This is a genomic window from Sphingobium sp. IP1 (assembly GCF_002708645.1).
GTDB lineage: Bacteria > Pseudomonadota > Alphaproteobacteria > Sphingomonadales > Sphingomonadaceae > Sphingobium > Sphingobium yanoikuyae.
In genome coordinates this window covers 1-42480 of sequence record NZ_NOIW01000044.1, presented here as the reverse complement: position 1 = coordinate 42480, position 42480 = coordinate 1, and the positions used below count along the sequence as shown (strand labels likewise).

Annotated in this window: 52 protein-coding genes; 22 read left to right on the top strand and 30 right to left on the bottom strand. The window is 64.2% G+C overall.

Translation table 11 applies throughout. The annotated features are described in order from the left end of the window. Positions 1-335 precede the first annotated feature (335 nt). The 9 genes from CG471_RS16090 (at position 336) to CG471_RS16050 (ending at position 12192) form a co-directional block, all read left to right on the top strand. A complete protein-coding gene (locus tag CG471_RS16090) occupies positions 336-1106 on the top strand; it encodes a hypothetical protein (RefSeq protein ID WP_099232471.1) in 771 nt (256 codons plus the stop codon). After that, entirely contained in the window at positions 1103-8530 is a 7428-nt protein-coding gene (locus CG471_RS16085) for a PLxRFG domain-containing protein (RefSeq protein WP_099232470.1), read from the top strand. The genes CG471_RS16090 and CG471_RS16085 overlap by 4 nt, the downstream gene beginning before the upstream one ends. 261 nt (positions 8531-8791) lie before the next feature. Then, on the top strand, positions 8792-9733 hold the full coding sequence (locus tag CG471_RS16080; RefSeq protein WP_180275722.1) for a class I SAM-dependent methyltransferase: 942 nt from the start codon (positions 8792-8794) through the stop codon (positions 9731-9733). 261 nt (positions 9734-9994) lie between these two features. Beyond that, positions 9995-10357 carry a hypothetical protein gene (locus tag CG471_RS16075; protein ID WP_099232468.1) on the top strand — a complete coding sequence of 121 codons (363 nt, stop codon included), beginning with the start codon at positions 9995-9997 and terminating at the stop codon, positions 10355-10357. Then, positions 10354-10584 (top strand): hypothetical protein, encoded by a 231-nt coding sequence (locus tag CG471_RS16070; protein ID WP_099232467.1) that lies wholly within the window; start codon positions 10354-10356, stop codon positions 10582-10584. The genes CG471_RS16075 and CG471_RS16070 overlap by 4 nt, the downstream gene beginning before the upstream one ends. Continuing rightward, positions 10577-11209: a glycoside hydrolase family protein gene (locus CG471_RS16065; RefSeq protein WP_099232466.1), complete on the top strand. Its 633-nt coding sequence runs from the start codon at positions 10577-10579 to the stop codon at positions 11207-11209. The genes CG471_RS16070 and CG471_RS16065 overlap by 8 nt, the downstream gene beginning before the upstream one ends. After that, positions 11206-11406 (top strand): hypothetical protein, encoded by a 201-nt coding sequence (locus CG471_RS16060; RefSeq protein ID WP_099232465.1) that lies wholly within the window; start codon positions 11206-11208, stop codon positions 11404-11406. The genes CG471_RS16065 and CG471_RS16060 overlap by 4 nt, the downstream gene beginning before the upstream one ends. Then, positions 11403-11666 carry a hypothetical protein gene (locus CG471_RS16055; protein ID WP_099232464.1) on the top strand — a complete coding sequence of 88 codons (264 nt, stop codon included), beginning with the start codon at positions 11403-11405 and terminating at the stop codon, positions 11664-11666. Before CG471_RS16060 ends, CG471_RS16055 begins: the two co-directional genes overlap by 4 nt. 7 nt (positions 11667-11673) lie before the next feature. Then, positions 11674-12192 (top strand): hypothetical protein, encoded by a 519-nt coding sequence (locus tag CG471_RS16050; protein WP_180275721.1) that lies wholly within the window; start codon positions 11674-11676, stop codon positions 12190-12192. On the opposite strand, the gene CG471_RS16045 is transcribed toward CG471_RS16050, so the two are convergent. From CG471_RS16045 to CG471_RS16005, 11 genes are all read right to left on the bottom strand, one after another. Further along, positions 12161-12388, bottom strand: a complete 228-nt coding sequence (locus tag CG471_RS16045) for a hypothetical protein (protein ID WP_099232462.1) — start codon at positions 12386-12388, stop codon at positions 12161-12163. The genes CG471_RS16050 and CG471_RS16045 overlap by 32 nt on opposite strands. After that, a complete protein-coding gene (locus CG471_RS16040) occupies positions 12388-12579 on the bottom strand; it encodes a hypothetical protein (protein WP_143560224.1) in 192 nt (63 codons plus the stop codon). The genes CG471_RS16045 and CG471_RS16040 overlap by 1 nt, the downstream gene beginning before the upstream one ends. Next, complete coding sequence (locus CG471_RS30720; protein WP_180275720.1) at positions 12564-12734, bottom strand: hypothetical protein; 171 nt, start codon at positions 12732-12734, stop codon at positions 12564-12566. Before CG471_RS30720 ends, CG471_RS16040 begins: the two co-directional genes overlap by 16 nt. Before the next feature lie 45 nt (positions 12735-12779). Then, positions 12780-13172, bottom strand: a complete 393-nt coding sequence (locus CG471_RS16035; protein WP_099232460.1) for a hypothetical protein — start codon at positions 13170-13172, stop codon at positions 12780-12782. Then, the gene (locus tag CG471_RS16030; RefSeq protein ID WP_099232459.1) at positions 13169-13360 is read right to left on the bottom strand and encodes a hypothetical protein; all 192 of its coding nucleotides are present in this window, start codon (positions 13358-13360) and stop codon (positions 13169-13171) included. The genes CG471_RS16035 and CG471_RS16030 overlap by 4 nt, the downstream gene beginning before the upstream one ends. Further along, on the bottom strand, positions 13357-15003 hold the full coding sequence (locus CG471_RS16025; protein WP_099232458.1) for an SNF2-related protein: 1647 nt from the start codon (positions 15001-15003) through the stop codon (positions 13357-13359). Before CG471_RS16025 ends, CG471_RS16030 begins: the two co-directional genes overlap by 4 nt. Continuing rightward, complete coding sequence (locus CG471_RS16020) at positions 15000-15371, bottom strand: hypothetical protein (protein WP_143560223.1); 372 nt, start codon at positions 15369-15371, stop codon at positions 15000-15002. The genes CG471_RS16025 and CG471_RS16020 overlap by 4 nt, the downstream gene beginning before the upstream one ends. Before the next feature lie 135 nt (positions 15372-15506). Next, on the bottom strand, positions 15507-15698 hold the full coding sequence (locus CG471_RS30240) for a hypothetical protein (protein ID WP_143560221.1): 192 nt from the start codon (positions 15696-15698) through the stop codon (positions 15507-15509). Next, entirely contained in the window at positions 15695-15967 is a 273-nt protein-coding gene (locus tag CG471_RS16015; protein ID WP_099232456.1) for a hypothetical protein, read from the bottom strand. Before CG471_RS16015 ends, CG471_RS30240 begins: the two co-directional genes overlap by 4 nt. Then, positions 15964-16248 (bottom strand): hypothetical protein, encoded by a 285-nt coding sequence (locus tag CG471_RS16010; RefSeq protein ID WP_143560219.1) that lies wholly within the window; start codon positions 16246-16248, stop codon positions 15964-15966. The genes CG471_RS16015 and CG471_RS16010 overlap by 4 nt, the downstream gene beginning before the upstream one ends. Beyond that, on the bottom strand, positions 16245-16916 hold the full coding sequence (locus CG471_RS16005; RefSeq protein WP_257211570.1) for a DUF1643 domain-containing protein: 672 nt from the start codon (positions 16914-16916) through the stop codon (positions 16245-16247). Before CG471_RS16005 ends, CG471_RS16010 begins: the two co-directional genes overlap by 4 nt. Positions 16917-16932: 16 nt before the next feature. Between CG471_RS16005 and CG471_RS16000 the strand changes: the two genes are divergently transcribed. Beyond that, a complete protein-coding gene (locus tag CG471_RS16000; RefSeq protein ID WP_180275719.1) occupies positions 16933-17412 on the top strand; it encodes a hypothetical protein in 480 nt (159 codons plus the stop codon). Between the two features lie 8 nt (positions 17413-17420). Here CG471_RS16000 and CG471_RS15995 read toward each other — a convergent pair whose 3' ends face one another. From CG471_RS15995 to CG471_RS15935, 12 genes are all read right to left on the bottom strand, one after another. Further along, positions 17421-17906, bottom strand: a complete 486-nt coding sequence (locus tag CG471_RS15995; RefSeq protein WP_099232453.1) for a hypothetical protein — start codon at positions 17904-17906, stop codon at positions 17421-17423. Beyond that, positions 17903-18688, bottom strand: coding sequence for a PRTRC system ThiF family protein (locus tag CG471_RS15990; RefSeq protein ID WP_099232452.1), 786 nt, complete (start codon positions 18686-18688; stop codon positions 17903-17905). Before CG471_RS15990 ends, CG471_RS15995 begins: the two co-directional genes overlap by 4 nt. Further along, positions 18678-19337: a PRTRC system protein A gene (locus CG471_RS15985; protein ID WP_099232451.1), complete on the bottom strand. Its 660-nt coding sequence runs from the start codon at positions 19335-19337 to the stop codon at positions 18678-18680. Before CG471_RS15985 ends, CG471_RS15990 begins: the two co-directional genes overlap by 11 nt. Further along, positions 19334-20110, bottom strand: coding sequence for a PRTRC system protein B (locus CG471_RS15980; protein ID WP_099232450.1), 777 nt, complete (start codon positions 20108-20110; stop codon positions 19334-19336). Before CG471_RS15980 ends, CG471_RS15985 begins: the two co-directional genes overlap by 4 nt. A 9-nt stretch (positions 20111-20119) precedes the next feature. Then, a complete protein-coding gene (locus CG471_RS15975; RefSeq protein ID WP_257211569.1) occupies positions 20120-21118 on the bottom strand; it encodes a hypothetical protein in 999 nt (332 codons plus the stop codon). 182 nt (positions 21119-21300) lie between these two features. Continuing rightward, entirely contained in the window at positions 21301-21507 is a 207-nt protein-coding gene (locus CG471_RS15965; RefSeq protein ID WP_099232448.1) for a PRTRC system protein C, read from the bottom strand. Positions 21508-21547: 40 nt separating this feature from the next. Beyond that, positions 21548-21964 (bottom strand): PRTRC system protein E, encoded by a 417-nt coding sequence (locus CG471_RS15960; protein ID WP_099232447.1) that lies wholly within the window; start codon positions 21962-21964, stop codon positions 21548-21550. A 5-nt stretch (positions 21965-21969) separates the two neighbouring features. Beyond that, positions 21970-23289 carry a PRTRC system ParB family protein gene (locus CG471_RS15955; RefSeq protein ID WP_099232446.1) on the bottom strand — a complete coding sequence of 440 codons (1320 nt, stop codon included), beginning with the start codon at positions 23287-23289 and terminating at the stop codon, positions 21970-21972. After that, a complete protein-coding gene (locus CG471_RS15950; RefSeq protein ID WP_099232445.1) occupies positions 23286-23477 on the bottom strand; it encodes a hypothetical protein in 192 nt (63 codons plus the stop codon). The genes CG471_RS15955 and CG471_RS15950 overlap by 4 nt, the downstream gene beginning before the upstream one ends. After that, positions 23474-24037 carry a hypothetical protein gene (locus CG471_RS15945; protein ID WP_099232444.1) on the bottom strand — a complete coding sequence of 188 codons (564 nt, stop codon included), beginning with the start codon at positions 24035-24037 and terminating at the stop codon, positions 23474-23476. The genes CG471_RS15950 and CG471_RS15945 overlap by 4 nt, the downstream gene beginning before the upstream one ends. Next, complete coding sequence (locus CG471_RS15940) at positions 24031-24402, bottom strand: hypothetical protein (protein WP_099232443.1); 372 nt, start codon at positions 24400-24402, stop codon at positions 24031-24033. Before CG471_RS15940 ends, CG471_RS15945 begins: the two co-directional genes overlap by 7 nt. Further along, complete coding sequence (locus tag CG471_RS15935) at positions 24399-24746, bottom strand: hypothetical protein (RefSeq protein ID WP_099232442.1); 348 nt, start codon at positions 24744-24746, stop codon at positions 24399-24401. Before CG471_RS15935 ends, CG471_RS15940 begins: the two co-directional genes overlap by 4 nt. A 279-nt stretch (positions 24747-25025) precedes the next feature. On the opposite strand from CG471_RS15935, the gene CG471_RS15930 reads away from it, so the two are divergent. The 8 genes from CG471_RS15930 (at position 25026) to CG471_RS15895 (ending at position 32688) form a co-directional block, all read left to right on the top strand. Continuing rightward, complete coding sequence (locus CG471_RS15930; RefSeq protein WP_010336255.1) at positions 25026-25499, top strand: prepilin peptidase; 474 nt, start codon at positions 25026-25028, stop codon at positions 25497-25499. 51 nt (positions 25500-25550) lie between these two features. Beyond that, positions 25551-26564 (top strand): Flp pilus assembly protein CpaB, encoded by a 1014-nt coding sequence (gene cpaB / locus CG471_RS15925; RefSeq protein WP_099232441.1) that lies wholly within the window; start codon positions 25551-25553, stop codon positions 26562-26564. 1 nt (position 26565) lies between these two features. Then, positions 26566-28089, top strand: a complete 1524-nt coding sequence (locus CG471_RS15920) for a type II and III secretion system protein family protein (protein ID WP_099232440.1) — start codon at positions 26566-26568, stop codon at positions 28087-28089. Between the two features lie 16 nt (positions 28090-28105). After that, positions 28106-28759 carry a CpaD family pilus assembly protein gene (locus CG471_RS15915; protein ID WP_004207993.1) on the top strand — a complete coding sequence of 218 codons (654 nt, stop codon included), beginning with the start codon at positions 28106-28108 and terminating at the stop codon, positions 28757-28759. Position 28760: 1 nt separating this feature from the next. After that, positions 28761-30056 carry a P-loop NTPase gene (locus CG471_RS15910; protein WP_099232439.1) on the top strand — a complete coding sequence of 432 codons (1296 nt, stop codon included), beginning with the start codon at positions 28761-28763 and terminating at the stop codon, positions 30054-30056. Positions 30057-30118: 62 nt separating this feature from the next. Continuing rightward, positions 30119-31117: a type II secretion system F family protein gene (locus tag CG471_RS15905; protein WP_099232438.1), complete on the top strand. Its 999-nt coding sequence runs from the start codon at positions 30119-30121 to the stop codon at positions 31115-31117. A gap of 18 nt (positions 31118-31135) precedes the next feature. Beyond that, positions 31136-32125 carry a type II secretion system F family protein gene (locus CG471_RS15900; protein ID WP_004207996.1) on the top strand — a complete coding sequence of 330 codons (990 nt, stop codon included), beginning with the start codon at positions 31136-31138 and terminating at the stop codon, positions 32123-32125. 134 nt (positions 32126-32259) lie between these two features. Beyond that, positions 32260-32688: a DUF2147 domain-containing protein gene (locus CG471_RS15895; RefSeq protein ID WP_037510295.1), complete on the top strand. Its 429-nt coding sequence runs from the start codon at positions 32260-32262 to the stop codon at positions 32686-32688. A 69-nt stretch (positions 32689-32757) separates the two neighbouring features. On the opposite strand, the gene CG471_RS15890 is transcribed toward CG471_RS15895, so the two are convergent. After that, the gene (locus CG471_RS15890) at positions 32758-33096 is read right to left on the bottom strand and encodes a helix-turn-helix transcriptional regulator (protein WP_004207998.1); all 339 of its coding nucleotides are present in this window, start codon (positions 33094-33096) and stop codon (positions 32758-32760) included. 288 nt (positions 33097-33384) lie between these two features. On the opposite strand from CG471_RS15890, the gene CG471_RS15880 reads away from it, so the two are divergent. Both CG471_RS15880 and folP read left to right on the top strand, forming a co-directional pair. Next, positions 33385-34518 (top strand): site-specific DNA-methyltransferase, encoded by a 1134-nt coding sequence (locus tag CG471_RS15880; protein ID WP_010336249.1) that lies wholly within the window; start codon positions 33385-33387, stop codon positions 34516-34518. 80 nt (positions 34519-34598) lie between these two features. Further along, positions 34599-35723 carry a dihydropteroate synthase gene (gene folP / locus CG471_RS15875; protein ID WP_099232436.1) on the top strand — a complete coding sequence of 375 codons (1125 nt, stop codon included), beginning with the start codon at positions 34599-34601 and terminating at the stop codon, positions 35721-35723. Between the two features lie 18 nt (positions 35724-35741). Here the strand turns inward: folP and CG471_RS15870 are convergent, their stop codons facing one another. The 6 genes from CG471_RS15870 to CG471_RS15845 form a co-directional block, all read right to left on the bottom strand. After that, positions 35742-36434: an aspartate/glutamate racemase family protein gene (locus CG471_RS15870; protein ID WP_048938777.1), complete on the bottom strand. Its 693-nt coding sequence runs from the start codon at positions 36432-36434 to the stop codon at positions 35742-35744. 155 nt (positions 36435-36589) lie between these two features. After that, on the bottom strand, positions 36590-38011 hold the full coding sequence (locus CG471_RS15865; RefSeq protein ID WP_037517256.1) for an NAD(P)(+) transhydrogenase (Re/Si-specific) subunit beta: 1422 nt from the start codon (positions 38009-38011) through the stop codon (positions 36590-36592). Further along, on the bottom strand, positions 38011-38295 hold the full coding sequence (locus CG471_RS15860; RefSeq protein WP_004208003.1) for an NAD(P) transhydrogenase subunit alpha: 285 nt from the start codon (positions 38293-38295) through the stop codon (positions 38011-38013). Before CG471_RS15860 ends, CG471_RS15865 begins: the two co-directional genes overlap by 1 nt. A 1-nt stretch (position 38296) precedes the next feature. Further along, positions 38297-38653, bottom strand: coding sequence for an endonuclease domain-containing protein (locus CG471_RS15855; protein ID WP_099232435.1), 357 nt, complete (start codon positions 38651-38653; stop codon positions 38297-38299). A gap of 138 nt (positions 38654-38791) precedes the next feature. Continuing rightward, positions 38792-39916 carry an NAD(P) transhydrogenase subunit alpha gene (locus CG471_RS15850; protein ID WP_099232434.1) on the bottom strand — a complete coding sequence of 375 codons (1125 nt, stop codon included), beginning with the start codon at positions 39914-39916 and terminating at the stop codon, positions 38792-38794. A gap of 36 nt (positions 39917-39952) precedes the next feature. Further along, positions 39953-40078, bottom strand: coding sequence for an aa3-type cytochrome c oxidase subunit IV (locus CG471_RS15845; protein WP_010336245.1), 126 nt, complete (start codon positions 40076-40078; stop codon positions 39953-39955). Positions 40079-40232: 154 nt separating this feature from the next. Between CG471_RS15845 and CG471_RS15840 the strand changes: the two genes are divergently transcribed. Beyond that, positions 40233-41669 (top strand): sigma-54 dependent transcriptional regulator, encoded by a 1437-nt coding sequence (locus CG471_RS15840; protein WP_099232433.1) that lies wholly within the window; start codon positions 40233-40235, stop codon positions 41667-41669. Between the two features lie 94 nt (positions 41670-41763). Beyond that, positions 41764-42399 (top strand): hypothetical protein, encoded by a 636-nt coding sequence (locus CG471_RS15835; RefSeq protein WP_004208008.1) that lies wholly within the window; start codon positions 41764-41766, stop codon positions 42397-42399. The last annotated feature ends 81 nt before the right edge of the window (positions 42400-42480 follow it).

The window sequence follows — 42480 nt, the reverse complement described above, 5'->3', positions numbered from 1 at the left end:
GGGGGGTGGCCCCCGGCGCGGGACCCGGCGCAGTGGGCGGGCGGGCGCGCCCCGCGCGGGCGGACCCTGCGATCGCCCCCCCCGCGATGCGGGTTATGCCGCCAACCGAGGCGGCGGGCGATGTGGCTGCCGGCGCCGCTCGCACAGCGCCTGTCCCGGCAAAACCGCCTGTATCGCCCGCCCCGCAAGCCGCAGCGCCTGCTCCCGAGCCGGTCGCGCCGCCTCCCCCTCCGCCGTCTGGACCTCTAGGTCGCGCCCTCGCGCGTGCGCCGATCGCCGCGCCCGTTTCGACGTTGGTACCGACGCCTCTGGCCGAGGACGCGACGCCCCAGCGCATGGTGCTAGAAGCCGATGGCGTGAACGTGCCCGTCCAGCTGCTCGGCGAGACTGGCGATGCGCTATGGGTGCGCACCGAAAGCGGCGAAGAGCTTCAAATCCCGCGCACCGATATCGAGGCGGGCCATGTGCGCCTGGTTGACCCTGCAGCTGTCAAGCCGAACTTGACGGCTGAGGCCCCTGCCCCCGCTCCAGCCGACGAGCCGCAGGAAGTGGTCGCGCCTGCACCGCAACCGCAGGCGCAGGATATCCAGCAGGAAGCGCCTGCATCTTCGCCCGAGACCGGTGAGATGTTCGACGCCGAAACGGGCGAGGTGATGAGCGCTCCCACCAAGCCGGCGCGGCCGGCGAAGGTGAAGCCTGCCCCGTCGGCGCAGAAGGTGGCGCCAGCGGAGGTCGAGTCCGACTCTGCTGCGGCATCTATGTCCGAAGCCGATCTGCGCGCGCGCTTGCGTTATCTTGCCTCGCAGGCACGCACCAACGCGGGTTGGACCAAACCGCTCCTCGCCGAGAAGAAGCGCGTCGAGGCGGCGATCGACGCCATCAACGAAGCGCGCGAGGGCGCGGCCGACGCGATCAAGGCGGCTGAGGCGCAGGCGGCCACCTCGCCGCTCAACGATCTTCCCGAGCCTACGGAAGCACAGAAAGAGGCGGGCAATTATTCGAAAGGTCATGTCGCGATAGGCGGCCTGGACGTGTCGATCGAAAACCGGCAGGGACCAGCCGCCGCCCTGAGTGGCCGCCGCTCAGATACACATATGGCTATGTGAAGCGCTCCGAGGGGGCAGACGGCGATCATGTCGACGTGTTCCTTGGGCCCAAAGCCGCCGATCCAACCAATCCCGTGTTCATCGTCGACCAGGTCAACAAGGACGGATCCTTTGACGAGCACAAGGTAATGGTCGGTTTTGGCGACAAGGGCGCTGCGCGTCGCGGCTATCTCGCCAATTACGAGAAGGGGTGGACCGGCCTCGGCGACATCACCGAAATGTCCTTCGACGACTTCCGCACGTGGGTGAAAGACCCCGAGCGCACGATCGCGCCGGCCGGCACCAAGGTTGCCGCTGCAAAAGCCGTGGAACCTCAGACACCTGCGGCCGTTGTTGAGATGCCGTCGGCGTCGGAGACACCCCCCCCGACTTCTGCGCCGGCGGTGACCAAGCCTGCAGTCGAGCGACGCCCCACCAGCAAGAAGAGCCCGAACCCGTTCGTTCGCGATGGCGAGCGCTACACGGTGTCGCAGGACGTGGATTATCTGTCGGCCGGCGCGACCTATGAAATCGAAAGCGCCGGGAAGCGCAGCGCCTATTTCCGCAATGTCGAGCGTGGCGGCGGCACGTCCCTCAACAACTATGTGATCGAGCGCGCTATGCGCGATGGCGTCATGTCCATTGCGCCGGAAGTGGTTGCCGTAGAGGAACCTGAGGCGGATCGGGCTGTTAGTGAAGGGTCGCCGGCGGAGCAAGGTGCGACCCTGGACGCTCCGCCGGTGGCAACCGCCGAGCCGGTGCCGCCAGCCGAATCTGCGCAAACGACTGACGACGTCTTCAGCAGTAACAAGCTTTTCACTGCCGACAAGGTCGAGGCGGCGCGCGCGCGCCTCCGGGAGAAGATGAACCGCATCAACAGCGGGATCGATCCGGAAGTGCTTGTTGACGGCATGACGATTGCCGGCGCCTATATAGAGGCGGGCGTGCGCAAGTTTGCCGACTATGCCGCCGCGATGCGTGCCGACTTCGGCGAGCGAATCACGCCCTACCTGCTGTCCTTCTGGGAAGGCGCGCGCAACTATCCCGGCCTCGACACCGTCGGCATGTCCACGCCCGAGGATTCGCGCGCCGCGCATGCCGAATTGGTCAAGCCCGGCCTGCCCGCAGAAGAGGCCGTCACGCTCGGCACCGAGGTCGCCAGGCCCAAGCGCGAGAAACCAGCCGCTGCTGGCTCGCGCAAGCTGCGCGACTGGGGCGTCGATCGCATCGACGGCTGGATGCCGGTCGAGGGCGGCGAGAATATCGACACTGGCGAGGGGCTGAAGGATGGTTTGAAGGACGCCTTCCTGGGCGATGCAGCAGCCTATATGCGCTCGGTCGCAGCCGCACTGCGTCCGCTCGGGTTCGAGCCGCACCCCAACGCCAAGGGCGAGGCGACGAACCCGGTGGCGCGTCGCACCGGCGGTGTCGCGGTATCGGGCGACGTCACTCTGCATCTGCGTCACCCCGCCAGCGGCACCAATGTCTTTGCGATCGTCGGCGCTGGCTCTCTGCGCGGCGTCGTGCCGACCGATGGTGCCGGCGTGTCCCTGATGTACCGTGTCTCGGCCAAGGAGGGCGACAAGCAGGCAACGTCCGGCACCAACCGCTGGGCGCCGGTGGACCTGTCCGCGATCGATCTCGCCGATACCATCGCCTGGGAGGTCGAGCGCGGCCAGCCCGAGATAGTGCGCGGCGAGGTGCTGCCGGCCGAGGAGGAGGAAGCCCCGACAGCGACCGCAGCTACGCCTCCGGCAAAGATCGAGGATTTCGGCGAAAAGCTGCTCGGTGCGCGCAAGGATTATGCGCAGAGCCTGAAGGAGCGGATGGCAGAAGCCGAGGGCATCGATGTCTCGACCGAGCCGCTATCTGTGTCCTGGCCGGAGCCCAATTACCAGAAGCTCCTGGATGATGGCGTCGAGGACTATGTCGTCGCGTCCGTCCGCGCGCTCCGCGACGCTGTGCCTGCCAAGCCGCAAAAGGCGTGGAAGCTCAAGGGCTGGGCCGAGAATGTCCGTCAGCTGCGCGACTATGCGAACGGCCTGCTCAACAACACCGAGACCGGCGCCGAATTCCGCGCGCTCGTGAAGGAACCCGGCGGCAAGCGTGCGATGGAAGAGCTGGAAGGCGCCATCGACCTCTATCTGGCGGCTGGCCATGCCCAGTCGCTCAAGGGGTTGAGCGTTCGCTTCCACCATTATTCGCTCTACCGCGGCGAGCGTGACGTGTCGCTCTGGGCGGTGGAAAAGCGCGCCAAGGGCACGGGCTGGAGCAACTGGCCGCAGGAGATCGCCACCGGACAGACCAAGCAGGAGGCTATCGACGGCTTCCTCGCGAAGCTCGCCACCGGCGGGCTAGCGCCGAAGGACAGTGGCCGCGCCGTTCGGTTCGATATCTACTCCAAGCGGGGCGTGGCGCAGCGCTTCTACATCGGCAAGAAGATCGGCACTGAATATGTCGATCTCCAGTCCTTCGACACGGCTGCGGAAGCGCGGACCTATCTGCGCGAGAACCAAGACGCACTTGTGGCGCAGCTCGCAGCCTACCGCGACATCCCGCCCGAGCGCCGGACCGTCAACGCACCGCGCGTCGGCGTCGATCATCGCAGCGGCGGCGACGTCACGCCCGAGCTGTTTGCCGAGCGCTTCGGTTTCCGCGGCGTGCAGTTCGGAAATTATGTCGAGGATCAGCGCCGCCAGGAGGATCTGAACGAGGCATATGACGCGCTGCTCGATATGGCGGGCGTGCTCAATGTTCCCGCTCGCGCCCTATCGCTGGGCGGGCAGCTGGGCCTTGCCTTTGGCGCGCGGGGCAAGGGCGGTGTCGGTGCGGCATCGGCGCATTATGAGCCGGGCAATGTCGTCATCAACCTGACCAAGGGGCGCGGCGCTGGGTCGCTCGCGCATGAATGGTGGCACGCCCTCGACAATTATTTCTCGCGCATGGGCGGCAATGCGGCCGGATTCCTGACCGACACGGGCGCCGCGGACGAGAATGTCCGGCCTGAAATGGTCTGGGCTTTCCGCAACGTCATGGAGGCGATCCGCAAATCCGCGATCCTCATGCGCTCCAAGGAGCTCGATAAGCGTCGCACGCGCGCCTATTGGGCGACTGACGTAGAGATGTCGGCTCGCACGTTCGAAAGCTACGTCATCGCGCGCCTGGCGGACGCCGAGCATGCCAACGACTATCTCGCCAATGTGGTGTCGCCCGAGGCCTTCCTCATCCCTGAGGCGTACCCCTACCCCACGGCCGAAGAAATGCCGGCGATCCGTGCGGCGTTTGACGAATTCTTCCAGGCGATAGAAGCGCGGCCGGTGGGTGACGATATCGCCCTGTTTAGCGAGGCGGCGGAGCCAATTGCGGCTGGCGACATGTTCGCATCGCCCGACGCGCTGAAGGCGACGCTCGACAAGTCGAAGTTCGGGCCCGCGATTCAGCGCTGGATCGACGCTGGGCGGATCGTTCTGCACCAGTCGGCCGAAACCCTGCCGATCGGCGCCTCGCGCGCCAGCATTCGCGCCTTTCTCGACGGCGATCCCGTCGTGACGCTCAAAGGCGACGAGTTCGCGCCCGACGGCTATCCGCTCACGTCCAAGGTGACCCGCTGGTACCGCGAGAATGGCGGAGAAACCGTCGAGACGCCCGGCATCGGCGAGGTGTCGATCGACGCGGTAGCGGTGAAGAATTCCGTGTCGCACGGCCTTGGCCGCGCAAAGGCGGCGGCGTTTGCAGCGGTTCCGGACGTGCTGCGTCGGGGCAAGATCGTGCATAGCGAGCCGATCGCTGGCGCGCGCAGCGAAGGCACTGCCTATTTCGTGGCGGCGCCAATCCGCATGGGCGGCCAGGACATGATCGAAATCGTCATGATCAAGTCGGATAAGAACGCCAAGCGCATGTACGTCCATGAGGTCGCTTTGAGGGAGGTGCTCCGACAGCCCACCTTCAAGACCAGTGCAGATGCAGCCGAAGCTGGGGTGCGTTCTGGAGCAGGTGCCGGAGCGCTAAGAAGCATACTCCAGAATATTTATGCCGCCAAGCCGGAGGATGATACGTCCCTCGCGAGCCAGGCACAGTCTGGCGTGCAGGGCCTCACGACGCCGGACGGGCGTATTCACCTCGTGGCGGACCAGCTCACCGATGCGACCGCCCTCCCCGTACTGCTGCATGAGATGTTCCATGCCGGCGTCGAGCCCCTGCTTGGCGAGGCGAAGTGGAAGCCGCTGATCCAGCGCCTGGGCCGGCTCTACAGCAATGCGGCCGGCCTGCTGGTGAGCGGCGAGCGCGATGTGTCGCCATTCTGGCTGGCGGCGCTGGATCGCGTCGACCGCGCCCGTCCGCCAGCGGCGTACACCGCCGAGGAGTTTGGCGCGTACGCGATCGAGGAGCGGGCAAAGCTGCCGGCCGGCATCCGCGACGTCGTCGATCGACTGCTTGGCGTGTTCAAGGCGTGGATGCTGCGTCGCTTTGGCGCGCAGGCCGGGCGTGTGACGCCGGCGCAGTTGCAGAGCCTTGCTATTGCCGCGCTCCGGTCTCAGCCTTTCGCCGTTACGAACGAGTCGGGCGAGGTGCGGTACAGCCGCCGTGGGCCGACCGTCGAGGCGATCGATGCGGCAACGCCAAGCATCGTGCGAAGCAAGATGACTGACGCGATGGGTGGCGATTTCAACGTCCTCGCAACGCTGCCGCATGATGTCCTGGCGGGCGAATTCGCGCTCGACCACAACCTGACCGCCATGAAGGATTATCTCAAGCTCAAGCGGCAGATGGATAGCGCGCGCGACACCTGGCACGGCAAGACGGCCGAGGTCGCCAAGGCCTGGCTCATTTTCCAGAAGACGGCGGGCAACAAGGTCAATCAGGACATGATGGACCTGATGCACGAGGCGACGCTTGCGGGCGTGGATCCCGCGAAGCCTTTTGTCTCCATCCTCACGCCGCAGGATCGCGAGGCCCTGGCGGCTGGCCCCGATGCCTCCGGGTTCGAGGAAGCGAGCGAGCGCGCCCAGATCGATCGCCAGCGCCGGTCCGATCATAGCGACCTCAGCAAGACGTGGGACGCTCTGCCGAAGAAGGCCAGGGAGCTCTATGTCCGCGTTCGCGACACCTATCGCGAGATGTCCGACGCGTTCGAAAAGGCCTTGCTCGACAATCTGAGCAAGGCGCTCGACATCCGCCATCGGCAGGTGAAGGACACCTATGACGCCGAGCTGATCCGCATCGCCGATTCCGACTTGTCGGAGGAGGCAAAGCAGGCGGCATTCGATGAGGCGGACAAGGTCTATAACCGAGAGTCCCGTGTCCAGCGTTATGCCAAGGGCGCGCGCATGACGCGGCTTCGGGCCTTCTTCGAGACCCGCAATATCTCCGGCCCATACTTCCCGCTCGCACGCTTCGGCAACTACTCCGCCACGGCGCGCGACAAGGAGAGTGGCGATATCGTCGGCTTCTCGCGGTTCGAAACGGAAGGCGCTCAGCAGGCCTTCGTCGCGGAGATGAAGAAGGAGGGTTATGCCGTCGAGCATGGCGTGCTCGGCGCCGGCGGTGGGCTGCGTGATCAGGTCGATCCGCAATTTGTCGTCGACGTCGAGACGATCCTTGAAGGCGCGGACATCAGCGACGCGGTCCGCGACGCGGTGTGGCAGCGCTGGCTCGAAACGCTGCCGGACATGTCGCTACGCAAGTCCCGCATCCATCGCAAGGGAACGGCCGGCTTCACGACGGACGCAATGCGTGCCTTTGCGAACCACATGTTCCACGGGAGCCACCAGCTTGCACGCCTGCAGCACGCGCTCGATATGGAAGACGCGCTTGATCAGGCGGAAAAGCAGGCAGAGCGGGCCAAGGATCCGAACCGGGCCAAGATGATCGTCAACGAGATGCGCCGTCGCCACGCGTTCACGATGAACCCGACCGGCTCGCCATGGTCGCAGGCCGCGACCAGCATGGCGTTCATCTGGTTCCTTAGCTGGCGACCGTCGGCGGCCCTCGCCAACCTCGGGCAGACGGCTGTCATGGGCGTGCCGATGCTGGCCGCCTATGACGGCAGTTATCGAAGCATGGCTCGCGCATCGTTCGAGCTCACCAAGGCTCTGAAGGATTTCGCGGCTGGCCGCGGGCATGCGCAGAACGCTGCATCGCTATCCGCAGACGAGAAGCGGGCCATGGAAGCCGCTTATGAGACGGGTGTGATCGACCGAACCCAGTCGCATGATCTTGCGGGTCTGTCGGAAACCGGCATCAAATATCGCCCAGGCCCTGCGATCCTGATGGAAGTCATCAGCTGGTCCTTCCACCACACCGAACGGCTGAACCGTGAGGTGACGTTCCTCGCCGCCTACCGCATGGCGCGGCGCAAGGGTGAAGGTCATGAGCAGGCGATCGATATTGCCGGCGATCTGACGTGGAAGTCGCATTTCAATTACACGAACACAGCGCGTCCGCGCTTCATGCAGGGCGACGTCGCGAAGATGTTCCTCGTCTTCCGCAACTTCCAGGTGAACATGCTGGCGCGCTTGATCCGCGACACGCATCAGGCTTTCAAGGGGCGCAGCGCGGCCGAGCGCAAGCAGGCACGCATTCAGTTGATCGGCGTGACCGGCATGATGATGCTTTCGGCCGGCATTACGGGCACGTGGGGTTACGGCATCACTATGGCGATCGCGCAGGCAATCGGGGCACTCATGGGCAGTGACGATGACCCCGAAGAGGAGTTCAAGGCCAGTGTCCGCGCGACGCTCGGCAATCGTCTGGGCAATGCCGCGCTCGAAGGTGTGCCTGGCGCGACGCTCGGGATCAGTCTGAGCGAGCGTATCGGCATGCCTGACCTCTGGTTCCGGTCGCCCGATCGCGAGCTCGAAGGGCGCGCCGCTTGGGAATATTATGCGATCCAGAGCATGGGCGCCGCCGTCGCCATGGGCGGGAACTGGTGGGCGGGCATCGACCAGGCCGTGAACGAGGGCCAAATCTATCGTGGCGTGGAGACTGCTGCGCCCAACGCCATCAAGGATCCGATGCGCCTGTATCGCTATGCCAGCGAGGGCGCTGTGAGCCTGAAGGGTGATATCGTCAAAGACGAGTTCTCCACGCTTGAGCTTTTCTATCAGGCTTTGGGCTTCACGCCGGCATCTCTCGCGCGCCAGTATGAGGAGAACCGCGCGAACAAGAACAAGGAGCAACGGATCACGGACCGTCGCCGGCGCATCTTGGTCGACTTTGACAAGGCTGTGCGTGCCGGATCGAGTACCGCTGACGTCGAGAAGCGCATCGATCAATTTAATGAGGCGCATCCTAGCTGGGCAATCAAGGCGAAGGATGTCCGCCGTTCGCTGCGCGCGCGCGAGCGTCGCCGGGCCGAGATGCGGAACGGGATCTATATCAACCCGAAGCTCGCGGGCGAGCTCCGGTTCGAATCGGCAGACGGTAGTGGCGAGGGCGCAGAATAAAGGGCGTTTACCGGTTCAAATCATTTGATACAAACAGCGTTGCTCGACGCTATTTCGTGAGACACAGCACATAATTAACGAGGCGAATAAGCCCACCTACAGTTATATTTCCGCTAAAATATTTAAAGCGTATTGGAAATAGAATGATGAACGAACAGTGTTGTGGCTTGCGTACATAAATTCCGCGTTGTGAAGCGAACACTTGTCAATCGCAGTCTATTTTGATAGCCGCAACCAAACAATTGGTGGGGGGTGATGGAAATGAAATCAAAGACACCGACACGCTCAAATTCATCCTTGGGCAGCATCCCGCTGGTTGAGAAACTAAAGTACGCTTGGCAACTTCTAAAATTCCGCATCGGCGAGCCTGGTGCCAAGGATTTTGCGATGCAGATTCGCGATGAGGTCGCCGGTGTTGCCGCAATCTATGAACGCGAAACCGGTAAGCTGGCAAGTCAGGCGCGTGTGCTGGAAATTGGCTTTGGCCCGCGTCCTCAGCGCGCCTTTGGCCTGACCGGCTTTTTCAAGGACGTTATCGCGGTCGATCTTGATGCCCCAGTGATGGGAATCAGAGATCTGGTCCGCGTGTTCCGAAAGAACGGCCTCGAACGCGGGATCAAGAGTCTGGTCCGCTACGCTCTTTTCGACGCCCGCGAATGGCCAATGTTCCACAAGGTTCTTGTCGCAAACACCCCGCATTATCGCCCCAATACAGCCAAGCTGATAGTCGGTAGTGCCGGCGATCACTCGACCTGGGAACAGTTCGGCGGCGCGATTGACATTGTGTTCTCGACCGACGTGTTCGAACATATCCCTCCAGCCGAACTCGAAGTTCTGCTGACCACAATCCGCAGCCGCCTGGCGCCCGGCGGCATCGTCGTCACCCGCCCGGTAGTGTATACCGGCATCGCTGGTGGGCATGCAGTGGAATGGTATCCGCAAAACGTCGCCGCCCAGACTAACGGCACGACTGCCTGGCGCCACTTGTTGGACCCGGACTTTACGATCAACACTTACCTAAACAAGCTGACCCGGCGCGATTTCGTAGAACTGTTCAATCGTGTCGGTTTTGACATCGGGGGTGATTTCGCGGAGTTCGGTCGAATGGGCGAACGATGGATGACGGCAGAGAAGCGCGCCGCCCTTGCGCATTACGATGATTATGAGCTTTATTCTAACCGGGTTGAGTTTTTGTTGCGATAAAACGGCGCGGGTACGGTCCCAGCACCCCGCCTAATCTGGCATGCGGATGTCGTCCAACGGCGCCTCCTCACTCGCGATTGTGCTTTTGGTGCAAGCATGAGTCAAACCCCGCCACACATTGGCCATTGGCACCGATTCGCCAATCGGATAGACTAAGGGCATCGATCAATCGCGCATGAAGTGCGGTCCAAAGGGGCTAGCACGTGGCGCGGATTTTCCACCAGCATCGTTCGGACGCAGGGTTCTCGGCAGAGGCGCCCTGTGGCTGACAATCCCTCGACATCGGAATGGCTGCTTGGTGGCGGCGGGCTCGTCGGCATCGGCATGGGCGTGCGCTGGCTGCTCGAATGGTGGGGGAAGCGCGACGATCGCCGGCAGCAGCGTGAGGATCGGCGTGCCGCGAGAGAGTCCAACGAAGTGATCGAACTGACTGCCCGTCTCAACCAGCTCGAAGAGAAGATGACGCGATTGACGATCGCAGTGAACATCCTCGTGGCCAAGGAATTCCGATCCGACCCTAACAGCCCGGAGCTTCAACAAGTCCGGGTCATCCTTGGCGATGCCTTCCCGCTTCAATTGCATGTCCCGCAGGACATGACCGACAAAGTTGGAGAAGTCCCATGAAGGTCAAGCTCATCGACGAATGGCGCCATGCGTGGAAGTGGGCGTCGGTCCGCATCAGCGCAGCCGGCGCGCTGCTCATGGTGGCGGCTGAGGTCGCAGGCCAAACCTGGTTGGGCCTGCCGGAAGATGTCCGCGCATCGATCCCTCACGCTGACACGATCGCTCTGGTCCTGTTCGTCATCATCCCCCTCGCCCGCGTGCTGACCAAGGAGAAGAAGGATGGCTGACGATCTCCCGCCGCCCATCGTCGTCACGGGAAAGCGCGTGAAGAAGCGCACGCTCGCCGCCGTCCTTGGTTCGCCACTCGCCGCGGCGATGCTGTTCGTCATCATCCCGCGCGAAGAAAGCGGCCGAAAGGTGGATGCCACCGTGCAGCAGGACGGCTCCGTCCAGGTCAAGCACATCGCCGGCAAGCAGTATCTGAAGGTCTACCTCGATATCGTAGGCGTTCCCACTGCGTGCGACGGAATCACCAAGGGCATGAAGCTCGGGCAGACCTACACCGAGGCGCAATGCAACGAGAAGCTCGAGGAAGAGCTGATCGCACACGCAGAGCCGGTCATTCAGTGCATCCCCGAGCTTTACGGCCGGCCATATCAGGCGGTGCCGGGCGTAGACCTGTCCTTCAACATCGGCACTGCCGGCGTCTGCAAATCGAGCCTGGTCCGCTTCTGGCGCGCCAAGCAGTGGAAGGCGGGCTGTGACTGGCTGATCAAGTTCAACAAGGCCGGCGGCCGCGAAACCCGTGGCCTGTCGCTGCGTCGTCGCCGCCTTCAGGAGGTTTGCTACACCGGGATCGTCGCGGGCAAGACGCCTGAGAATCTCGAAGCGCGCGTGAAGGCAGTCCGGTGACAGGCATCGCCGCCGACGCGATCAATATCGCTCGACGGCAGTATCTCGCCGAGGACGGAGAAATCTATCCCGTCGTTGCCTGGTTCGACATCGAGGGCAATGACTGCGAGCCAGCTGAGGCAGTTTCAGCCGTCGCCGGCACAGAGGGGCGATGGTGGCCATTGGCCCTCTGTGATTTTTCGGGGGCCTTGCAGTGACCGAGCTGGCCGAAGTCCACACCATCTACTCCGAGAACTGCCGGTCGATCACAGACATGTTGCGCCGCGCGGCCGACAGCATCGAAACCGAAGAGGCTGAAGGTTTTGTCGGCACCTCCGCCATGGTTGCGGTGCAGGTGATGAAGGACGGCCGGATTCAGGTCTACGGCTGGGGCGACACCAACGACCTTCATGCGCTCGGCGCGCTCAGCGCCGGCGGCCAGCAAATCGGGGACATGATCCTCGACACGGGAGAATGACGCCGTGGTGACCATGCATAATATCCGTCGTGCCGTCGCGATCGCGGCTGGCGTCGTCATTGCCATGCTGGTGGCGGCGCTACTGCTCACGCGCGCCACACTCGCCGAGGAGCGCGGCAAGTTCGAGATCTGGAAGACGTCCGTCGCGCACACCCAGGCCGAGGCGAAGGCGGATGCGCTCGAACAGAAGGCCAAACAGGAGGCGAAAGATGCGAAAGCGGCTCAATCTGCTCAGTCTGACTATGACGCTCTGCGCGAGCGCTACACTAGCCTCGTGCGGGCCCAAGCCGCTCGACATCCGGGCAGCGGCGCCGATCTGCGCCGATCGGCCGACGACGCCGGCATTCCTGCTGAAGGCGCCGAAAATCCCGACCTTCCTGTCGGATCCGGTGACGGCATCCCCTTCGGCACCATCCTGATATCCCAGGGCGACGCGCTCATTTGCGCTGAGAATACGGCCTATGCCCAAGGCGCTTACCGCTGGGCGACGGAGATCAGCCAGCCAGCGGCCAGTCCGGAGCGTTGATCTCCGCGAAGTGGGTGGCGCCCATCAGGTTGCCACCCTCTCGCGTCGCCCAGTCCTCGTAATAATCGTCTTCGCCGGTGATGAACTTGTCCCAGAGTGCGATCACGGCCTCGTCGTCGCTCCAGAAGAGCAAGTCGCGCCCGTCCTTCAGGTGATCGGGCATTTCAGCGATGGGAATCCAGTCGATGCGGCCCATCAGCTGATCGGCCGAAGATTGCAGAAGCGTCCGAGGTCGCTGAGGTCAATCTCAGGTATCCCCACCACGCTTTCGATCAGATCGGCAATCTCGTGCAGGTCCGCGCCGACCAAGCCCGTATCGAGCACCGGCGCATCCTTGGCGAACCGATCAGCAAACGCGCGAAACTTCGCCTTCACTTCGTCTTCCATGCCTGCCCCCTTTCCGCCCACGCCAGAGCGCCGACCATGTACGGGCTATCGTCGCGCTTGCCCTCGCGCAGTTCCGCGACAAAGGCCTTGTTGCTGAACCCACGCGCATCGAGCGCGTCAGCGACGGCCGCGCGCACCTGTTCGATCAATTCCATGGCTGTTCTCCTGCGCGAACATATGCAGAACACAATTCGATTCGGTCAAGCGTCAGGCTCATCGAACGGGCGATAGTCCGTTTGCGCGTCGCTTGCCTTGAAGCCCGGTATCGCCCCGATATCGCCGTTGCCGAGGGAATTGTGGGCAATCCACTTCCCGTCTTCCATGCGGAAGTCATGCGGGCGCGGATCATGCCAAGACGACGAGCTTTCGAAGCCCATCGGGTGAAAGTCGGCCGGCACGGTCCCGATCTGCTGGCCGCCCCGCATGAGCGGGATCGGGTCCGTCGGCTCGTCGAGCCCGTAGGCGGCGATGATCTCGGCCGCGCCAAACTGGCGCACCTCGGCGAGTACGAGATCGATCCGGCGACCGTCGCTCAGTTCGTAGGTGACGTTGCCGTCGCGCTGCTGCTCGATCGACTGCGGAAGTGGTCTCATGGCTTGCGCTCCTGCAGCTGGGCGAGAACACGGTCAACGCAGTATCGAAGGTCATGGAGGTCATTTACCGACAGTCGATAGTCTACGCTGTCAATCTGTCCGGCATGCAGGCGGGCAACGATCTGGATAGGATAACCATCGGTGTAGGCGGTGAATTCGATGTCTCCGGCTTTCTGCTTTATCGTCACGATACACCTCCCGCCAACACATGCTGCGCCAGCACCTTCAACCTGCTCTCGTCTGTCATGCGCGGTTTGGGCGCGATGCCAGGGTCATTGATCCCGCGCGACTGGTCCGCCTTGATGCCGAGCATTTCCAGCAGCACCGGGTCGCTGCCCCAGTTAGTGTGCAGATAGTGTGCGTTCACCTGCTTTGTCTGACCAGGGCGGCGCAGGCGGCCGAAAAACTGGTAATGGACCTGTGGCGACCAATCGAGCTCGCCGACGACAGCGTCGCTGCAATGATATTGCAGCCCGTCGAGGCCAGCGCCTGATCGCAGAGACATCATCATGACGCGGGAATCGCCGCCACAGAACGCGTCCACGCTGCGCTGCTTGCCGGCGGCGCTTTCCGAGCCGGTGTAGAGAACGGGGTTGAACGGCGCCAAGGCGTCCTTCCAGATGTCGTAAACCTCTCGGTGCCAGCCGGCGAGCAGCACACGCGGGCTGTCCTTCAGCAGCAGGGACACATAGGCGGCAACCGCCCTCGCTATGCCCGTCAGTTGCCGCATCTTCATGTCGAGCTCGCGCGCGGCGCGGCCGGCCTCTGCGAAACTGCCCCTCAACACCGTCTGGGCAAGCTGGCGCGCAATCTCCTGCTCCCCCTCGACGGCGGCCAGGTCGTGGTCGATTTCCCATTCCAGAATATTAGGCGGCGGCATCGATGCGTCGACGGTCGGGTCATCTTCCGTGCGGCGGAGGAAATAGCCGGTGTCGCGCAGAAAGGAGCCAAGCGCGTCGGGATTTGAAACGATACGGCCGGAGCTGCACCACTCGCGGATGAACTCGCTCCAGTCCCCAAGAAGATCGGGCTTCACGAACTCCATCACGGCGTGCATCTCGTCGCCATAATTGTAGACCGGCGTGGCTGTGAGCCCCATTCGGAAGTCGGACCGGTCGGTCAGGATAGCGGCAGCTTCGCCTTTCGCTGTTCCTCGCCCGTGCCGAAGCTCCTGGATCTCATCATAGATGACGGAGCGGAACGGTCCCTCCTTGATGATGTCCACCCAACCGGCAGCATTGCTGTATTTGAAGATATAGACGTCCGCCTCGGGCAGATCATAGGGCGTGCGCCCCTTGATGATGTGGACGCGCAGCGAGGAGAATTCCTCGATCCGCTTCTTCCACTGCCCCGCCAAGTGCGGCTGGACGACGATCGCCGCCGGCATAGGCGCGCCGAACAGCAGCGCCGCGATCGCGCTGATCGTCTTGCCAAGGCCGACGTCGTCGCCCAGCAGCATGCCGCCATTAGCGACCGCGATCTTTGCGGCCTGCGTCTGATAGAGATAGGCGGCCTTCCCTTCCTTGAAGCCCTGCAGTTCGCCGGGCTTCCACGTCGGCAACAGGATGCGCTCCCGCTCGGCCGCGCGATAGGCCAGCCGATCGACAGCGGCGTCGAGCTCGTCCCATTCGTCATGGTCGAGGGGATAGCGCGACATGAACCAATGCAGATCCGCGCGCACCTCGTCAGTGTCGCTGATGCCGATCTCGGTCGATGTGACGGGCACGCGGGGGAACATGCGTTTGAACGCGATCGCGACGTGCGGCGCGAGCTGGGTGATGCGCCAGCGGCGCGCGACCCGGTCCAATTCGAGTTGGCCGTAGGATTTCACAGTGATGCCCTCCCGGTGGAAACGAGAAACAGCGGCTTGCCTTTGACCGCGTCAGGCAGGCCCATGGCCGTGCCGGTGATGAGAATGAGCGAGGCGATGGCGTCCTGCTCGGCGTAGCGCTCCAGCTGGCGGAATATCTGACGCGGCGGGCAACGCGTCTTCGCCTCGATGCCGATCCCGCCCTCGACGAGGAAGTCGATCCGATCGCGCGCCGTCATGCGGGCTTCGCGCTCGAAGGCAATTTGCAGAAAGCGCAAAGAAGCCTCGATATCGTCCTGGAGCCAGATTTCTTGCCCAACGCGATATCGCTGCCGGCGCAGATGATGGACGAGTTCTTCAGGCCTCATCCGAGGGGCTCCGTTTTCCAACCTTGCGCACGCGAACCGTGACAGTTTTGGTCAGCCAAAGGCCGGGATGCGGGCTATTTTTTCCGCCCCAGCATATCCCATCATAGGGAAGGAGGCGCACCGCCACGATCGCCACAAATATAATGAGCAAATCACTCATATGTACCTCGGGGGTTTAAGGCCCAGCTCGTAGCGGCGGTTGAGCATTTCGCTCTCCAGCCGCTCTAGCAGCGCCAGTTGCCAATATTCCACGCGCAGGCCGATATCGTTGACCTCGCGCAGCTTCGCGTCTTCCTCAGGCGTCCATGGGCGCGCGGGAGGTCGCGCGGGACGACGACGGCGCTTCACGGATAGATCCTCCCCTCGCGCAGCATCTCGGCAACGCGGCGCGGATAAGCGAGATGCAAGCCGGATACGTGCTGACTGGTCGGGATCAGGCTTTCGACCATGCGCGCCGCCACAAGGTGCGCGTCGTGCAAAAAGCACCGACCGTCCATCATGCAGCGCCCTTGCTCGGAGCAGGAAGGGGCATAGCCCTCGCACTGAACCATCGCGTCGCCGAAGTGGAACGAGTCAGCATCGTGGCGCAGATCGCGCTCGCGAATGCGCCGGCTCATTTGCGCCTCTCCCGCAGTTCGCGGCACCAGCGCGCGACGGTGTGCGATCCGGCGCCATAATGGTCGACCAGCTCGCGCTGGTTCATGTGGCCCGCCTGGATGGCGAAGTCTGTCGGCATTGCCCGCACTGGACGGCCGTCAGGCGGCGCGATCCACCGGCGTTGCTTCATCTTGGTCACCTGTGACGGGTGGACGCGCAGCAGCTGGGCGACGGTGGCGAGAGGGTGAACCTCCGCCAGCCGGCGGGCGCGGTCATGCATCGACTGGGGGAGCGATCTCATGATGCCGCCTTCCAGAGGATCGGCTTCTGATCGCGCGGAATGCGATGCTTGCCCCGCGCCATGGGATGCGTCGGTGCGCCGCTCTTCGTCTTCCCCCAGCACCATAGATCGGGCCATGGCTCGATACCGCCCTGGATCTCCTCGACGACATGCTCGATCCAGATGTCATCCCAGGCGATGTTGCCCCAGCAGACGAAAACCTGATCGGCTTCCTTCGCGACCTGGGCGACGTGAGGCAGGTTCGTCATGATCATCTGGTCGCGCGCGTACCAATCGTCGGTCAGGTGCCATTCGGCGCGCTTGCGGCACTCGGCTGGCGACGAGGTGCAGAACGGGTAGAGGTTGACCGCGCGATAGCCACCGAAGCCGAATAGCTGGAACCATGCGTTCCACCAGAGCGAGGTTGGATCATCGCCGTTCGCATCCGCCGTCGACGGGTTGCAGCCGATGACACAGGCGATCGGCCCCGGTCCCCAGCGGCGGCCCAGCTCTAGCCGCTCTTGGCCGGAAAAAATCGCGGTGCGCTCCATGATCTCTTTGCCGAACAGATCGGTTGTGAATTGCGCGCTCAAAGCATCCTCCGGCGTGAAATCAACCGCATTTCGCGGACAAGGATGTGGCGGCCGCCACTTGCGTTTTTGCTTCGTGGAAGTGATGTTCCTCGACATGAATTGGAGAAGCCGTGTGTCCGAAGCGCTGGTCGGCGGAGCGACCGGACTGTTTGTCGTAGCCTGCTATATTGTTGCACGTGCGCGAATCGACGGTGCCGACGCCGGCGATTGGCTGGCCTTTGCTGGCGTTATCTTCGGTGTGATGCTGACAGCAGGTGTCACAGTCGGCATCCAAAAATTCGGTGACTGGGAGAAATTCCAGCCATTGCGGAAGCGCGCATTGGCTGAAGTCGATGAGCTTCGCGCCGCAACCAAATGGTATATTGAGAATAAGCGTCCTCAAACCATGTCGCGAAAGGCGAGCGATTTTCGCGGTCGCATTGAGGAGATAAGCGCGATGAATTGGGAACTTAGCGTCGCTCTGCGCGCGCAAATGAAACGCTTTACCGAGGCGCAAAGCGGGATGTCGGGCGCGACGATCTACGACGAGAAAGCCGACTGGCCCCGAATTGCGTTGGACTGTGTTGATGAGATGCGACGCCTTTTGAGCTGAATCATTTTTCATTTTGGACACCTTTCGGCGATCATCTCATCCGCCGCGCGGAAGATGTCAGCCGGCGTGCGCAGGCGGCGCGTGAGCACGCGTCCCGTCAGGTCATCTCGCGCGTATGCGTCCCAATCCGTGAACTCGCCAAAGACCATGGTGCATAAAGCACCCCACGCGCACTCTTCGTCCCATTCGGGCTCGTAATACCCCTCCATGGCGCCGACCATGATTGTCCCCGGCCATGGGTGACTGGGCGGCCGGATATGGATGTAGGGGTATCGCGTGCCCTCGCGGCACTTGGGCGCGATCACATACTCGCCCTCGTAGGAGCGGAAGGCGTCGGCATGCACCGAGACGTGGCGTTCCCAATGCTTTTTCGCCCGGATTATGAAGCCGTGATAGTTGTGCCACTCGGCCGGGAATTGCTGCCGGTTGTCGCCGAGGAGCGGCAGGTAGGGCGCGGCGCGCTTGGACAGCTTCTTGAGGATGCGGAGGTTCATGCTGCCACCTCAACCGGAACGACTGGCAACGGGATCGGCAACGCCTGCCCCGTCGCCAGATTGATGAAGGCGCCCGCATGGCCGATCGAGCCGCGTCCGAGCAGATCGAACAGCAGCGCCAGCGCGTGACTGGCGACGACCCGATTCACGAATAGCGATTGTCGATCGAGCGCCTCGGCGACCGAGCAGCTGGGCGCATCGTCCTCGGCAACGCTCTCATCCGCAAGCTCGGGGAAATATTCCATCACGGTCGGCAGGCGCCCCGGCTGGTCGCCCGCCCCCTTCGGACACCCGAGGATGAACTGCCCGTCGGTCGCGCGGTTGCCGAGGTCGAGCCAATAGGCCGGCGGCTTGAGGTTGTCGAATTCCCGCTCGCAAGCGTCGATGGCGGCGCCGATCGCGCGCCGGGCGGAAGCGGTGTCGACACAGGAAATGACGATATCCATGGCCGCAACCTCAACATCGGCTGGCGCGCGGCCATGAACGGCCGTCCACGCCAGGCCATGCGCCAGGTTGATCCGCTCCGTCAGCGTGCGCGCCTTGGAGTTGCCAAGGTCGCAACGGTAGAACGGCTGGCGGCCGAGGTTCGCCTCGCTCACAGTGTCGTCGTCGACGACGGTGACATGCAGTGATCGCGACGATATCGCCCGCAAGGCCGCGTCGAGCGACGCCAATCCCATCAGCATCTGCGCGCCGTTGCCGCCGCACCCGACCAGCAGGATCTTGATCGCCTTGTTGTCGTAGGAAGCACGCAGATAGTGCCGTTTCGCTTCACTCTGCATATTTATCTCCGGAGAAGGGGCTCCACAGCACCGGCAAGAACATGCCCCCAGCGCACAGGCGGGAGGCCCTCACGGCGCCGCCGGGATCGTCGATGCGACCGAACACCATCGATATCTTCGTCGCGTGGGCGTCATCCGCGTTGTCAGTCGAGCTGAAGAACGCGCCACTGCGGCCGTGGCTATGGATGTCGCAGATGACATGCGAGCCAGCTGACAGCGTCGGCGTGCGGTAGACGAGACGCGTGGGCGTCGCTTCGTCGATGGTCGGGAAGTCCAGCGCGAACGCGCCGGTCGCCTCGTCCCAGATCACGAACGCAGCCGCCTCGTTAGGCAGCGCCTCCTCGAAATGCTCCAGCACCCGCCGCAGCAAGCCGCCGGGGATCCGGCCGCACCGCAGGTTCGCCTTCGACGGCCCGACGCTGCCATAGGGAAGGTGCGCGGCGATCGGCGACGACACGGGCACGTCCAGTTCCAGCCAGGGCCGGCGTAGGATCAGCATCACGCCGTCCTGTCCGATGATAAAGCCATGCCCCGCCTTGGCAGCGCGCAGCGCATCGATGGCAGGCGAGTTGCCGATCGGCGGGACCGGATAGCACGGCACTGCTTCCAGGATCGCCGCGGCGGTCGGATCATCCGTGAGGTTGCTCATGCCCCGGCCCCCGCGATCAGCTGGCCGAACGTGATCGGCGCGCCTTTCGGCTTGCCCGCGTTGAACGGCTTGAGGCGGCGAACCGGGAAGCGCTCCGCTTTGCGCGACGCGAGATCGTCCCACAGGGCGACAAGGCCACCCTTGCCAGTGACGGTCATCTCCTGCCCTGGGTTCGGATGCGTCGACCAGGAGTCGAACACGGCGCGCTCATATTCAGGGATGGCCGCGATGTTCAGTGCCTTGGGCTTGCGAATATTGCCCCAGCAAAGCGAGCCGTTGATGTAAACATTGAGCACCGGCGAGAACAGCAGTTGCGTGTCTGCCGTTGGCCGCTTGTTCGTCGGCAGGGCATAGACGCCCAGCCCTGTCCGGGTAGCGACGAACAGGTGCGCCGGATACGGGAGGGGCAACGTCGTGCGCTGCGCCAACGCCTTCAGCGTCGCGGCTGGCCGGGATAGCGCGAAATAGGACGTGCGGACCTGCTCTGGCACCCACCACGCGAGCATGTCGGGATGCGACACCAGCACATTGTCAGGCAAGATTTCCGGCGCCAGCGCCTTCCCCAGAGCCTCGGTCCACCGCCGCAGATGCTCGCGGGTCAGCGGCGAGCCGGCGGCAATGATCGGCTGGCCGTCGAGGTGCTCGACATCGTGGATGCTGGCAAAGGCCTCTTGCGGCCGGCCGAGATGCTCTCCGCTGGAGTAGAGGAGAATGGCGTTGGTGAGAGCGAGCCCGCTCCCTGTCGCCTGGAATTTAGAAATATGCTTGGTCATGGCGATGCCTCAAAGACCGGCTGGGTCGAAGTTGAGGAGGTCCTGGGCGGCGAGCAGAAACTTCACGCCGAGTTTCAGGGAGGCGAACCACGCGCCGACCTTGTCGGCATCGTCGAGCTGACAGAAGCCAGCGACGTCCAGGAATCCCTGCTCCATGCCGGGCCGATTGATTTCATCGAGCTCACGCGCGAATTGATCAAATGGGACGAGCGTAAGAGGCGGCTCGCTAGGGCGATCCCTGTAGTCGGGCACATATTTCCAGAGCAGCTCCAGATCGAGCTGCCACGCGCCATTATCGAAGTCGTGCGCCTTCAACGCAGCGTGGGCCTTGCGCAATGCGCGGATCCTGTTCGCAAGAGCGGGCGGCATATCCTTTAGGGGCGCGGCGTTCGCAGCCAACATCCAGTCAGGCCGGCGCGCGTTCATCGCCGACGGCAGCATTTCCTCATCGACCTCGTCGCCATCCTGACAGAACCATTCCACCAAGGCAGCGCGGGCGCCTTCGTCTGTCACCTCGCCTTCCCAATGGTACATCGAGACCGCATCAAACAGATCATCGTAGTGGGACACCGGGAGCGCGATGTTCAGTGTACTGACGAGCTCCTTGTAGGCGGCAGCACGCCAGCCGAGTGGCGCAACGTTCGCGAAAACCGTCTCCCGTAGGACATTGCTCTTCTCGATCCATCCGAGATCTATCTGGCCAAGGCCGTCACAGATCAGCACGAGCGCGGGCGGCAGCACATCGTCGCCTATGAGCACGACGGCACGGAGATCGACTATGTCGAAGGGCTTGAGGATGTCGAGCACGGCATCATTGAATGTGCGCTCGATCCGCGCCCGCGCCTCATGCCGGGTGCAGATGCTATCGGACGGGACGATCGTCTCGACCCAGCGGCCGATCAGCTTGTGATGCGCGGCCAGGGGTACGTCGAACATCGCCGGCACGTCGGGCGATATGCCGACCGCACGGCCTGGCAGGTCAGCCGAGGGGCGCGAGAGCAAGTCCATGGGGCGGCTGGAGCGGCTCGTGCGCCCTGCCCTCGTTCGGGACGAGAATGCGCGCATAGAGGGCTTTGTCCGGGTCGCTACAGACGGGTTTGGTAAAATCGGTTTGGTCGCCATCATGCTCGATCCATTCGAGAAGGGTTTTCCGGGGGGCGGCCGGGATGGCCGCGCTCTTCGGCGGCATGTCAGCCCTTGGTGCCGACGGCCCGCCGGTACTCGGTGACATGGTTGGTACCCGACACGCCGGCGTCGATGGCTTCGGCGTTGAGGATCGCGGGGTAGAGCGACGCGTGATAGGCGCGCAGGCCCTGGGGATCACTGGCGAGGTGCGGCGGGATCGGAAGATCGATCCCGTCATAGCGATAGACGCGGGTCAGATGGTTGATTTGCATTGGTGCCTCCCGGCAGATGGTGGTTGAAAGCTGGCGTGGGTCAGTCCCACAGGCTGGCCGGTTCACCCGGCGCAGGCTCTGCCGGCGGGGCGGCGGGCGCCTCGGCCCTCGGAGCCGCCGGCGGCGCGGCCTTGGCCGGTGCCGGCTTGGGCTTGGGCACGGCCTTTTTCGCGGCTTCAGCCGCCTCACGCTGCTCGGCCAGTTGATCGCCCAGCGCCTTGCGGGCCGCGATGAGCTCGCCCAGGGCGCCGCCCTCCCCCTTCGCGAGTTCGGCGTCGATTTCTGCGGCCGTGGCCGTGATCGATATCGGCCGGACCTCGCCGCCCTCTGGCTTGTGGGCGCTGCCCTCGGCCTTCCGGGGCATGATGGTCATGGTGACCGCGCCGTCCGGACCGGCGACGAGGTCGAGGCCGAGCGAATAGCGGGACAGCAGCGGCAACAGGCTGGTAATCAGCATCGGGATCAGTCCTTCTCGGAAAATGCGCGGGCGGCCGGCGGCGGGCTGTATTTGCCGTCGAGCGTGATCGCGCTGGGCAAGCGGCCGGCCCAGCTGAAGCCGGTGGCGTTCAACATGCCGTCGATGATTTTGTTGAGCGGCGCGTCGAGCAGCTTGGCAAAGGCCTTAGCTCCCATGTGATCGACGAGGCCGCATTCCTGCGCGATGAACTTGAGCTCATCCTTGCCGAAGCGGGAAAGGAACGCCTTATCGACCCGCCACACATCGCGCAGGCACGCGTCGAACGCCGCGGCAACATCAGGATCGCCTTCGACCGCCTGCATCAAGGCGGCGCGCCAGGCGTTGTGACGCTGCACGGTGGCAAGCCCGATGATCTTATCGGCCGTGACGGCGACCTTCGGCGCCGGTTTGGCGGGTGGCGCAACCTTGGCCGGCTTCGTCACGGAGGCGGCTGGCGCTGCCGGCGGCGCAGCGGCGGGGGTAACCACCTCATCAGCGGCCGGGACGGCGGCGCCCTTGGCGATCTTCTCGGGCTTGCCCTCAGCCTTGGCCACCGCTGCGGCCTCCGCTTCCGTCTTCAGCTGGAAGCAGCCGGGGTTCGTGCAATAGCCGTCGTCGACGTGCGTGGCGAACAGGGCACGCTGCGAGGCAGAGTTGAACGGACACGTCGTGCATTCCCCCTTGTCGAACTGCGCGCCGGCAAGGCTCTGCGTCACCCGCATCAGCAGCTCGCGCGTCTTCGCGACGCTGAGGCTGTTGATCAGGATCGTGTCGAGGGCCTTCTCCTGCTTGTCGTTCGGCACCGCCGCCAGCAGCTCGGCATGACCGACCTTGATCATGCGTTCGTCGAGCGCAGCTTTCACCCGCTCGGCAAGGTTCGCGAGGGCAAGGCGCCGATCGAGCTTGGACGGCGACCACGCCAGCCGTCGCGCCGCCTCGGCACGATCGCCCTGGCAGGCGGCGAGGACACGGACCGCGGCGTCGGCCTGCTCCGTCTCCGACGCATCATCGCGCTTGTCGTTCTCGTCGATCGCCGCTTCCAGCGCCTCCTGATCGGTCATCTCGCGGATCAGCACCGGCACATCGGCGTCGGCGCCGAGGGCCTCGCTCGCCGCCTTATAGCGCCGCTCACCCGCAACTATGCTGTATTCGCCCTCCGCGCCGGGAGCCGGGCGAATGAGCAACGGCTGGATGACGCCACGAAGGCGGATCGACGCGACAAGATCGTCATGCTTGGCCTGGTCGAAATAGCGGCGCGGATTCTGGCCGGGCTTGATGCGGGACAGCGACATGGTGGTCGCGAATTTTAGGACGGTGTCAGTCATGCGGATGGTCTCCTGTCGCGTTCGGTAAGGCAGTAGAATTCCGCGAATTCCGCCCAGGATTGCTTGCCGTCGCGCAGGTCAGCCAGATGCAGGCTCAGCTGCTCCAGCATGAGGTCGTAGGCGCCGATGGCGTTCGGATCGATCGCGCGAGCCGCCTGGCGAAGCATGTTGATGGCGTTGCCCCTCATGCCGCTGCCTCCCCGGTTGCCGGCGCGGCGCCGAACAAATTGAGGCGGATCCGAAGCACACGCGCGGATTGGCGGCGGCCGGGGGCGTCAGCCGGATATTTCCGGTCCATGTGGGCATTCATCTCGTGATCGTTTTCGAGATCGTCGAGCCAATCGCGCTCCCAATTGCTGAGCGGCTTGCGCATGTGCCCGAGCACGATGATCGGGCGAAACATGCTGCCCCGGAACCCGCCACATTTGCGGCAGAAGGCGGCGCCATTGATGTAGGTGCTTCGACCCTGGCGATGCCGCCCCCAAACATGATCGCACGCCAGGTCGCGCTGATATTTCTCGAAGGCCTGCTGCTCGGCCGCCGCGATCGTCTCGCCCTCGCCACGAATGAACGTACCGACGGGAAACGCTTCGAAGAACGGCACGGCTGGCACGAGCCCATGGCCCCACTGGACCATGCAGTCATCAGGCCATGCGCAGGTGGGCGTGTAATCGGGGTTGGAATGGAGCATGGACGAGAAGCGATGCTCCGGCGTCCCCGCGATGTGATGGGCGGCGATCTTCACCATACCAGCTCTCCGCGTTGGGCTTTGGCCTTCCGCGCGAGCCGACGCAGGTAATCGCCGAAGCTCTCGCTGCTGTCCTGCTCCAGCCACGCCTGATAGCGCTCCTGGCTACGCGTCAGCTTGGGCGGCTGGGGGCTGTTCTCGGCCATCCACTGCTTGCCCGCCGCCGTCACCGCAAACACATCATCGCCGCCGTAGAGCTCGTATTTGGCGCGCCGAATTTCCATCAGCCCGCGCGCGACGCCCTCCATGCAGATCGGATGATCCGTGGAGCCTTCGCCCGTGACGAAATAGTTGCGGTGCTGCTCGCCCCGGCCGAACTCATCGACGCCGAGCGAATGCTGGATCACATGCAGGAGGTCGTTCATGCCGCCACCGCCATCTGCTCGCGAAGGCGAGCGATGTATGCCATTTGCGAAGCATAGGCGCGCGCGACATCGCGCTCGCACAGATCGATGAGGCGGCGGACCGAACTGAGAGGAAACGGCTCGGTATCGCGAAGTCGGAGAGGTATCTCCGGACCGTCGTAATGGATCGCGGCTTCCGCCTTGGTGTAGATCCCAGCGTCGGCGATGTCAGTCGTGTAGCCGCGGCTGTCCGGACGGTACCAGCATTTCCGCTTGTTCGACCAGATCAGCCAGGCCGGATCATCATAGCGATCCATCCGGCCGGCGTATTTGAGCTGCGGCTTGGTGAAGAGGCGGTCGGTCATGCCGCGGCCCCAATCTGGGACCGCATCGGGACCGCAAAGGCCCCATCGTTCACCTGCTGTTCCGCGCTTTTGCTCGCGCTTTCGCACGGAAAGGCGGTGTTTAGACCCGGATCAACTGCCCTCCGAAGGCACCCGCGCAGGCCCAAAAAGTTTGAAAGCCAGACCCTATCATATTGACAAATATCAGGGGTGTTTTGCGCAGAATGCGCCGGAAACCCCGAAAATTCGGGCCTTCTTAGTAAAGGTTTGGTAAGCCATATGGTCTAGTGCCTGACCCTCATGTTGGGGGAATATTTCAGACTGGCGCTGATCGCCGCACTGGGCATTCTGCTGATCGCAGCCGCGATCACGGACCTGCGCGCGCGCATCATCTCCAACCGGCTGAACCTGGGTGTCGCCGCCCTGGCGCCACTATGGTGGATCGCCTGCGGCTTGCCGCTCTGGCCGGGCATGGCGGTGCAGTTGCTGGTCGGCCTGCTGGTCTTCGTCCTGTTCGCCGCGCTGTTCGCGTTCGGCATGATGGGCGGGGGCGATGTGAAGCTGCTTGGCGCGCTGGCGCTGTGGTTTCCGTGGCAGGCGGTGCTGACCCTGTTGACGCTGATGGCGATTCTGGGTGGGGCCGTGACGATCGTCACGGTGATCCACCACCGCCTCCGCCGGAAGCAGGGCCAACCCGAAATACCCTACGGTGTAGCCATATCGATCGCCGCCCTTTGGTTACTTGGCGAACGATATCTTAACCAATTTGCGTGATGATTGGGCCCCTGGGGGCAGGCCGCCCATTTGAGAAAGGCGAGTTTCGTCATGGATGCTAAGAAGATCGTGCTGCTGGTGGGGGCGCTAATCATAGCGGTCACTACAGCCTTGCTTGCGCGCAGCATGCTGAGTTCTTCATCTACGCCGCAGGTGAACGCGGCCGCAATGCCGAACGAGGCGGACCAGCCGCATGTTCTGGTGGCGACCAAGGCCCTGCCGGTGGGGACCATCCTGGACGCGGAAAGCTTCCGCTTCCAGCCCTGGCCCAAGGATCTGATCGAGGCCGCCTATTATCTCAAGGGCCAGGCCGATCCGCTCAAGCTTGCAGGCAGCGTCGTGCGCAACGCGATCACCGCCGGCCAGCCGCTGACCCAGGGCGCCGTCATCCGTCCGGGTGACCGCGGCTTCCTGGCCGCCGCGCTCGGCCCCGGCATGCGCGCCGTCACCGTGCCGGTCTCGGCCCAGAATGCGGTTGCCGGCTTCGTCTTCCCTGGCGACCGCATCGACCTGGTGCTGACCCAGACGGTTTCCGGCGGCGGCGATGGCGCCCCGCTCAAGGTTTCGGAAACGATCCTGCGCAACCTGCGCGTGCTCGCCACCGACCAGCGGACCGACGCCATGGGCCCCGATGGCAAGCCCGTCGTCCAGACCTATTCCAACGTCACGGTCGAAGTGACGCCCAAGATCGCCGAAAAGCTCGCCGTGTCGCAGACCATCGGCTCGCTGTCGCTGTCGCTGCGCTCGATCGCCGACACCGCATCGGACCTTGACGCGGCCATTGCCGGTTCCGACGTCGACCTGCCCGATGGCACCAATCCGGGTTCGGAAAAGTCGATCATTGCCAAGATCGCGGCCCGCCCGGTCGATCGCGGTTCCACCTATTCCACGGGCGCCGACGTGTCGCGCTACCAGCGCAGCAGCGTCCCGGCCAAGCCTAATGCCGGCATGCCCGCCATGGCAGCACCCGGTGGCGCACCGGTCGGCACGGCCGTTTTCAAGGGGCCGACCGTCCGCATTGCCCGCGGCACCAATGTGACCGAAGTTCCGGTCGGGGGGAAGTAAGATGAACGCTTACCAGATGCTCGCGCGGCACAAGGCGGCCCGTCCGCTCGCCGCTCCGGCGATCGCGCTCGGCCTGGCGCTTGCCATGGTCGTCGCGCCGACCACGGCGCTCAACGCCGCCCCCGCAGCCGATCAGGACAATGCGATCCTGATGTCGGTCGGCGGCAGCAAGGTCGTCAACCTGCCGGCCAAGATGTCGGACGTCGTCATCGCCAACCCCGACGTTGTCGATGTCCATGTCCGGACCAATAACCAGCTCTATCTGATCGCCAAGAAGCCGGGCGAAACCACCGTCTTCGTGACGGCCGGCAATGGCAAGGTGCTGTTTTCCGGCACGGTCCGCGTCGGCAACAACCTGACCACCATCGACGACATGCTGCGCCTGGCGATGCCGGGTGCCAATATCGCCGTCAACAAGATGAACGGCATGGTGCTGCTGACCGGCACGATCAAGGCGCCCGAGGACGCGGCCGAAGCCGAACGCCTGACCCAGGCCTTCGTCGGCAAGGAAACGACCGTCGTCAGCCGCCTGCTGATGGCGACCCCGCTTCAGGTCATGCTTCAGGTCAAGATCGCCGAAGTCAGCAAGGATGTCGGCCACAAGATCGGCACGAACTTCACCAGCCAGGACAATAGTGGCGGTAAATTGGGCGGCGTCATCGGTGGCGGCAGCCGTGATTTCGCCAGCTATGATTCGGCCAACAACAGCTGGTCGTTCACGACTCCCGTCGATGGCTCCTACAGCCTTGGCGGCGTCGCCCGCCTGTTCGGCATGGACATTGCCGGTGCGCTCGACCTCGCAGAATCCAGCGGCCTGGCCAGTACCCTGGCCCAGCCGAACCTGACCGCCCTGTCGGGCGAAACCGCCAGCTTCCTGGCCGGTGGCGAATATCCCTATACGGTCAATAACGGCCCCTCGTCGGGCAACAGCATCCAGTTCAAGCAATATGGCGTGCAACTGGCCTTCACCCCGACGGTTCTTGCCGACGGTCGCATCTCGCTGCGCGTCCGCCCGACCGTGTCGAGCCTCGACTTCAGCGTCAGCAGTTCGGTGCCCGCACTCAAGAGCCGTACCGCCGAAACCACCGTCGAACTGGGTTCAGGCCAGGCCTTCATGATCGCCGGCCTGCTCAACAATGAAGCCGCCAACAACGTCAACAAGGTGCCGGGCCTGGGCAATGTCCCGATCCTGGGCAGCCTGTTCAAGTCGCGCAGCTTCCAGCGCAACGAGACCGAGTTGGTGATCGTCGTGACCCCCTATCTGGTGAAGCCGGTCAACGCGTCCGACATTCGCCTGCCGACCGATGGCTTCCGCAACGCCAATGTCGGCCAGGGCCTGTTCCTGCAGCAGATGCATGACGGCGTCAGCGGAGCGCAGCCAAATATGCCGACCCGCGCACCCGGTTCGCCCGTGGCGCCCACGCCCGGCCCGCAGGCATCGATCGCGGCGCCCGCGCTGGCCGCCCGCGACGAAGATCGCTCGTCCGGCAAGTCGGGCGGCGCGACCCCCGGCTTCAGTTTCTGACGGAAGGACGAAAGACATGACTTCCACCTCCCGCAAGACCCTCGTCCGCCTCGGCGCCATCGCCCTGCTGGCGCTGCCATTGGCGGCCTGCTCGACCGACAGCGTCAATCGCGGCGTGGACTCGGTCCATCAGCCGGTCGTCAGCTATGCCAGCTACACGTTCGACGTGCAGGCCGGCGGCGCTCGCCTCGCGCCCGCCGAGGCCGCGCGCCTCGACGACTGGTTTGCCACGATCAAGCTTGGCTATGGCGACCAGGTCGCGATCGTCACTGACGCCGGCTATTACAGCCCCGATCTTGGCGAAGACATCGCCAATGTCGTCGCCCGCCATGGCATGCTGCTGGGCCAGGACAGTTCGGCCGCCGCCGGCTCCGCCCCCGAAGGCACCATCCGTCTGGTCGTCCGCCGCACCACCGCGTCGGTTCCCGGCTGCCCCGACTGGTCGAACAAGGCCGAAACGCCGATGAGCCTGGGCGCGTCGTCCAATTTCGGCTGCGGCGTGAACAGCAATCTGGCGGCAATGGTTGCCGATCCCGAAGATCTGGTTCGAGGCCAGAGCACGGACAGCGAATTGCGCACCGCGACCTCGAACCGCGCCATTTCCACCTATCGCGACAAGGCGCCGACCGGCTCGGGCGACCTCAAGCAGCTCTCGAACGGAGGCCAGTAAGATGAACGCACCCTGGAAACATGGTTCCGTGGGCCAGCGCGACCCCTTCCACGCCTTCGTCTGCGACGACCACAGCTTCGACCTGCTCCGTGCGGTCGCCTCCGAAATGGGCTGGGCACCGGAAAAGGTGAACAAGGGCGGCATGCGCAATGCGGTGCAGAGCCTGTCGATCACCGCCAGCCCGCAGATCCTGTTCGTCGACATGTCGGAAAGCGGCGATCCGCTGAACGACATCAACAGCCTCGCCGAAGTGTGCGAACCCGGCACCGTCGTGATCGCGGCGGGCCAGGTCAATGACGTGCGCCTTTATCGTGATCTGGTCGCCAGCGGCATCCAGGACTATCTGCTCAAGCCCTTCGGCGCAGACCAGTTGCGCGACGCACTGGCCCAGGCCCAGGCCGTCTTCCTCGCCCCGCGCGACGCCGGGCCGGAACGCCCGCACATGACGGTTGCCGTCGTCGGCACCCGTGGTGGCGTCGGCGCATCCAGCATGGCGACATCGCTCGCCTGGATGCTGAGCGAGAAGAAGAAGCGCCCGACCGCGCTGCTCGATCTCGACATCCATTTCGGCACCAATGCGCTGGCGATGGATCTGGAACCGGGCCGTGGCCTGACCGACGCGATCGAGAATCCCAGCCGCATCGACGGCCTGTTCATCGAGCGCGCCATGGTCCGCGCCAGCGACATGCTGGCCATCCTGTCGGCCGAAGCGCCGATCAACCAGCCGATGATGACCGACGGCGGCGCCTTCTACCAGTTGCTGGAGGAGTTCCGTCAGGCGTTCGAATGCAGCATCATCGATCTGCCGCGCAACATGCTGATCCAGCACACACACCTGATGACCGACGTCAATGTCGCGGTGGTGGTGACCGAACTCAGCCTGGCGGCGGCGCGCGACACGATCCGCATCCTGTCCTGGCTCAAGTCGAATGCACCGCAGGCCCGCATCCTGGTGGTCGCCAATCGCGTCCATCCCGGCGCACCGGAAATCAGCCGCAAGGATTTCGAACAGTCGATCGAACGCAAGGTCGATGTGATCGTGCCGTTCGACCTGCGCATCGCGGCCCAGGCCGCCAAGCTCGGCAAGACGCTGGCGGAAACCGCCAAGGGCAGCAAGGTCGGCGCCGCCTGCACCGCCATGATGGACGAAGTTCTGGGTCTGGCCGGCGATGAAGCCGATAATCCGGGCGCCAAGTCGGCAGCCAGGAAGGGGGATTCCCTGCTCGGCAAGATCGGCGACTTCAAGAGCATGATCCCGTCGCGCCGCAAGGACAAGGCGACGGCACTGGAAGGCTGACGCGCGGGCCGCTCCAGGGCGGCCGCGCACAGCCATATTCACGCACGGGGAACGGGCGAGCAATGGACGGCAATTTCCTTCTGATCTTGGTGTTGATCGCGACCATGCTTGGCCTGGTCGTGGTTGCCTTTGCCGGCCCCTCGCCCGACAAGGCGCAGAAACGCCGTGTCGCCCTGATCCGGGGCCGTCACAGCGATTCCACCGAGGCGATGATGGAAGCGCGCATGCGCAAGGCCATCTCCACTCGGGCGACCGGCAACGAAGCCAAGATGCTGGTCTCGCTGATCCCCAATCCGGAGAATCTGGCCAAGCGCATCCGCATGACCGGCAAGAAATGGACGCTCAGCCAATATATGACGTCCTGTGCGGTGGTCTTCCTGCTGACCACCCTGTTCCTGCTGATGCGCGGCTTTCCCTTCCTGCTCGCGCTGATGGTCGGGCTGGCGGCAGGCCTTGCCTTGCCGCATTTGTGGGTTGGCCGCCTGATCAACAAGCGGATCCATCAATTCAACGCCAAGTTCCCCGACGCGCTCGAACTGCTGACCCGCGGCCTGCGCTCGGGCCTGCCGGTCGGCGAGACGCTGGGCATCGTGTCGAGCGAAATCCCCGGCCCGGTCGGCGAGGAATTCAAGCTGATCACCGAACGGATCAAGATCGGCAAGAGCATGGACCAGGCGCTGCAGGAAACCGCCGATCGCCTGGGCACGCCGGAATTCCAGTTCTTCGTCATCACCCTGGCGATCCAGCGCGAAACCGGCGGCAACCTCGCCGAAACGCTGCAGAACCTCGCCACCGTGCTGCGCCAGCGCGCCCAGATGAAGCTCAAGATCCGCGCCATGTCGTCGGAATCCAAGGCGTCGGCCTATATCATCGGCGTCCTGCCTTTCCTCGTGTTCGGCATGATCTGCTACATCAACTTTGGCTATATGAGCCCCTTCTTCACCCCCGATCCGGCGGGCATTTTCGGGCTCTCGACCATGCAGGTCGTCGGCATTGGCGGCATGTGCTGGATGGCCATCGGCGCCTTCATCATGGCCCAGATGATCAACTTCGAGATTTGACGGGGAACGGATAGAGATATGGACGCCCCTACCCCCACCGGCACCCTGTTCGGCATGACCGCGACCGATTTCGGAACGCTGCTCGCCGCACTGGCCACGCTTGCCACCCTCTACGCGCTCTATGCGGTGATGACCGTGCGCGATCCGATGGCCAAGCGTGTCAAGGCGCTCAACGAACGCCGCGAACAGCTCAAGGCCGGCATCACCGCCTCGACCGCCAAGCGCCGCGCCAAGCTGGTCAACAAGAACCAGACGACCGACCAGATGCGGTCCTTCCTGACCAGCCTCAAGGTGCTGCAGGACGATCAGCTCAAGGACGCCCAGATCCGCCTGGCCCAGGCCGGCATCCGGTCCAAGGACTGGGCCGTCGCCGTCATCTTCGGCCGCATGATCATGCCGATCCTGATCGGCGGCACTGCTGCGATCCTGCTTTATGCCGTGGGCATCTATCCCGAATGGGGCGGCGCCAAGCGCTTCATGGCCTTCGCCGGCGCACTGCTGCTCGCCTACAAGGCCCCCGACCTCTTCATCGACAACAAGATCGCCAAGCGCTCCGCCGCGATCCGCAAGGGCCTGCCCGATGCGCTCGACCTGCTGGTCATCTGCGCCGAGGCCGGTCTGACCGTCGACGCCGCCTTCAGCCGCGTCGCCCGCGAACTGGGCCGCGCCTATCCCGAACTGGGCGACGAGTTCCAGTTGACGGCGATCGAGCTCAGCTTCCTTACCGAACGCCGCATGGCTTTCGAAAACCTCGCCACGCGCGTGAAGCTGGACGCGGTCAAGGGCGTGGTCACGACCATGATCCAGACCGAGAAATATGGCACGCCGCTCGCCTCCGCGCTGCGCGTGCTGTCGGCCGAGTTCCGCCATGAACGCATGATGCGCGCGGAAGAAAAGGCCGCCCGCCTCCCCGCGATCATGACCGTGCCGCTGATTCTCTTCATCCTGCCGACCCTGTTCGTCGTCATCCTGGGTCCGGCAGCCTGCTCGATCAGCACGGCTTTCTAAAAAATTTCAGGGCAAGGAGGGGGCGCTGCCGTAGCGTCCCCTCTTTCCGTTTCCGTAAACTGCAAGCGAAGCGCTGGCGCGCTGCATTTTCCTCCCTTATTCTCACCCTCAACCCAAAAGGAGAGGATCGCATCATGACCATCAAGACCGGCGCTCGCGTCGCCATCGCCGCTCTGGCCGCCTTCACCACCGCCCTGCCCGCCTATGCGGCCCAGCCCATCACCGGCCGCTGGTCGACCGTCGATGGCAAGGCGATCGTCCAGATCGCACCCTGCGGAAAGAGCATCTGCGGCAAGATCGAGAAGATCGTGAAGCCGACGCCCGGCCGTCCCCAGACCGACATCAAGAACCCCGATCCGGCGCTGCGCTCCAAGCCGCTGGTCGGCCTTGCCCTCCTGTCGGGCTTCAGCGATGCCGGCGATATCTGGAAGGGCACGATCTACGACCCGGAAAGCGGCAAGAGCTATACGTCCAAGGTCAGCCGCAATGGCGACGGCACGCTCAAGGTGCAGGGCTGCATCGCCTTCTTCTGCAAGACCCAGACCTGGACGCCGCTGCGCTGATCCCGCGCACAGCCTGGAAAACCGAAAGGGGCGCCAATGGCGCCCCTTTCCCTGTCAGCAGTTTCCCGTTCAATCCCCGGCATGTTCCATCGGCGTGAAGCGCTGCGACCAGAGCGCACCATAGATCGCCATCCACTGCACCACCGGCCCCAGTCCCTTCGTCCGCGCCGCGAACCAGGTTTCGCGCCCCGTCCGCCGGGCCGTCACCAGACCGGCGCGCTTGAGCTTGCCCATATGGCGCGACACCATCGGTTGCGACACGCCGGCCACGGCAGTCAGCGCGACAACATTCTGCTCCCCTTCGCGCACCAGATATTCCAGCAGGGCACGTCGCGTGCCGTCGGACAGCGCCTTGAAGAGTGAATCGCTGTTCGCTCCAAGATCGCCTCTGAATTTCACTTCCGTCATGCAAATTTCATAATCATCTGGTTATGAGTTGGTCAAGCGGAGGATGATTTTCGACTCGGCCGCGCCATTAACGAAAAAAAGTGCGAACCGCCTTCCCGCTGAGTCTTTTGAGTCACACCACCCGATGATGAGTCTCCCGCGACTCGCATGACTCAATATGTTGTGGCTACCCGCTTCGTTCTCCACCATCCTCGCAATCCTGACAGGGATGAGCGCTAAATCCCTGACCTTGACGGCAGACTCCTGAGGACTCAGTGCTGATGGACGAAACATATGGGGGTTGCACACATGGGTGTCATGGAACGCGTCGCACCGCGGCGGAAGAAGGCGGTTGCGCTCGCGCCGGCACCGGCGATCGAGGCAAACCGCCTGCTGCGCGGTGACTGTATCGCGGAAATGGCCAAGCTGCCCGACGGCTGCATCGACATGATCTTTGCCGATCCGCCTTATAATCTTCAGCTGGGCGGCGACCTGTTCCGCCCCGAGGGCGGCCGCGTCGATGCGGTCGACAATGACTGGGACAAGTTCGACACGCTCAGCAGCTATGACCGCTTCACCAAAGCGTGGCTGGCGCAGGCGCGCCGCATCCTCAAGCCCAATGGCACGATCTGGGTGATCGGCAGCTATCACAACATCTTCCGCGTCGGTGCTGCCTTGCAGGATGAGGGCTTCTGGATCCTCAACGACATCATCTGGCGCAAGGCGAACCCGATGCCCAATTTCAAGGGCACCCGCTTCACCAACGCGCATGAGACGCTGATCTGGGCCAGCCAGGGCGAGGACGCGAAGTACACGTTCAACTATAAGGCGATGAAGACGCTCAATGACGAGCTGCAGATGCGCTCCGACTGGGTGCTGCCGATCTGCGGCGGCCAGGAGCGGCTGAAGCGCAACGGCACCAAGGCGCATCCGACGCAGAAGCCGGAATCGCTGCTCTATCGGGTAATGCTGTCCTGCACCAAGCCGGGCGACATCGTGCTCGATCCCTTCTTCGGCACCGGCACCACCGGCGCCGTCGCCAAGCGCTTGGGCCGCCAGTGGATCGGCATCGAGCGCGAGCCCGACTATATCGAAGTTGCCGAGGAACGCATTGCCGAGGCGCTGCCGCTCGATGAATCCGCGCTCGCCATCATGCAGACCGCACGCCAGCAGCCCAAGGTCGCCTTCGGCACGCTGGTCGAAACCGGCTATCTTCAGCCCGGTTCGGTGGTGATGGACAGCAAGCGCCGCTGGAGCGCCACCGTGCGCGCCGATGGTTCGCTCGCCGTGGGCAGCGACACCGGTTCGATCCACAAGCTGGGCGCCACGCTTCAGGGCGCGCCAAGCTGCAATGGCTGGACCTTCTGGCATATCGAGAAGGCGGGCAAGCTCCACCCGATCGACACGCTGCGCCAGACCTATCTGCTCGCCAACGAGCCTTGATTTCCGTCCCCCGTTCGGGTTGAGGCAGCCATAGTTCTTCCAAGACATGGCCCCCACCCGTCCGGGGCGAACGGAGCTTTATGACCCTCTCCTCCATCCCCGCTGACGCCCGGCTCTACCTCAAGCCGATCTGGTTCGTGCCGAGCCCGATCGGCCTGGCGGATGGATCGGCGGCGCGGATGGGCAATGGGCTGATCTGGTTCCAGGCCTATGAACTGACGGCGCGCCATGCCGGCCGCCGCATCGCCCGCGAAACCATCCCGGTCGCCGCGTTCGAGGCGATCACCGCCACCCTGCCCGATCCGCTGGCCGAGCGTGCCCGCCAGCTCGCAACCAACATCTCCGCCCAGCGCGCGCCGCTCAGCCTTGGCGATCGCGTCATCCGCTTCGACGCGCCCCAGACGATGGCGATCCTCAACATCACGCCCGACAGCTTCTCCGACGGCGGCAAGCATATGACCGACCCGCAGGCCGCGGCCGATGCCGGCTTTGCCATGGCGGCGGCCGGCGCCGCGCTGATCGATGTCGGCGGCGAATCCACCCGGCCCAAGGCACCCAAGCTCTGGGAAGGCGACGAGATCGCCCGGATCGTGCCAGTGATCGAGAAACTGGCCGCAGCCGGCGTCGCCATGTCGGTCGACACGCGCAAGGCGGCGGTGATGGAGGCGGCGCTGGCCGCCGGCGCCCATGTCATCAACGATGTCAGCGCGCTGGAACATGATCCCCGCAGCCTGGAGGTCGCGGCCCGCGCCGGCTGTCCGGTGATCCTGATGCACGCCCCTTCCGCCGGTGACGATCCGCACGACAATCCCAACGGCTATGCCGATGTCGTCACCGACGTATTCGACTATCTCGACGCCCGCATCGCCGCCTGCCTCGACGCCGGCATCGCGCGCGAGAAGATCATGGTCGATCCGGGCCTGGGCTTCGGCAAGAGCCTGGCGGACAATCTGGCGCTGGTGAACGGCCTCGCCACCTTCCAGGGGCTGGGCGTGCCGCTGCTCTTTGCCGGCAGCCGCAAGCGCCTGATCGGCGCCCTGTCGAACGAAGCACCGGCGCCAGACCGACTCGGCGGCTCGGTCGCCCTCGCCTTCCACGCGGCGCAACTGGGCGCGCAGATGGTGCGCGTCCATGACGTCAAGGAAAGCGTCCAGGCGCTCCATCTGTGGCGGGGCCTGGCCGATGCGGGGCTGAGCGCGGTCTGACACCGCGCCCGGTCGCCCTTATTCGCTCAGAATGAACTCCACGCCCGCCATGGCGTGGATTTCGGTGCAGTCGTAGATCGGCAGCACATTGGCCTTCACGTCGACGATCATCTCCAGTTCGGTGCAGGCCAGCACAACCGCCTGCACATCCTCCTTGGCGATGTCGGTCAGTTCCGACTTCATGAAACGCTCGGAATCGCGGTTGATCTTGCCGACGGTCAGTTCGTCATAGACGATCCGGTCGATCCGCTCGGCCAGCGCGACATCGGCCGGCAGCAGCGACACGCCGTGCGACACCAGCCGCTGGCGATAATATTTCTCGGTCATCACGTTGCGCGTGCCGATCAGGGCGGCGCGATCGATCCGGTCGGCCTTCATCCGCGTGCCGACGACATCGGCGATGTGGATGATGGGAATGGCGATGCTCGCCTGGATCCGGTCATAGATGCGGTGCATGCTATTGGCACAGATCAGCAGCGCTTCGGCCCCGCCCTGTTCCAGCCGCTGGGCCGCGCCGATCAGATGGCCCGATGCGCAATCCCAGTCTTCCTGCGTGATGCAGCCGGAAACCTGTGCGAAATCAAGGCTCTCGATCAGCAGCCGCGCACTGTGCTGGCCACCCTTGGCCCGGTGGATCGCCTGGTTGATGATCTCATAATAGCGGGCGGTGGACGTCCAGCTGAGACCACCAATCAGACCAAGTTTACGCATGTCGCTCCCAATATGGGGGCGCCTGTCCGGCCCCGTGCGGGCCGGGCATGTCGGTGCCCCAGCCCTTCTTTTACGAAAGATGCCGGCTTCGACAAGTCAGGACGATCTACCCGCCCCGTCGACGGGGCGATCCGGCGCGGGTGGATCGGGTCTCTTTAGTGGGCCAGCGCCTTGACGATCTCCTCGACCATCTTCTTGGCGTCGGCCAGCAGCATCATGGTATTGTCCATATAGAAGACCTCATTGTCGACGCCGGCATAGCCGGCCCCGCCCATGGAGCGCTTCACGAACAGCACCGACTTGGCGTTGGCGACGTCCAGGATCGGCATGCCATAGATGGGCGACGTCTTGTCGGTCTTGGCCGCCGGATTGGTCACGTCATTGGCGCCGATGACGAAGGCGACGTCGGCCTGGCCGAATTCGCTGTTGATGTCCTCCAACTCGAACACCTCGTCATACGGCACGTTCGCTTCGGCCAGCAGCACGTTCATATGGCCGGGCATGCGCCCTGCGACCGGATGGATCGCATATTTGACGTTCACGCCTTCCTTCTTCAGCAGGTCGGCCATTTCGCGCAGCGCATGCTGCGCCTGGCTGACCGCCATGCCGTATCCGGGCACGATGATGACATTGTCCGCCTGGCTCATCAGGAAGGCCGCATCCTCGGCGCTGCCGCGCTTGTAGGGACGGTCGACCGCTGCCGCGCCGCCGCCCGACGGGCCGGCTTCCGCGCCGAAGCCGCCAGCGATCACGCTGATGAAGCTGCGGTTCATCGCCTTGCACATGATGTAGGACAGGATCGCGCCGGAACTGCCCACCAGCGCGCCGGTGATGATCATCGCCGTATTGCCCAGGGTGAAGCCCATGGCGGCGGCGGCCCAGCCCGAATAGCTGTTCAGCATCGACACCACGACCGGCATGTCCGCGCCGCCGATCGGGATGATCAGCAGGAAGCCGATGACGAAGCTCAGCGCCGTCACGGTCCAGAAGATCCAGGGCGACTGGTCGGTCACGAAATAGGCGATCAGGCCCAGGATCGCCGCCAGCGTCGCCAGATTGATGACATGGCGGCCCGGCAGCATGATCGGCTTGCCCGACATATTGCCGTTCAGTTTCAGGAAGGCGATGACCGACCCCGAGAAGGTGATCGCGCCGATCGCGACGCCCAGCCCCATCTCGATGCGGCTGGCATTGTGGATCTCGTTCGTCAGCGGATCGAGAATGCCGAACGCGCCGGGATTGAGATAGGCGGCCGCGCCGACCAGCACGGCGGCTAGGCCGACCAGCGAGTGGAAGGCCGCAACCAGCTGCGGCATCGCCGTCATCTCGATGCGACGGGCGATGATGAAGCCGATGCCGCCGCCGATGGCGATGGCGCCCAGGATTTCGGGCAGGCTCAGCACATCATGGGTATAGAGGGTCGTGACCACGGCAATCGCCATGCCGACCATGCCCATGCGGTTGCCGCGACGGCTGGTCGACGGGCTCGACAGGCCGCGCAGCGCCAGGATGAAGAGGACGCCGGAAACCAGATAGGCCAGCGCTACGAAGGGCGAGACGGGCGCAAGCTCGTGCATCACTTGCGCTCCTTCTTCTTGTACATGGCCAGCATGCGTTCGGTCACGGCAAAGCCGCCGAAGATGTTGACCGATGCAAAGACCACCGCGACCAGCCCCAGCAGCTTGGCCGCCAGGCTACCGGCCTCCGCCGACGCGACCAGCGCGCCGACGATGATGACCGACGAAATGGCGTTGGTAACCGCCATCAGCGGCGTGTGCAGCGCGGGCGTCACCGACCAGACCACATAATAGCCGACGAAGCACGCCAGCACGAAAATCGACAGGATGGCAATGAAGTCCATTCTAGTCCTCCCCACTTGTTTCGACTGCCCTGGCCAGGATCGCGGCTACGGCATTGTCCCTATCATTCATGATTGCGGCGGCCGGCAGACGCAGAACGGACAATCCCCGTTCCGCAAACCAGCAGTCGCGCTGCTCATCCCTCATCGGCGCATCCCCTCTTGCATGCGCTTCGCCGTCCACCTCGATCACCAGCCGCACCTCATGGCAGTAAAAGTCTGCCACATAGGGACCGGACGGGTGCTGACGGCGAAATTTCAGACCTTGCGGCCTTTGCCTCAATATCTGCCAGAGCAGGACTTCCGGCTTCGACATCGCCTTGCGCAACTGCCGTGCCCTGTTCGCCTGCCCTTGCAGCACGTCATCCTCCCCTGGAAGGGGAGGTGGCTGGCGAAGCCAGACGGAGGGGTGTCCCTCTCATGACAGGGCGATACCCCTCCACCAGCCTGCGGCTGGTCCCCCTCCCCTTGCAGGGGAGGATGGGGACCATGGCCCGCATCAGCTTGCCAGCAGCCGTTCGTTGACGACCTTGCCCCCCTGGGTCAGGCGGATGGCGTTGCCGATTTCCTCGTCCAGCACCGGCGCGTTCTTGTCCTTGTCCCAGAAGGCGGACAGGAAATTATAGAGATTGCGCGAGAACAGGGCGGAGGTGTCGGCGGCCAGGCGGCTGGGCACGTTGCGATGGCCCACGATCTTGACGCCGTGGCGCACGACCACTTCGCCGGCGACCGCGCCCTCGACATTGCCGCCCTGCTCGACCGCCAGGTCGACGATCACGCTGCCCGGCTTCATCGATGCGATCTGCGCGTCGCTGATCAGGCGCGGCGCAGGCCGGCCAGGGATCAGCGCGGTGGTGATGACGATGTCCTGCTTGGCAATGTGCGACGACACCAGCTCGGCCTGGGCCGCCTTATATTCGTCGGACATTTCCGTGGCATAGCCACCGGTGCCTTCCCCCTCGATGCCGGCCACCTTCTCCACGAAGATCGCCTTGGCGCCGAGCGATTCGATCTGCTCCTTGGTCGCGGCGCGCACGTCGGTGGCGCTCACCTGCGCGCCCAGCCGCCGCGCGGTGGCGATCGCCTGAAGGCCGGCCACGCCCACGCCCATGACGAAGCATTTGGCCGCCGACACGGTGCCCGCCGCCGTCATCATCATCGGGAAAGCACGGTCATATTCGGCCGCCGCGTCCAGCACGGCCTTGTATCCCGACAGGTTCGACTGCGACGACAAGATGTCCATCGACTGCGCACGGGTGATGCGCGGCATGAATTCCATCGCCAGTGCCTCATAGCCACCGGCCGCATAGGCATCGACCCGCGCCCGCTCGCCGAACGGGTTGAGGCCCGCGACGATCCACGCCCCCGCCGCAGCGCCACCAAGGCTGGCCGGATCGGGGCCTTGCACGCCCAACAGGATATCGGCACCCGCCAGCGTCGCGGCACGATCGCCAACGCTGGCACCGGCCGTAACATAGGCGTCGTCGGCAATCGACGCCGTCGCGCCAGCGCCGGCCTCGACAGCCACGCTTGCGCCCAGCGCGATGAATTTCTTCACGGTCTCGGGCGTACCGGCCACGCGCCGTTCGCCCGCAGCCTGTTCCTTCAATATCGCAATTTTCATTATATCAGCATCCCCCTCCTATAGCGTCGACATGGCTCAGCTGGAGATCAGCAGCACGACAATCGCGGCGACGATGAGGCAGGCAATGGTGCCCCACTTCACGAAGCCGACAAACCCTTCATAGGTCTGGGTTGCGCTCTGGATGTTCCCGTCAGAAGCCATATCCGTTCCCCTAGTTATTACATCGTTGTGCAACCTCTTATCCTGTCCCCCCACCCCCCTCAAGCCGTAGGGGCACAAGAAAATCTTTACAGGTTAAGGGCGCTTTTACCCCCGGCGCCTAGGATGACCTCCTGTTTGCACAAGAGGGGTCCAGATGGTTCGCGAAGGCGTTCCCTTGCTGATGTTGATCGACGACGAGCCCGCGCAGCGCCGGCTGGTGGCCGCGCTGGCCGCGCGCGCGGGATGGCGGACCATCTTCGCCAGCGATGCCGAAACCGCCCTGGCCACGCTCGGCACGCAGGACGGCATGCAGCTCGACGCGGTCCTGATCGATCAATGGAGTCCGGATTTCGATCCGGCCGACCTGATCGGCGACATCCATGCGCAGCGCCCCGCCCTGCCGATCCTGGTGCTGACCGCGCATAACAGCGTCGCCGTCGCGGTGCAGGCGATGCGCGCGGGCGCCACCGACTATCTCTCCAAGCCGATCGCACCCGAACGGCTGCTCGCCGCGCTCAACGCCACGCTGGAGGGCAATGTGCGCGGCGAACTGCGCCCGCTCACAGAGAAGATCAGCGCCCCGCTGGCGTTCGAGGATGTCGTCGGCGCCGCGCCCCAGTTCCGCACTGCCCTGGCCATCGCGGCCAAGGCCGCGCGCGCCCGCGTGCCGGTGCTGATCGAGGGCGAAAGCGGTGTCGGCAAGGATGTCGTCGCCCGCGCCATCCACGCCGCCTCGCCGCGCCACAAGCAGGCGATGGTGACCGTCAATTGCGGCGCGATCCCCGCCAACCTCGTCGAATCAGAACTGTTCGGTCATGAACGCGGCGCCTTCACCGGTGCCTTTGACCGCCATGTCGGCAAATTCCTGTCGGCCGACATGGGCACCATCTTCCTCGACGAAGTCAGCGAAATGCCGCTCGATGCGCAGGTCAAGCTGCTGCGCGTGCTTCAGGATGGCGAGGTGCAGCCGATCGGCGCGCGCCGCCCCGTCCATGTCGATGTCCGCATCATCGCCGCCACCAACAAGAAGCTCAGCGACGAGATCGAGGCCGGCCGGTTCCGCGAGGATCTCTATTATCGCCTGAACGTCGTCCAGTTGACCGTGCCCCCATTGCGGGAGCGTATGGGCGACATTCCCGCCCTGTGCCGCCATCTCCTCGCCCGCATCGCGACCCAGCCGGGTCTGCGGGGCCTGGGCCTCACCGACGATGCGCTGGCGCTGCTGATGCAGCATGACTGGCCGGGCAATGTCCGCCAGCTCCAGAACGCGTTGTTCCGCGCTGCCGTGCTGTGCGAGGGCGATGCGCTGACCCCGCATGACTTCCCGCAGGTCGCCGCCCATATCCTGTCGCGCGGCGCCAGCGGTCCGCGCCAGCGCGCCGCCGCCACGCCACCGCGTGAAGCCGCCGGCATCACCCTGTTCGAAGGCGACGGCCATGTCCGCCAGCTCGCCGAGATCGAGGCCGACGTCATCCGCCTGGCCATCGGCCATTATCGCGGCCGCATGACCGAAGTCGCCCGCCGGCTAGGGATCGGCCGCTCGACCCTCTATCGCAAGCTCGCCGAACTCGGCATCGACAACGCCGCCTGATCGCGGGACCGGGCGCCCTGCGGCTGGGGCATATTGTCGCGGGGGTTCCGCTACGGCGTTGAATTATCCCCGCGCCTATGCTTTTGAACGGGGCATGAAAGCGCCCCTCCTCGCCGCCTGCTCTCCCCTCTTGCTGCTGGTCGCCTGTGGCCGCGCCGAACCGGTCGCGGACATGCCGAGCCAGGAGGAACTGGCCGCCGCCGCCAATGCGGCCGCTGCCAATGCGCTGGCCAACGCGCAGAAGGATGATGCCGGCGACAGCCGCAACTATGTGAATATCGACCATGGCTATTCCGTCACCATGCCCGAAGGCTGGATGAAGGATGGCGAAGCCAGCAATGCCGATGGCGTCGTCTATCAGGATCCCGGCGCGGGGGCCGATGTCCGCGTCTTCTGGCAGAAGAATGACAATGACCAGACGCTGCAGCAGATTGTCGAGGCGCTGTCCGACGGCGCGGAGGGCGTGGACGGCGATTTCATCGGCGAGAATGAATATCGCGGCACCGCCAATGACGGCGAAGGCAATAATGTCGCGCTGCGCCTGCTGAAACAGCCTGACGGCGCGATCGTCACCGCCACCTTCGTCTATCCCGAAATGCTGAGCGAACAATATCAGCCGATCGCACAGGCCCTGCTCGACAGCCTGCGCATCTTCGCGCCCAAGGCCCAGACGCCGGAGGGCGCAAGCGCCACGGCCACGCCCGCACCGGCCGCCAACGCCAGCAACTGACCGGCGGCTTTCGGCGCGGTCGTTCGTTTCCGTCCGCGTCGATCATTCCGAACCGCTGCCAGGAAGCCCAGCCCCTTGCCC

Coding starts and splice junctions, on each gene's coding strand:
- CG471_RS16090 (WP_099232471.1), top strand. CDS start 336: ATGGTGCTAGAAGCCGATGGCGTGAACGTGCCCGTCCAGCTGCTCGGC.
- CG471_RS16080 (WP_180275722.1), top strand. CDS start 8,792: ATGAAATCAAAGACACCGACACGCTCAAATTCATCCTTGGGCAGCATC.
- CG471_RS16070 (WP_099232467.1), top strand. CDS start 10,354: ATGAAGGTCAAGCTCATCGACGAATGGCGCCATGCGTGGAAGTGGGCG.
- CG471_RS16065 (WP_099232466.1), top strand. CDS start 10,577: ATGGCTGACGATCTCCCGCCGCCCATCGTCGTCACGGGAAAGCGCGTG.
- CG471_RS16045 (WP_099232462.1), bottom strand. CDS start 12,388: ATGGGCCGCATCGACTGGATTCCCATCGCTGAAATGCCCGATCACCTG.
- CG471_RS16040 (WP_143560224.1), bottom strand. CDS start 12,579: ATGGAAGACGAAGTGAAGGCGAAGTTTCGCGCGTTTGCTGATCGGTTC.
- CG471_RS30720 (WP_180275720.1), bottom strand. CDS start 12,734: ATGGAATTGATCGAACAGGTGCGCGCGGCCGTCGCTGACGCGCTCGAT.
- CG471_RS16035 (WP_099232460.1), bottom strand. CDS start 13,172: ATGAGACCACTTCCGCAGTCGATCGAGCAGCAGCGCGACGGCAACGTC.
- CG471_RS16015 (WP_099232456.1), bottom strand. CDS start 15,967: ATGAGCCGGCGCATTCGCGAGCGCGATCTGCGCCACGATGCTGACTCG.
- CG471_RS16010 (WP_143560219.1), bottom strand. CDS start 16,248: ATGAGATCGCTCCCCCAGTCGATGCATGACCGCGCCCGCCGGCTGGCG.
- CG471_RS16005 (WP_257211570.1), bottom strand. CDS start 16,916: ATGTCGAGGAACATCACTTCCACGAAGCAAAAACGCAAGTGGCGGCCG.
- CG471_RS15995 (WP_099232453.1), bottom strand. CDS start 17,906: ATGAACCTCCGCATCCTCAAGAAGCTGTCCAAGCGCGCCGCGCCCTAC.
- CG471_RS15990 (WP_099232452.1), bottom strand. CDS start 18,688: ATGCAGAGTGAAGCGAAACGGCACTATCTGCGTGCTTCCTACGACAAC.
- CG471_RS15985 (WP_099232451.1), bottom strand. CDS start 19,337: ATGAGCAACCTCACGGATGATCCGACCGCCGCGGCGATCCTGGAAGCA.
- CG471_RS15980 (WP_099232450.1), bottom strand. CDS start 20,110: ATGACCAAGCATATTTCTAAATTCCAGGCGACAGGGAGCGGGCTCGCT.
- CG471_RS15975 (WP_257211569.1), bottom strand. CDS start 21,118: ATGGACTTGCTCTCGCGCCCCTCGGCTGACCTGCCAGGCCGTGCGGTC.
- CG471_RS15965 (WP_099232448.1), bottom strand. CDS start 21,507: ATGCAAATCAACCATCTGACCCGCGTCTATCGCTATGACGGGATCGAT.
- CG471_RS15960 (WP_099232447.1), bottom strand. CDS start 21,964: ATGCTGATTACCAGCCTGTTGCCGCTGCTGTCCCGCTATTCGCTCGGC.
- CG471_RS15955 (WP_099232446.1), bottom strand. CDS start 23,289: ATGACTGACACCGTCCTAAAATTCGCGACCACCATGTCGCTGTCCCGC.
- CG471_RS15950 (WP_099232445.1), bottom strand. CDS start 23,477: ATGAGGGGCAACGCCATCAACATGCTTCGCCAGGCGGCTCGCGCGATC.
- CG471_RS15945 (WP_099232444.1), bottom strand. CDS start 24,037: ATGGTGAAGATCGCCGCCCATCACATCGCGGGGACGCCGGAGCATCGC.
- CG471_RS15940 (WP_099232443.1), bottom strand. CDS start 24,402: ATGAACGACCTCCTGCATGTGATCCAGCATTCGCTCGGCGTCGATGAG.
- CG471_RS15935 (WP_099232442.1), bottom strand. CDS start 24,746: ATGACCGACCGCCTCTTCACCAAGCCGCAGCTCAAATACGCCGGCCGG.
- CG471_RS15930 (WP_010336255.1), top strand. CDS start 25,026: ATGTTGGGGGAATATTTCAGACTGGCGCTGATCGCCGCACTGGGCATT.
- cpaB (WP_099232441.1), top strand. CDS start 25,551: ATGGATGCTAAGAAGATCGTGCTGCTGGTGGGGGCGCTAATCATAGCG.
- CG471_RS15920 (WP_099232440.1), top strand. CDS start 26,566: ATGAACGCTTACCAGATGCTCGCGCGGCACAAGGCGGCCCGTCCGCTC.
- CG471_RS15915 (WP_004207993.1), top strand. CDS start 28,106: ATGACTTCCACCTCCCGCAAGACCCTCGTCCGCCTCGGCGCCATCGCC.
- CG471_RS15910 (WP_099232439.1), top strand. CDS start 28,761: ATGAACGCACCCTGGAAACATGGTTCCGTGGGCCAGCGCGACCCCTTC.
- CG471_RS15905 (WP_099232438.1), top strand. CDS start 30,119: ATGGACGGCAATTTCCTTCTGATCTTGGTGTTGATCGCGACCATGCTT.
- CG471_RS15900 (WP_004207996.1), top strand. CDS start 31,136: ATGGACGCCCCTACCCCCACCGGCACCCTGTTCGGCATGACCGCGACC.
- CG471_RS15895 (WP_037510295.1), top strand. CDS start 32,260: ATGACCATCAAGACCGGCGCTCGCGTCGCCATCGCCGCTCTGGCCGCC.
- CG471_RS15890 (WP_004207998.1), bottom strand. CDS start 33,096: ATGACGGAAGTGAAATTCAGAGGCGATCTTGGAGCGAACAGCGATTCA.
- CG471_RS15880 (WP_010336249.1), top strand. CDS start 33,385: ATGGGTGTCATGGAACGCGTCGCACCGCGGCGGAAGAAGGCGGTTGCG.
- folP (WP_099232436.1), top strand. CDS start 34,599: ATGACCCTCTCCTCCATCCCCGCTGACGCCCGGCTCTACCTCAAGCCG.
- CG471_RS15870 (WP_048938777.1), bottom strand. CDS start 36,434: ATGCGTAAACTTGGTCTGATTGGTGGTCTCAGCTGGACGTCCACCGCC.
- CG471_RS15865 (WP_037517256.1), bottom strand. CDS start 38,011: ATGCACGAGCTTGCGCCCGTCTCGCCCTTCGTAGCGCTGGCCTATCTG.
- CG471_RS15860 (WP_004208003.1), bottom strand. CDS start 38,295: ATGGACTTCATTGCCATCCTGTCGATTTTCGTGCTGGCGTGCTTCGTC.
- CG471_RS15850 (WP_099232434.1), bottom strand. CDS start 39,916: ATGAAAATTGCGATATTGAAGGAACAGGCTGCGGGCGAACGGCGCGTG.
- CG471_RS15845 (WP_010336245.1), bottom strand. CDS start 40,078: ATGGCTTCTGACGGGAACATCCAGAGCGCAACCCAGACCTATGAAGGG.
- CG471_RS15840 (WP_099232433.1), top strand. CDS start 40,233: ATGGTTCGCGAAGGCGTTCCCTTGCTGATGTTGATCGACGACGAGCCC.
- CG471_RS15835 (WP_004208008.1), top strand. CDS start 41,764: ATGAAAGCGCCCCTCCTCGCCGCCTGCTCTCCCCTCTTGCTGCTGGTC.